Genomic DNA, 57671 nt, shown 5'->3' with positions numbered 1-57671 from the left:
TACGACGCCTCAAAGCCAAGCCTCAGTATGCGCACACAAACCAAAACGGGCCGCACGCGTGCGCGTGCGGCCCGTCAGGGGACGGGGATGCTCAGTGGCCGCCCTGGTCCTTGAAGCGCTTGTAGGACCGCTCGATCTCGGCCTCGGCCTCGGTACGGCCCACCCAGTCGGCGCCCTCGACGGACTTGCCGGGCTCCAGGTCCTTGTAGACCTCGAAGAAGTGCTGGATCTCCAGGCGGTCGAACTCCGACACGTGGTGGATGTCGCGCAGGTGCTCCACGCGCGGGTCGGTCGCCGGGACGCACAGCAGCTTGTCGTCGCCGCCGGCCTCGTCGGTCATCCGGAACATGCCGATCGCGCGGCACTTGATGAGGCAGCCCGGGAAGGTCGGCTCGTCAAGGATGACCAGCGCGTCCAGCGGGTCGCCGTCCTCGCCGAGGGTGTTCTCGACGAAGCCGTAGTCGGTCGGGTAGGCGGTCGAGGTGAAGAGTCGACGGTCCAGGCGGATCCGACCGGTCTCGTGGTCCACCTCGTACTTGTTCCGCGAACCCTTCGGGATCTCGATCGTGACGTCGAACTCCACCGGTGGCTCCTCCATGATCAGCACATAGTTCTGGTGGTTAAGTGTCCCTCACGCAGGTGTGTGATCGCGAAAGGGGCTGGTGGTCGTGCCAGAGCTGAGGTCTTGGCGGGCCGCGAGACCGCGTGCGGCGCGGATCGCGGGCGCCCTACGACCGCGTCTCGTGCGGCTCGGCCGAGCCGTCTCGGCGCAGGTCACAAGGCCGAAGACCTGGCAGTACACCGCCGGCGCCGCCACCGTAGGCCTCGCTCTCGCCGTCGGTGTGGTGACCGCCGCCGGTCCCTGGGACTCCTCCGGTCAGCGTACGGCCGAGCGGGACCGGGCAGCCGCCCAGGAGCACACGGGTGGCGCAGATCACGGTCGTAATTCCGCTACGACGGCCACGGCGCCCCGACCCGCCCCCAGCGCCGCATCCGTCCTCAGCGGCCTCAGTGGCTCGGCCGGCCGGGTGAAGTCCGCGCCGGGCGGAAAGGCGCTGGCCGGCGTCCTGGACCCGCTCCTGGACGCCCCCGCGCTCGGCAATCGCCACTCCTCCTCCGTCGTCGATGTCACCACTGGCAAGCGCCTGTACGGCGCCGGTGCCGGCACCGCGCTCACCCCCGCCTCCACCACGAAGATCGCCACCGCCGCCGCGGCCCTGTCCGCCCTCGGCCCCGACCACCGCCTCACCACCCGCGCCGCCCTGGAACCCGACACCGAGGAACTGGTGCTGGTCGGCGGCGGCGACCCCACGCTCACCGCCCGCGAGGACGCCGAGGGCCTCGCGAGCCTGCGCGCCCTCGCAAAGGACACCGCCGCCGCCCTGAAGAAGGACGGCGTGCGCGAGGTGACGCTGTCGTACGACACCACGCTCTACGCGGGCGACGAGGTCCACCCGATCGGGGTCAACGACAACCTCGCCCAGGTCAGCGCCCTCATGGCCGACGAGGCGCGCACCGACGACTCCGCCAGCGGCCCCGCGCCCCGCGCGGCCGACCCGGCGGCGGAGGCGGCCCGCACCTTCGCGGACCTCCTGAAGGACCACGGCATCTCGACCACCTCCCCCGGCCCCTCCAAGGCGACCGACCGCGCCGAGACCCTCGCCGAGGTCTCCTCGCCGCCGCTGTCGGCTCTGGTCGAACGCATGCTCACCAACAGCGACAACGACATCGCCGAGGCCCTCGCCCGCCAGACCGCGATCGCCACCGGCGAACGCCCCGACTTCGACGGCGCGGGCCGCGCGATCCGTGCCGAACTCAAGAGGCTCGGACTCCCGGTGACCGGCGCCGACTTCAAGGACGGCAGCGGCCTGAACCGCGGCGACCTCCTCACGGCGGACACACTGACCGCACTGCTGGCGAAGTCGGGCGACCTCGCCCACCCCGAACTCCGGCCGATCCTCACGGGCCTGCCCGTGGCGGGCTTCACCGGCACCCTGACCAGCCGTTACACGGACGGCGCGGCAGGCGTCGTACGAGCGAAGACAGGCACCCTGACCGGCGTGAACGCCCTCGCCGGAACGGTCGTGGACCAGGACGGCCACCTCCTGGCCTTCGCGTTCCTTGCCACGGACACGACCGACCCGGCAGCGGCCCAGTCGGCGCTGGACGCGGCGGCCACGGCGCTGGCGGCGTGCGGCTGCGGCTGAACCGGCCCGAACACGCCCGGGTCGCGGCCGACCTCGACGCCCTGCCCCCAGCGGCAGCGCTCACGTACGGTTGACGCATGACGAGCATCGGTGGTGCGGCAACTCCTGGGATGGTCGACTGGAATCTCGCGGTGGCGACCGCGACCCGGCTCGTACGGCCGGGCCCCGAGGTCAGCCGCGACGAGGCCCGCGCCGTCGTCGCGGAGCTGCGCCGGCACGCCAAAGCCTCGGAGGAACACGTCCGGGGCTTCACTCGTCTGGGCACCGAGGACACCCACGACACGCCCGTCCTCGTCGTCGACCGCCCCGGCTGGGTCCGGGCCAACGTCGCCGGCTTCCGGGAACTGCTCAAACCGCTGCTCGACAAGATGCAGGAGCGTCGCGTCTCCACCCCCGGCGGCGCGGTCCTCGGCGCCGTCGGCGGCAAGGTCACCGGCGTGGAACTGGGCATGCTGCTGTCGTTCCTGGCCTCCCGCGTCCTCGGCCAGTACGAGACCTTCGCCCCCGCCACCCGCGAACTGCCCGCGGGAGCGGGCGGCGGCGGCCGGCTGCTGCTCGTCGCGCCGAACATCGTCCACGTCGAGCGCGAACTCGACGTCCAGCCCCACGACTTCCGCCTGTGGGTGTGCCTGCACGAGGAGACCCACCGCACCCAGTTCACCGCCGTGCCCTGGCTGCGGGACCACCTGGAGGGCGAAATCCAGTCTTTCTTGGGGGAGACCGACGTCGACCCCATGACCGTCCTGGAGCGCATCCGCGAGGCCGCGCAGTCCCTCGCCGGGGGCCGCCCCGAGGCCGAGGAGGACGACGGCGGACGCTCCTTCGTCGAGATCGTGCAGACCCCGGCCCAGCGCGAGATCCTCGGCCGCCTCACCGCCGTGATGTCCCTTCTGGAGGGCCACGCCGACTTCGTCATGGACGGGGTGGGTCCAGAAGTCGTACCGACCGTCTCCGAGATCCGCGAGAAGTTCCAGCAACGGCGCGCGAAAGGCGCCTCCCGGCTGGACATGGCCCTCCGTAAGCTGCTGGGTTTGGATGCCAAACTCAGGCAGTACCGCGACGGCGAACGCTTCGTGCGGGCCGTCGTCGACCAGGTCGGCATGGGCGGCTTCAACCGCGTGTGGACCTCCCCGAACACCCTCCCGACCAAGGCGGAGATCGCCAAACCGGCGGACTGGGTCGCACGGGTGCACCGCAAGGCCGAGTCGTGAACCCCCGGGGAGCGTCGTGAAACGAATCCGGCCGACGGCAGGCGAACGCCCCTTCAATCACCCGTCCGAGGGACCGTGAGCCATGGGTAGGCGTGCAATGCTCGGGGAACCGCCCGGTTCTGTCACCATCTACACACTCTGAGTGACCGAACCTCGGGCTCACCCCCCGAAAACTTCATGAAGGGAACCGGACATGGGTCCCCATCCTGCGGTCGCGGCGATACGCCTGGCGGTCCGCCGCGTCCTCCACGACATCCTCAACGACCACGGCCGTATCTCCACCGACACCCCGCACGAGCGCCCGCCGTCGCCGCTCGTGCTCGTGGCGTGCTCCGGCGGCGCCGACTCCATGGCCCTCGCCTCCGCCCTCGCCTTCGAGGCCCCCAAACTCGGCATCCGCGCGGGCGGCATCACCGTCGACCACGGTCTCCAGCCCGGCTCCGACCTGCGCGCCGCGGAAGTCGTCCTGCGCCTGCGCGAACTCGGCCTCGACCCGGTCGAGTCCACCGCCGTCAGCGTCGGCCGCGAGGGCGGACCCGAGGCCGCCGCCCGCGACGCCCGCTACGCCGCCCTCGACGCCGCCGCAGGGCGCCACGGCGCCACGGCGATCCTGCTCGGCCACACCCGCGACGACCAGGCCGAAACCGTCCTGCTCGGCCTCGCCCGCGGCTCCGGCATCCGCTCCCTGTCCGGAATGGCCTCGGTCTCGGGGGCCGACGGCCGTTACCGACGCCCCTTTCTCGAACTCGACCGGCAGACCGCCCGCAGGGCCTGCATGGTCCAGTCCCTCGCCGTCTGGGACGACCCCCACAACGCCGACCCCGCCTACACGCGCTCCCGTCTGCGCCACGAAGGCCTGCCCGCCCTGGAGAAGGCCCTCGGCAAAGGCGTCGTAGAAGCTCTCGCCCGTACGGCCCAACTGTCCCGCGACGACGCCGACGCCCTCGACGCCTGGGCCGGCCAGGCCGAAGCCTCCGTACGCGACGCCGCGGGCCTGCTGGAGTGCGCCAAGCTCTACGCCCTCCCGCCCGCCGTACGCCGCCGGATCCTGCGCCGCGCCGCCATCGAGGCGGGCGCTCCGGCCGGTTCGCTGTTCGCCCGGCACATCGAGGAAGTCGACCGCCTGATCACCGGATGGCGCGGCCAGGGGGTCATCAATCTCCCCGGCAAAGTCGTGGCCCAGCGCCAGGGTGGCAGACTGGTGATTCGGCAAGGCTGAATCCTTACCCCCGCCAAGGGGGGCGGACGGCCGGTGGGACGACCGAAAGTGATGCGGGTGGACGCGAAAGACATGGGTGCCGACCTTCAGCAGGTGCTCATCACCAAAGAAGAGATCGACGCGAAGCTGGCCGAGCTGGCCGCGAAGATCGACGCGGAGTACGCGGGCAAGGACCTGCTCATCGTCGGCGTCCTCAAGGGCGCGGTGATGGTGATGGCGGACCTCGCCCGGGCGCTGTCCACCCCCGTCACCATGGACTGGATGGCCGTGTCCTCCTACGGCGCGGGCACCCAGTCCTCCGGCGTGGTGCGGATCCTCAAGGACCTCGACACCGACATCAAGGGCAAGCACGTCCTGATCGTCGAGGACATCATCGACTCCGGCCTGACCCTGTCCTGGCTGCTGTCCAACCTCGGCTCCCGCGAGCCCGAGTCGCTCAAGGTGTGCACCCTGCTGCGCAAGCCGGACGCCGCCAAGGTCGCCATCGACGTCGAGTGGGTCGGCTTCGACATCCCCAACGAGTTCGTCGTCGGATACGGCCTCGACTACGCCGAGAAGTACCGCAACCTCCCGTTCGTCGGTACGCTCGCGCCTCACGTCTACGGTGGCTGACCTTGTGGCTCGGCCGGTGACTGAGCCACAAGGGCGACGCTTGTAGGACGATCGGGAACCCCAGCGCGGTTCGCGCCGTTGGAGCATGCAGAGACGGGATTGCCAGCCGCCGTGCGGCTTCAGGCCGATGCTGGGGTACCGTCAGAAGAACTGTCTTATCAAACTCACTATGGCAGGAGGGACGGGGCGACACCGCTCCGTATGGATGGACGTGAAGCGATACTTCCGTGGGCCGGTCATGTGGATCGTGCTGGCCGTCCTTGCCGTGGTCGTGTTGATGCAGGTCGTCGGCTCGTCCGGCGGCTACAAGACGGTGGACACCGGCCAGGTCGTCCAGGCGATCAATGACAACAAGGTCGAGTCGGCCAAGCTGACCACCGGCGACGAGCAGACCATCAAGGTCCAGCTCAAGGACGGCGAAAAGATCGAGGACAGCTCGAAGATCCAGGCGAGCTATATCGGCGACCAGGGTGTGAACCTCGCGAACACCCTGCAGACCAAGTTCCAGGACAAGCAGATCCCGGACGGCTACACGGTCTCGCCGACCAAGCAGAACGCCTTCGTGAGCATCCTGCTCTCGCTGCTCCCCTTCGTTCTCATCGTGGTCGTGTTCCTGTTCCTGATGAACCAGATGCAGGGCGGCGGCTCCCGAGTCATGAACTTCGGGAAGTCCAAGGCCAAGCTCATCACCAAGGACACCCCGAAGACGACGTTCGCGGACGTCGCCGGCTCGGACGAGGCGGTCGAGGAACTCCACGAGATCAAGGAATTCCTCCAGGAGCCCGCCAAGTTCCAGGCCGTCGGCGCCAAGATTCCCAAGGGCGTACTCCTGTACGGCCCTCCCGGCACCGGCAAGACCCTGCTCGCGCGCGCCGTCGCGGGCGAGGCCGGCGTGCCGTTCTACTCGATCTCCGGTTCCGACTTCGTCGAGATGTTCGTCGGTGTCGGTGCCTCCCGAGTCCGTGACCTGTTCGAGCAGGCCAAGGCGAACGCCCCGGCGATCGTCTTCGTCGACGAGATCGACGCGGTCGGCCGCCACCGCGGCGCCGGCCTCGGCGGCGGTCACGACGAGCGCGAGCAGACCCTGAACCAGCTGCTCGTCGAGATGGACGGCTTCGACGTGAAGGGCGGCGTCATCCTGATCGCCGCCACGAACCGCCCCGACATCCTCGACCCGGCCCTCCTGCGCCCCGGCCGCTTCGACCGCCAGATCGCGGTCGACCGCCCCGACATGCAGGGCCGTCTGGAGATCCTCAAGGTCCACCAGAAGGGCAAGCCGGTCGCCCCGGACGTCGACCTCTCCGCTGTCGCCCGCCGTACGCCGGGCTTCACGGGTGCCGATCTGTCCAACGTCCTGAACGAGGCCGCCCTGCTGACGGCCCGCTCGGACAAGAAGCTGATCGACAACCACATGCTCGACGAAGCCATCGACCGCGTCGTGGCGGGCCCGCAGAAGCGGACCCGGATCATGTCGGACAAGGAAAAGAAGATCACCGCGTACCACGAGGGCGGCCACGCCCTGGTCGCGGCGGCCTCCCCGAACTCCGACCCGGTCCACAAGATCACGATCCTGTCCAGAGGCCGCGCCCTCGGCTACACGATGGTCCTGCCGGACGAGGACAAGTACTCCACGACCCGCAACGAAATGCTGGACCAGCTCGCGTACATGCTGGGCGGCCGCGCGGCCGAGGAGCTCGTCTTCCACGACCCGACCACGGGCGCCGCGAACGACATCGAGAAGGCCACCGCCACGGCCCGCGCGATGGTCACGCAGTACGGCATGACCGAGCGCCTCGGTGCGATCAAGTTCGGCGGCGACAACACCGAGCCCTTCCTCGGCCGTGAGATGGCTCACCAGCGTGACTACTCGGAAGAGGTCGCCGCGCTGGTGGACGAGGAGGTCAAGAAGCTCATCGAGACGGCGCACAACGAGGCCTGGGAGATCCTGGTCGAGAACCGCGATGTCCTCGACAACCTGGTGCTGGCCCTGCTGGAGCGGGAGACGCTGGGCAAGGAGGAGATCGCCGAGATCTTCGCGCCCATCGTCAAGCGCCCGCCGCGGCCCGCCTGGACCGGCTCCTCCCGCCGTACGCCGTCCACCCGTCCGCCGGTGCTCTCCCCCAAGGAGCTCGCACTGACGAACGGCGCCAACGGCGCGACTCCGGCGATCACCACCGCCAAGTCGACGGTGACGGAGCCCGCCCCGGAGCCCGCTCCCGAGGAGCGCCCGGAGAGCTGACCCGGGCCCCGGTGACCTCGCCGGGGCCGGAATGGATGCCGCGTTCCCCTGGTTTTAGCCTGGGGGGCGCGGCATCGTCGTATGTCCGCAGTTCAGACGCGTGACCCACACGCGCCACCCGCACAGGAACGAGGCACCACATGACCGACCCCGTCACGCTGGACGGCGAGGGCCGCATCGGCGAGTTCGACGAGAAGCGCGCCGAGAACGCCGTACGCGAACTGCTGATCGCGGTCGGCGAGGATCCGGACCGGGAGGGCTTGAGGGAGACGCCGGGGCGGGTGGCCAGGGCGTACAAGGAGATATTCGCGGGGCTGTGGCAGAAGCCCGAGGACGTGCTGACGACGACGTTCGACATCGGGCACGACGAGATGGTGCTCGTGAAGGACATCGAGGTGTACAGCACCTGTGAGCATCATCTGGTGCCGTTCCGGGGCGTGGCGCACGTCGGGTACATCCCGGCCACCACCGGCAAGATCACCGGGCTGTCCAAGCTGGCCCGGCTCGTCGATGTCTACGCCCGCCGCCCTCAGGTGCAGGAACGACTCACCACGCAGATCGCGGACTCCCTGATGGAGATCCTTGAGCCGCGGGGCGTGATCGTGGTCGTGGAGTGCGAGCACATGTGCATGTCGATGCGGGGCATCCGCAAGCCCGGTGCGAAGACCATCACCTCGGCGGTGCGCGGTCAGCTGCGGGACGCGGCCACGCGCAACGAGGCGATGAGCCTGATCATGGCGCACTGACGGCCGTACGGCGTCACGCCGCCGGTGCCGCCCCTGCGCCGTTGTGTTCGTCGTCCTCCGGGAGTTTGCAGACTCGCTCCAGGAAGATGGCCGCCGCTATGACGGCGATGCCCGCGACGACCGAGAAGCCGGCGTAGATGGCCTGGTCGCGGCGGGCGGGGATGTCGAGGACTTCCAGGAGGAAGGCGCCGGTGCCGCCGTACATGCCGGCGACCAGGGCCGCGACCAGGGCGCTGGCCTGGCCGAAGACCACTGCTCGGGCGGCCATCAGGGGGTCGACGCCCTTGGCGCCGGGGCGACGCTCGCGCTGGGCCTTGAGGCGGGAGCGGATCGAGAGCGCCGTGGCCAGCAGGACCGCGGCGATCAGGGCGAGGACGATGGGGGCGGCCAGGGGGACGCTCGGCAGGGTCCCGATCGAGTTCCAGAGGCGGGCGCCCGCCCAGGACAGGACGCCGGCCACGACGAACACGCCGGCCAGCACCCTGATGCGCAGCTCTCTCACGGTGTCCCTTCAGCTCCCCCGGATCTCCACGGGCTGTGGTCGATCGTCTTGACCTTAACGACTACTCGGGCAGCCGGAGTTCCAGGTCTGCGCGGGGGGAGACGCCTTCCCGGGTGACGGTGCCGAGCAGGTCGGCGACCGCGCCGTGGCCGGGCAGCTGTGCCTCGGGTTCCACGTCGTGCCAGGGGGCGAGGACGAAGGCCCGCTCGTGGGCCCGCGGGTGGGGGAGGGTGAGGGCGGGGTCGTCGGAGACGACGTCGGCGTAGGCGACGATGTCGACGTCGAGGGTGCGCGGGCCCCAGCGTTCGTCGCGGACGCGGTGGAAGGCCTCCTCGACCGCCTGCGCCCGCTCCAGGAGCGAGGACGGGGGGAGGGTGGTCTTGAGGACCACGACCGCGTTGAAGTAGGAGGGCTGGCTGCCCTGCTCGACGCCCCATGGCTCGGTCTCGTAGACGGGGGAGACGGCCTTGATGCGCAGGCCGGGGGTGTCCTCCAGCGCGTCGATGGCGCCCTGGAGGGTCTCCAGGCGGTTGCCGAGGTTGGAGCCGAGGGAGATCACGGCTCGCTGCGGGTTGTGCAGGGTGGTGTCGGCGGCGTCGACCTTCTCGACGACGGAGGCGGGTACCGGCTGTACGGTCGGGTCGCTGTGACCCTCGGTGAAGAACGCGGTCATACTCGGCTCCGGGTGATGGTGACGGTCACGTCGTCGAAGGGGACCGTGATCGGCGCGTCGGGTTTGTGGACGCGGACCTCGACCTCCTGGACCCCTTCGTGCTTCAGACAGGCCTGGGCGATGCGCTCGGCGAGGGTTTCGATGAGGTTGACGGGCTCGCCCTCGACGACGGCCACGACCTCCTCGGCCACGATGCCGTAGTGCACGGTCTTCGCCAGGTCGTCGTCGGCGGCGGCCGGCCGGGTGTCCAGGCCCAGCACGAGGTCCACGATGAAGGTCTGGCCCTCCTCGCGCTCCTTGGGGAACACACCGTGGTGCCCGCGGGCCTTCAGGCCGCTCAGCGCGACACGATCCACGCGAATCACTCCTGCAATCGTCGGTAGCGGCCGGTCCGAACCGTGTGCGGGCGGCACACCGGCCGCGAACGAATCTACCTGCGGGCACTGACAGGGCCGTTCCACGGGGGCATGGGCCCGCGCCGGGGTCCGCAGGTTTCATCGCGTGTTTCCCCTGGGGAACCCGACGGCTCATGGGTTGGTAGCCGCCCCTACCCAGAGCGACGTGATTCCAACCACTTGTTGGTCCCTGCGGGGCGCCTACCCACTCAGGAGGGGGTGTCGTCGCCTTCTTCCTCGTCGGTTTCGGCCAGAACGGGTGAGGCGTGGTGGGACCAGAGTTTCCAGCCGGCCGGGGTACGCCGGAAGACGTTGGTGGCGACGACGAGCTGGCCGACGAGCGGGCCGAGCTCCTCACTGCCCTCGGGTGCGGGGCCGCCGCTGAGGATGTTCTCGGTGCAGGTGACGAGCGCGGTGTCGCCGGTGACGGAGACATGCACGTCGGTGAGGAAGAACTGGATGTACTCGGTGTTCGCCATGATCAGCGCGTACGACCTGAGGACCTCGCCGCGGCCGGTCAGTACCGGCCAGCCGGGGTGCACGCAGGAGATCACGCCGGTGTCGGCCGGGTCGTGGTAGCTCTCGTCGACGCCGAGGTCGGCCGGGGTGAGCCAGAGCGAGGACAGCTCCTCGAAGTCGCCGCGCTCCATCGCCTCGTAGAAGGCGGTGTTCGCGGCTTCCACCTGCTCGACATCGGTGTGGGGGGCGCTCACCGGGCTCCTTCGGGGGTGTGCGCGCCCGGTGCGTGCGCGATGTCGCGCGCTCCCTCCACGGCGCGTGAGACCCGTACGGCGTCCGCCGTCGCGCGCACCTCGTGCACGCGCACCGCCCATGCGCCGGCGTGCGCCGCGAGCGCGGAGACGGCGGCCGTGGCCGCGTCGCGCTCACGCGCGGGCGGCGGCGCGCTCTCCGGCCCGGCCAGGACCCGGCCGAGGAAGCGCTTGCGGGAGGCGGCGACGAGCAGCGGGTGGCCGAGGCCGAGCAGTCGGTCGAGGTGGGCGAGGAGGACGAGGTCGTGCTCGGCGTCCTTGGAGAAGCCCAGGCCGGGGTCGACGACGATGCGGTCGGGGGCGACGCCGCCGGCCAGAACGGCCTCCACGCGTGCGTGCAGTTCGTCGACGACCTCGGTGACGACGTCGTCGTAGACGCCCTTGACGTTGCCGCCCTCCAGGAAGCCGCGCCAGTGCATGACGATGAAGGGGGCGCCGGCGTCGGCGACGACGGGGATCATCGCGGGGTCGGCGAGGCCGCCGCTGACGTCGTTGACGAGGGCGGCGCCGGCCGCGAGGGCCTGTTCGGCGACGGACGCGCGCATGGTGTCGACGGAGATGGTGGCGCCCTCGGAGGCGAGGCCGCGGACGACGGGGATGACGCGCTTGAGTTCCTCGGCCTCGTCGACGCGGGTGGCGCCGGGGCGGGTGGACTCGCCGCCGACGTCGACCAGGTCGGCGCCCTCGGCGACCAGGGCGAGGCCGTGCTTGACGGCCGCGGTGGTGTCGAACCATCGGCCTCCGTCGGAGAAGGAGTCCGGGGTCACGTTCACGACTCCCATGACCGCGCAGCGGTCCCATTCAGGAAGGCCTGCCACGCGCCCGCGTCCGCTCTGCTTGCTCATACGTTCAGCGTAGGCCCCGGGCGGGCCCCGCTGGTCGCGCGGTTGGGTTGTGGCTCTTGGTGGCGCGACGAAAGCTGAGAGAAGCCGAGAGAAGCAGTGCGGTCCGGGTCACGCCGCGGAGGCGCGGTAGACGACGAAGCGCGGCTCGCCCGCGCCGACGATGAGGAGTTCGTTCATGCCGGGGTCGGCCTTGAGGTCGCCGTAGGGGCCGGGTCGGTCGTCCTGCTTGTGGGCGGTGGCGATGAGGCAGTCGCCGTCGGAGGGGTCGCCGATGCGGCCGAGTGGCATGGAGAAGCCGCGTTCGGTGTCGGTGCCGCGCCAGTCGTCGGTGGCGCGGCGGATACGGTCCGGCTCGGCCTCGCCGAGGTCACGTACGCGTCGTCCCCGGGTTTCGTAACCGGCTCGCTCGATGCGCTTGACCATCAGGTGCACGTTGCGCATCGCGCGGCCGGCGAGCGAGAAATCCGCGACGTCCACCACCGCCCCGTCGCCCGGTTCGAGGGCGTCCAGGCCGGTCTCGCGGGTCCAGACCTCGCCGCCGGTCTCGGAGCAGCCCATGACGGCGGGGGTCCAGGAGTGGGCCTTGGCGACGTCCATGAAGCGTTCGATGGCGCCGGGCCAGGCCTCGACGTCGCCGATGGGGTCGCCGCTGGCGAGCATGACGCCGGAGACCACGCGGTAGGTGACGGCGGCCTTGCCGCTGGGCGAGAAGACGACGGCCTTGTCGCGGCGGAGCGCGAAGTGGCCGAGGGAGTCGCGGCCGCCGTGCTTGTCCAGCAGGGCCCTGAGGCGGGTCTCGTCCTCCTGGGTGAGGCGGGCGGCGGGGTGTTCGGGGCGGAAGGCGAGGTAGATGGTGGTGACGGCGGTGAGCAGCCCGAGGGCGCCCAGGGAGATGGCGACGGTCCACGAGGTGCCGCCCTGGTAGCCGACCGGGCCTTGGAAGCCGAACAGGCCGTACAGGACGTGGGTGATGCGTTCGGCCAGGCTCGGATTGCCGACCAGGGTCCTCGGGTGGGCGCTGACGATGACGAGCCCGAGGGCGAGTGAACCGGCGCCCATGAGGACGAAGTTGGCCAGCGCCCGCCAGCGGCTGCGTGGGTCGGGCAGCGCCGCGAACCGGTCGCGGTGGCGCAGCAGGGCGGTCAGCAGGACGAGCGAGATGAGGGCGCCGAGCAGGGAGTGGCGGTAGGCGAACTGGGCCACGGCACCGGCCGGGAGCAGGGCCACGGCGGCCCGCCAGGCCCGGCGCTTGCCGCGCTTGAGGCCGTGGGCGAGCAGCAGCAACAGCACGCCGACGCTGAGCGAGAGGGCGGCCGCTAACGGTCCGAGCGCGCCGGGCAGCACCTCGGCGAGGGTGTGCGTACGGCTGTGCCTGAAGCGCGGGAAGACGCCCGCGGCGATGTCCAGAAGGCCGACAAGGGCACAGGCTCTGCCGACGAGAAGGGGTACTGCCTCGGGGCGCGGGCCGCGCAGCAGCCGGCGTACGCGGCCGGGTCGCCGCGGAACCCCGCCTGACATTTCCTCATCTGTCCTGACAGACATCGCATCCCGTGGTTCTGCGAGAGAGCTTGGATCCGGTGCCGATTCGGGCATCCGGCGACATTGCGCCCTCTAGGACGGTGTCTTGGGGGGAGAGGTTCACTCGCCTCGCCAAAGCCGGTTTCAAGGCCGCGAAATGAACAGGGACACGCTGAAGTTCACAGCGCGCGTGAAGGCGACGAAGCTGACGCGGATCTCGTCGATCATCCTGGAAAGCGGCGGGAGATTCCGGCGACGTTGCAGTGGATGAGCGGGCGGCGGAGGGCCGGGTCCGACCGCGCAGGCGTATTGAATGATCTTGGTGTGGGCCCGGAATTCCGTGAACGCTTCGGAATGGCTGTGTTTTTACGGGGCGGGGCTCCAAGATTCGCCTACGCGCGGTAAGTTTCTGGCCATGCCACGTGGACGTCACCGCCATTCCCCGCCCTTGCACAGGCTGCTGCCCCCGTCGGCCATCGCAGGCGTCTCAGTCGTCTGCGCGCTCGGCCCCTGGGTGTTCTCGGAGACCATGGTGCTCCGGGGCCTCGCCGCGGCCGCCGCGGCGACGGCTGTTGTCGGCGCGGTCGTCATGCGCCGCTGGGACATCCAGGCCGGCAAGCAGGTCGCCGATCTGACACGCGCGCGTGCGAGCGACGAGTGGCGCTTCGAGGAGCGGGTCGCCGAACTTGAGACCGACCTCGACGAGTCGCGCGAGCTGCGCGGCAAGCTGGAGCAGCGGCTGCGGGCCAAGCGGGCCGAGCTCGCGGGGCTGCGCAACGAGCACGCGGCGCTGCTGCGCCGGTACGCCACCGCCGAGACCGAGCGTGCGAGCGCCCTGGAGGGGCGCCGGCTGCTGGAGATAGAGGCGGTGGCGCCCACGCGCGCGTTGCCGCCGGCGCCGGTGGCCGCCGAGGAGGAGGCGGGGGCCGTGGCAGCCCCGGTCGCCGAGAACGACACCGAGGCCGAGTCCTCCGAGCCGACGACTCCCGCGGTCTTCTCGCCGGAGGGCTCCAGCCTGTTCCTGCGTGCGCGGGCGGCGCTGTCGAAGTTCGACGCCGAGGAGTCCCCGAAGACGGACGACGAGCCGAAGGGCGACGGTCCCGTGAAGGGCGACACATCGGCCAAGTCCGAAGGTAGCCCCGCGAAGGCGAACACCGACGCCCCGGCGAAGGAGTCCGCCGAGGCGCAGGCCAAGGAGCACGGCGAAGCCCAGGCCGATGTCCCCGCGCAGAACGGCCGCTCCTCGAACGACCAGGCCGTGAAGACCGGTTCGGTCGCGCAGGAGGACGAGGCGCAGGGGAAGCCCGAGGCGGTCGACGGGCAGGAGCACACGCACGCGGCCGCCACCACCACGGGCAAGCCGGCCCTGCCCGCACAGCAGCCCGCCGGACACTTCGTCGCGCCGACCGCGGTGGCCGTCGTCCCGTCGGCGCCCGCCCGGCGCCCGATGGTCGAGGGCGGCTTCGACTTCTTCGGCACGCACAAGGACGCGGAGCCCGCCGCCCTGGAGGATGTGCAGAACGAGGACCTCGCCGACGTCGTCGGCCAGGAGGCGCTCGCCCTGCACAAGGCCGAGTCGGAGGCGGAGTTCAAGCCGGCCGACGAGGAGTCCCGGGGCGTCGGCCAGGTCATCGACCTGACGGCGCACGACGAGACGGAACAGATCGACGTACAGGGACTGCGCCGCGCGGTGTCCTGACGCCGGGAACACTCGACAAGGGGTTGGCCTAACGGTCGGCCCCTTCTGTCATCCACCGGTCCGGCAGCGCGTCCCGCCGGCCCGTCCGCGACCGCTCCGCCTGGGCTCCGAGCAGCTCCGCCGCCTCCTCGGCGTCCCGCAGACGCGCCGTGACGGTCTTGTTGGCCCCGGTGTCCACATGGACGTCGGCGACGCCCAGAGCGCGCTTCCAGGGCCCTTGGGCCAGCCGTACGCTCTGCACCTTCGCGTGCGGCACCAGCGCGAGGCTGCGCCGCAGCAGCCCCTCGTGCGCGGCGAACACCCCGTCGGTGACGACCAGGCCGTAGCCCCGCCACCACACCGGCACGCACCACCGCGCGCGCCGCGGCGGCCGGGACAGCGCCGACTCCGGCGGCACGCTCACGCCGGGCAGCACGCGCGCGATGACGGCCTCGGCGACCTCACGCGGGGCGACCGGCACCAGCAGGGAGTTCGACGACCCCGCCACGTCCAGCTCCACCCGCACCCACCCGCGCCGCCGCCACAGCAGCGGCCGCACGACCCGTACGGTCTGCACGCGCCCCGGCGGCACCGTCTCGTGGACGCGGTCCAACAGGCCCCGGTCGATGCGCAGTCCGTCGGGGGAGTCGGCCACCGTCCAGTCGTACTCGGCGACGAACCGGCCCACGCTGCTCGCGCCCGCCGCGCCGAGCAGGGGCAGGGCGGTGGCGAGGACCGTCCACACGCTGTGGGTGGCGAACCAGAGGATCGGGGGTACGACGAGGGCGGCGGCGAGGGTGCCCCAGGTGGCGCCCGTCAGCACGAGGGAGAGCGCAAGCTCGCGAGGGGGTGTGCGCAGCAACTCGCGCGCCGGAGCTTCGCCGACTTCGTGCGCCGTCTCGGGCGCGAATCCGGCGGCGCGCGCGAGGAGTTCCGCGCGCAGCGCACGCGCCTCCTCCGCTCCCAGGAAGGCGAGCTCGTCCTTCTTGTCCGTCCCGACGACGTCGAGTTTGAGCTTGGCGACGCCCGCCACGCGCGCGAGGAGCGGCTGGCTGACGTCGATGGCCTGGATGCGTTCCAGCCTGATGTGCGCGGTGCGCCGGAACACCAGACCGGTACGGATGCGCAGTTCGCTGTCGGTCACCGCGAAGTGCGTGAACCACCAGGTGAGGAAGCCGTACAGGGCGGCCGCGGGAACGGCGACGGCTATCGCGAGCAGCAGCGTGGTCGTGGTCAGCCGGGTCAGCTGGCGCTGCGTCTGGTCGGGGTCGTGCACCGCCCACCCGATCACCACGGCCACCGGCGCCCACGCCCGCCTGAGCGGCGTCACGGGATGCAACCGCCGCTCCAGGACGGGCGGCTTCTCCCGTACGGCGTCGTCGACGCCCGGGGCCGTCACAGCCCCGCCGATCGGGCCTCGCCGAGCTCGGTGAGCCGGTCGCGCAGCCGTTCCGCCTCGGCCGGGTCGAGGCCGGGGATGGTCGCGTCGGTCGCCGCGGCCGCGGTGTGCAGCTGCACGCTGGCAAGACCGAAGTGCCGCTCGACGGGCCCGGAGGTGACCTCCACCAGCTGCATGCGCCCGTACGGCACGACCGTCTCCTCGCGCCACAGCACGCCCCGGCTGATCAGCAGGTCGTCGGCGCGCTCGGCGTAGCGCCAGGAGCGCCAGTTGCGGCCGAGCATCACCCAGCCCCACACCGCGACAGCGAGGGGCAGCAGCGCGAAGGTGGCCCAGACGGGGCCGGCGAGCAGGCCCAGCAGCACGGCGAGGCCCACCGTCAGCAGTCCCAGCCAGACCACCAGCAACAGCCGCCGCATCCGCAGCAGCCCCGGCGGCAGCCCGGTCCACACCGGCTCGTGCCCCGCTGAAGCGGCCCCCGTTCGCCCGTTATGCGCCGTGTTTTCCTGGCTCCCCGTCTCCATATGGTCAGCCTACGTAGGGGAGACTGTGTCCATGCCTACGACGCAGACCACGGTCGGTATCGGCGGAGCCGCGGAGAGCACCGACATGGTGCTCAACATCGGACCCCAGCACCCGTCCACGCACGGCGTGCTGCGCCTGCGGCTCGTCCTGGACGGCGAACGCATCACCAGCGCCGAGCCGGTGATCGGCTACATGCACCGCGGCGCCGAGAAGCTCTTCGAGGCGCGCGACTACCGCCAGATCATCATGCTCGCCAACCGCCACGACTGGCTGTCGGCCTTCTCCAACGAGCTGGGCGTCGTCCTGGCCGTCGAGCGCATGCTCGGCATGGAGGTCCCCGAGCGGGCCGTGTGGACGCGGACTCTGCTCGCGGAGCTCAACCGGGTGCTCAACCACCTGATGTTCCTGGGCTCGTACCCGCTGGAGCTGGGCGGGATCACACCGATCTTCTACGCCTTCACGGAGCGCGAGGAGCTCCAGCATGTGATGGAGGAGGTCTCCGGTGGGCGGATGCACTACATGTTCAACCGGGTCGGAGGCCTGAAGGAGGACCTGCCCGCGGGATGGACCACGCGCGCGCGTGCCACCGTCGCCGATGTGCGCTCCCGTATGGACCGGTTCGACGACCTGGTCCTCGGCAACGAGATCTTCCGGGGGCGCACGCGGGGCGTGGGCGCCCTGGCGCCGGAGACCGTGCACGCGTACGGCGTGAGCGGGCCGATCGCGCGCGCCTCGGGCGTGGACTTCGACCTGCGCCGCGACGAGCCCTACCTCGCGTACGGGGAGCTCCAGGACACGCTCAAGGTGGTCACCCGCGAGGAGGGCGACTGCCTGGCCCGCTTCGAGTGCCTCCTTGAGCAGACCCACAACTCCCTCGATCTCGCCGACGCCTGCCTCGACCGGCTCGCGGAGCTTGCGCCCGGTCCGATCAACCAGCGCCTGCCCAAGGTCCTGAAGGCACCCGAGGGGCACACGTACGCGTGGACCGAGAACCCGCTCGGCATCAACGGCTACTACCTGGTCAGCAAGGGCGAGAAGACCCCGTACCGGCTGAAGCTGCGCTCGGCCTCGTACAACAACATCCAGGCGCTGGTGGAGCTGCTGCCGGGCACGCTGGTGGCGGACATGGTGGCGATTTTGGGGTCACTGTTCTTCGTGGTCGGGGACATCGACAAGTAGGCCGCCGAGCGCCGGGTCCGGGATGCCGACGGGCTGGAGCAGCCAGCCGAAGTCGCCGAGGCCGCCCGGTGCGGTGAGCTCGGCGGCCTCGCCGGCGGTCGCGAGGGCGCGTACGTAGGCGGCGGGTTGGGTGGTCGCGAGCGCGAGCGGGGGGCGCGCGCCTGCGATGCCCAGGGCGCGCAGGGCGTCGCGCTGCACAAGCAGGCGCGCGGTCGGCACCACGCGCGCCGTTGCGCCCGCCCGCGCACACGCATCCAGCGCCACATGCGCCGTGACATCGCACGACCCGTCCGGCACAGGCGCCGTCTCGCGCCCCTCCCGGAATCCGGTCAGCGTCCCGAACAAGGGGCGCGCATCCGCCGTGTGCGCGTAGTCGACGGCCACCGCGAGCCCCCGCTCGACGGCCCCGACCGCCCCCGCCCAGGCCTCGTCCCGGGGCAGCCCGATCTCGGCGCGCAGCCCCTCCTCCGGTGGCAGCGGCCACCACCGCGCGAGCCACTCGGCCTCCGCGCCGGCGACCGGTTCGCCGAGCCGCTCGGTCCCGTCGCGCCGTACGAGGACCCTGCGCGGTACGCCCTCGGCGTCGACCTCGGCGATCTCGACGGGGACGTTGTCCAGCCACTCGTTGGCGAACAGCAGGCCCGTGATGGTCCTTGGCGGCTGCGGCAGCCACTCGATCCGGTGATCGAGAACGGGCGGGCGATCGGCGAGCTCGACGGCGTACCCGCGCGCGCGGGCGGCCACGTCGGAGGGGAGCGCGGCGAGAACGGCGGTGACGAGTTCGCCGCGGCCCGCGGCCATGTCGACGAAGTCGAGCGAGGAGGGCCGGCCGAGCGCCTCGTCGACCCGGCACAGCAGCCGGGCCACCGCCTCGGCGAACAGCGGCGAGGCGTGCACGGACGTACGGAAGTGCCCGGCCGGGCCCTCCGGCCTGCGATAGAAGCCGTGCGGTCCGTACAGCGCCTCCTGAGCCGCCGCCCGCCACCCCCGCCATTCCTCGCCAGCGTCTCGCGTCACACGCACAGGCTAAGCGCACAGGAGAGCGGGGCCTCCACCTTGCGGAGTACGCGCGCCCGCCGCGGATCGGTCCTCCGGTTGACCCCTGCACACGTCACGCTTCCCTACGCTGGGTTACGTGCAGCGCCTTTATGACTTCCTCCGCAGGCACCCGACATGGGTCGACAGCGGCTGGGCCGTCTTCCTGTTCGGTATCTCGGTGGCAGCCGTGACCGTGCAGCAGGAAGCGGAGCGGGCCGACGCCCCCGTGCTCTCCGTTCCGGTCGCCCTGTTGCTGAGCCTGGTGGTCGCGCTGCGCCGGCGCATGCCGGAGAGGATGCTGCTGCTGGCCCTCGCCCTCGGCCTCGCGCAGTTGGTGCTGAACGTCGAGACGATGCCGGCCGACTTCGCGATGCTGGTGATCACCTACACGGTGGCCGCGACCGGTGCCCGCTGGGCCTCCAGGCTGGCCCTGGGCGTCGGCCTGTGCGCGGCGCCCCTGGCCCAGCTGCGCTGGCCGGAGAACGAGTCGAGCCCGCTGGGCACCGTCGCGATCATGATCTTCACGTCCGTGCCGTTCGCCCTCGCCTGGGTGCTCGGCGACTCGATACGCACCCGCCGGGCCTACTTCGCGCAGCTTGAGGAGCGCGCGACCCGGCTCGAAAAGGAGCGCGAGGCGCAGGCCAAGGTCGCGGTCGCCGCCGAGCGCGCCCGGATCGCGCGTGAGCTGCACGACGTGGTCGCGCACAACGTGTCGGTGATGGTGGTCCAGGCCGACGGCGCCGCCTACGTCCTCGACGCCGCCCCCGACCAGGCGAAGAAGGCCCTGGAGACCATCTCCTCCACCGGCCGCCAGGCCCTCGCCGAGATGCGTCGCCTGCTGGGCGTGCTGCGCACCGGCGAGCACCAGGAGAGCGGGGAGTACGTCCCGCAGCCCGACGTCGACCAGATCGACGAGCTCATCCAGCAGTGCCGCACCTCCGGACTGCCCGTCGACTTCAAGGTCGAGGGCACCCCGCGCCCGTTGCCGAGCGGGGTCGAGCTGACCGCCTACCGCATCGTGCAGGAGGCGCTCACCAACACCCGCAAGCACGGCGGCCCGAACGCGGGCGCGAGCGTACGGCTCGTCTACTTCGACGACGGTCTCGGACTGCTCGTCGAGGACGACGGCAAGGGCGCCCCGCACGAGCTGTACGAGGAAGGCGGCGTCGACGGCCAGGGCCACGGCCTGATCGGCATGCGGGAGCGGGTCGGCATGGTCGGCGGCACCCTGGACGCCGGCCCCCGCCCGGGCGGAGGATTCCGCATCAGTGCCCTGCTGCCGCTCAAACCCGTGCACTGAGGCCGGCCATGCCCCGCGTTGACACCTGTAACGACCCCGTAGACGGACACGGAAGAGGACCCGATGACGATCCGCGTAATGCTCGTCGACGACCAGGTGCTGCTGCGCACCGGGTTCCGGATGGTGCTCGCCGCCCAGCCGGACATGGAGGTCGTCGCGGAGGCGGGCGACGGCGTCGAGGCCCTTCAGGTGCTGCGGGAGACCGCGGTCGACGTGGTGCTGATGGACGTGCGCATGCCCAAGCTGGACGGCGTGGAGACCACCCGCCGTGTCTGCTCGGACCCGAACCCGCCGAAGGTGCTGATCCTGACCACCTTCGACCTCGACGAGTACGCCTTCTCCGGGCTGAAGGCGGGTGCCTCCGGCTTCATGCTCAAGGACGTGCCGCCGGGCGAGCTGCTCGCCGCCATCCGCGCCGTGCACAGCGGCGACGCGGTGGTGGCCCCCTCGACCACACGCCGGCTGCTGGACCGCTTCGCGCCGATGCTGCCCAGCACCGGCAAGGAGCCGCAGCACAAGGAGCTGGACCGGCTCACCGACCGCGAGCGCGAGGTCATGGTGCTGGTCGCCCAGGGGCTGTCCAACGGCGAGATCGCGGCCCGGCTGGTCCTGTCGGAGGCGACCGTCAAGACGCATGTGGGCCGCATCCTGACCAAGCTCGGGCTGCGGGACCGGGTGCAGGTGGTGGTCCTGGCCTACGAGACGGGACTGGTGCGGGCCGGCGGACAGGGCTGAGCGGGGCCGGTCAGCGCAGCAGCGCCTCCAGGAAGTCGCCGCCGAGCCGGGCCACCGCCGTGACGTCCAGCTGGTGCAGGACGTACCGACCGCGTCGGCGGGTGGTGATCAGGCCCGCCTTCTTCAGCACGCCCAGGTGCCGGGATATCTCGGGCGCGGTCATGCCGTGGATCTGTACGAGCTCGCTCGTGGTGTAGGTGCTGCGGGCGAGGTTGCGGCACAGCTGCATGCGCACCGGGTGGGACAGCGCGGTCATGCGCAGGACGAGCTGGTCGACCGAGGGCGGCGCGGTGAGCTCGGGGGAGCCGGCCGGGTAGTGCAGGACCGGCTGCCAGCCGTGCCGGTGCAGCACCATCAGATGTGGCCGGCCGAGGCTCGTCGGCACGAGCAGCAGGCTGCGGTCGCGGATGACGGTGTGGCCCTGGCGCAGCTTGTCGATGGTGATCCGGCCGCCGTCCTCGTCGAGCGTGACCGCCGCGGACACCGAGGTCAGCGCCTCGGCGAGCCCCTTGTGCCGCAGCAGGTCGGTCTTGTGCCGGGCGTCGGCGGCGAGTTGGTGGTGCAGCCGGTGCCAGACGTCCGCGAAGAACGCCTCGTCGCAGTCCTCCAGGAACTGCCGCAGCCAGGCCCGGATCCGCGGTGGATCCTCCAGCAGCCGCTTGCTGAACCGTAGTTGCTGCGGCCCGCGCGCGGCGGCCAGTTCCAGGGCGCGGCGGCGCAGTTCGGCGTCGGCGAGCACGGCGGGGCCCTGGGTGGCGTACGGCAGCGCGCAGGTGAACTCCAGGGCGGCGTCCACGAACTGCTCGTCCGTCAGCTTGTCCAGCAGGTCCAGTTCCTCGGCGAGGGTGGCGCCCGGGAGGGTGGGCCCGCCGGGGATTCCGGCGAAGGGCAGGAACACGTCCGAGAAGGTCGTACGCCACAGGAAGTCGGCCTCGCACATCCGGTCGGCCAGATGCGGGTCGAGCCCCGCGGTCACGCTCGTGGCCCAGCCCTGCAGGCCCGGGTGATGCCCCGGCTCGGACAGCGCGTGCAGCGCCATGCCGAGCTCGGCCAGGGGCGAGGGCACGACGGCGACCCTCTCCGGCCGCAGCCCCGCGATGTCGATGCTCAGGCTCATGGCCTCATGGTGCACCGCGCCACTGACAGCGCCGTCCCGGGCCTGGCGCGACGAGCGCCGCTTCCGGGCCGTTCTCGCCGGGCGCCCGGTGGGAGGCAGGCTGCGCCGGTCCCTGGGCCGACGGCTCCGGCCTAGCCGCTGATCTGCTCCTTCAGCCGCTCGACGAACTCCGCGACCGCCACGCGTACGTCCTCGGCCGTCCAGCTCAGGCCGACGGCCCGTACGTCGATCTCCGTGACCGCCAGTCCCGGTCCCGGGGCGGCCCAGGGGCGGGCGAACAGCAGCGTCTTCGTCTCCTCGGCGTGCCGCACCGCCGCCTCGGCGACGTCATCGGCGTCGTACGGCAGCCAGAGCTGGAACTCGTTGGTGTGCGGTTCCTCGGGGTGAACGCGGGTCCAGGGCACGCCGGCCGCCGCGAAGCCGTCGCGCAGGGCGCCGGCCACCACGCGCGCGTGCCGCACGTAGTCGGGCAGCCGGGGCAGCTCCCGCTCCAGGCCGATGAGGGCCGACAGCGCGGTCGGGAACTGCTGGAAGACGGTGCCGCCGTACCGGTGCCGCCAGGTCTTCATCTCATCGATGAGCGTCCTGGGGCCCGCGACCGCGGCGCCGCCGTAGCCGTCGAGGGACTTGTAGAACGAGACGTAGACGCTGTCGGCGAGGTCCGCTATCTCGTCCAGGGGGCGCTCGAAGTGGACGGTGGACTCCCACAGGCGCGCGCCGTCGAAGTGCACCACCGCCTCGCGCTCCCGCGCCACCTCCACGACCTCGGTGAGCTCCTCCCAGGACGGCAGCACGAAGCCGGCGTCCCTCAGTGGCAGTTCCAGCATCAGGGCCCCGAAGGGCTCATCGAGGCCGCGCACCTCGTCGGCCGTCGGCAGCCGCGGCTCGCTCGTCACCCTGACCGGGCGCAATCCGCTGACCTGGCTGAAGGCGTGGCGTTCATGCACCTCGGGGTGGGCCAGCGCGTGCAGGGCGACGGTCGGGTTCCCGGTCCGGCCCGCCCAGCAGCGCAGAGCCACCTGCTGGGCCATGGTGCCGGTCGGGAAGAACGCGGCGGCCTCCTTGCCGAGCAGCCCGGCGACCTTGTCCTCCAGGGCCTCGACGACGCCGTCGCCGTACATGTCGGCCGGTTCGTCCAGGTCGTACACGTCTCCCGCCTGCTCCAGGAGCGCGAGCCGCTCGCGGAGTGTGCGCAGGCCGCCCGCGCGCCCCAGCATGCGCTCCGCGCTCCTGGACGCCCTGATGCGCCGCTCTCTGAGGCGCTTGCGTCGTTCCGCGTTCGGGACTCGCTCCGATGGCCGTGCGCCCTGCTGTGTCGTCTCCGCCGCTTCACTCATGCGCGGATGATGTCGCGCCGCGCCGCACGCGGGCACTCGCTTTTCCGTACGCGTTTCTCCGTGCGCCCGTGGCTCACAAAGACCCACAGCCTGTGGACAACCGAACGCCCCTCGAACCGATCGCGTTAACATGACGAGAAATCGTCCGGTACCCGGAGCGGACTGGAACGGGAAGGCCGCCGTCGCGTGAGTACAAGCCAACAGCCAGATCCGAAGGACCGCCCAGCGCGGCTCACCGTCGGCGTCGTCGGCGCCGGCCGTGTGGGCCCCGCGCTCGCCGCGTCCCTCCAACTCGCCGGGCACCGCCCCGTGGCCGTCTCCGGGGTCTCCGACGCCTCCCGGCGCCGCGCCGCGCAACTGCTCCCCGACGTGCCCCTCGTGACGCCCACCGAGGTCCTCAAGAGCGCGGAGCTGGTCCTGCTGACCGTCCCCGACGACGCCCTGCCCGGCCTGGTCGCCGGACTCGCCGAGACCGGGGCCGTACGGCCGGGCCAACTGCTGGTGCACACCTCCGGGCGCTACGGCGTGGGGGTCCTCGACCCCGCCCTGCGCGCGGGCGCGCTGCCGTTGGCCCTGCACCCGGCCATGACCTTCACCGGCACCCCCGTGGACGTCCAGCGCCTGGCCGGCTGCTCCTTCGGCGTCACCGCCCCCGAGGAACTGCGCCTGGCGGCCGAGGCCCTGGTCATCGAGATGGGCGGCGAGCCGGAGTGGATCGCCGAGGACATGCGGCCGCTCTACCACGCGGCCCTCGCACTGGGCGCCAACCACCTGGTGACGCTGGTCGCGCAGTCCATGGAGCTGCTGCGCGCCGCCGGTGTCGAGGCCCCCGACAGGATGCTCGGCCCGCTGCTCGGCGCCGCCCTCGACAACGCCCTGCGCTCCGGTGACGCCGCCCTGACCGGCCCCGTCGCGCGCGGGGACGCGGGCACCGTCGCCGCGCACGTCACCGAGCTGCGCCGGCACGCCCCGCAGGCCGTCGCCGGGTACCTGGCGATGGCCCGCGCGACCGCCGACCGCGCGCTCGCCCACGGGCTGCTCAAGCCGGAACTCGCCGAAGACCTGCTCGGAGTGCTCGCCGACAGCACCAAGGGAGAAGCGGGATGACCACCACCCTGCTGCGCACCGCCGCCGAACTGTCCGCACGCGCGCGTACCGGCCGCCGTGCCGTCGTGATGACCATGGGTGCCCTGCACGAGGGCCACGCCACCCTGATCCGCTCCGCGCGCGAGCTCGCCGGAGCGGACGGCGAGGTCGTGGTGACGGTCTTCGTCAACCCGCTTCAGTTCGGCGCCGGCGAGGACCTCGACCGCTACCCGCGCACCCTGGAAGCCGACCTCAAGATCGCCGAGGAATCCGGTGCGGATGTCGTGTTCGCGCCCTCGGTGGACGAGGTCTACCCGGGAGGCGAACCCCAGGTGCGGGTCAGCGCGGGCCCCATGGGGGAGCGCCTGGAGGGTGCCGTGCGCCCCGGCCATTTCGACGGCATGCTCACCGTCGTCGCCAAGCTGCTCCACCTCACCCGTCCCGACGTGGCGCTCTACGGCCAGAAGGACGCCCAGCAGCTCGCCCTGATCCGCCGGATGGTCCGCGATCTGAACTTCGGCATCGAGATCGTGGGCGTGCCGACCGTGCGCGAGGACGACGGCCTGGCCCTGTCCAGTCGCAACCGCTATCTCTCCCCCGCCGAGCGGCGCACCGCGCTCGCGCTGTCCCGCGCGCTGTTCGCGGGCCAGGACCGGCACGCGGCGCAGGAGGCACTGCGCGCGCGTGCCCGCGAAGTGCCCGCCACGCACGCGCGTGCCGAGGCGCTCAGCGCCCTCGGGGAGTCCCGTGCCGCCGCCGACGCGCACGCCGTCGCCAAGGCGGCCCCGGGCGGCCCGGCCGCCGTCCGCGCAGCCGCCCGCCTGGTCCTGGACGATGCCGCCCGTCTCACCCCGCCGCTCGTGCCGGACTACCTCGCCCTGGTCGACCCGTCCGACTTCACCGAGATCGACGACGACTTCACCGGCGAGGCCGTCCTCGCGGTCGCCGCCCGGGTCGGGACGACCCGGCTGATCGACAACATCCCCCTCACATTCGGAACCCTCGGAGCCGCCTCGTGACCAGCACAGGCATACGACTGCACGCGCCCGCGCCCGGGTGGTCCATCGACGCGGACGTGGTCGTCGTCGGCTCCGGCGTCGCCGGTCTGACCGCGGCCCTGCGCTGCGAGGCCGCGGGTCTGACGACGGTCGTCGTCACCAAGGCCCGTCTCGACGACGGCTCCACCCGCTGGGCGCAGGGCGGCATCGCCGCGGCCCTCGGCGAGGGCGACACCCCCGAGCAGCACCTTGCCGACACCCTGGTCGCGGGCGCCGGGCTGTGCGACGAGGACGCGGTGCGCATCCTCGTCACCGAGGGCCCGGACGCCGTGCACCGGCTCATCGAGACAGGTGCCCACTTCGACGAGTCGGAGGAGGGCGGCCTGGAGCTCACCCGCGAGGGCGGCCACCACCGGCGCCGGATCGCGCACGCGGGCGGCGACGCGACCGGCGCGGAGATCTCCCGCGCGCTGGTCGAGGCGGCCCGTGCGCGGGGCGTGCGCACCATCGAGAACGCGCTCGTCCTGGACCTGCTCACGGACGCCGACGGCCGCACCGCGGGCGTCACCCTGCACGTGATGGGCGAGGGCCAGCACGACGGCGTGGGCGCCGTCCACGCCCCCGCGGTCGTCCTCGCCACCGGCGGCATGGGCCAGGTCTTCTCCGCGACCACCAACCCGTCGGTGTCCACCGGCGACGGCGTGGCGCTGGCCCTGCGCGCGGGCGCGGAGATCTCCGACCTGGAGTTCGTGCAGTTCCACCCCACCGTGCTGTTCCTCGGCGCGGACGCCGAGGGCCAGCAGCCGCTCGTCTCCGAGGCCGTGCGCGGCGAGGGCGCCCACCTGGTCGACGCCCACGGCGTGCGCTTCATGGTCGGCCAGCACGAACTGGCCGAGCTCGCGCCCCGGGACATCGTCGCCAAGGGCATCATGCGCCGGATGCAGGAGCAGGACGCCGAGCACATGTTCCTCGACGCCCGGCACTTCGGCGCCGACATGTGGGAGCACCGCTTCCCCACGATCCTCGCCGCCTGCCGCGCCAACGGCATCGACCCCGTCCACGAGCCCATCCCGATCGCCCCGGCCGCCCACTACGCCTCCGGAGGCGTACGCACTGACTCCCACGGCCGTACGACCGTTCCCGGCCTGTACGCCTGCGGCGAGGTCGCGTGCACCGGCGTGCACGGCGCGAACCGGCTCGCGTCCAATTCCCTCCTGGAGGGCCTGGTCTACGCCGAGCGCATCGTGGCCGACATCGCGGCGAGCCACGCCGAGAACGGCCTCCACGCGCGTGTGCCGCATCCGGTGCCGTATCCGGAGGTGCCCGCGCATCCGCTGCTCGCGCCCGAGGACCGTTTCGCCATCCAGCGGATCATGACGGAGGGCGCGGGCGTCCTGCGCTCCGCCGACTCCCTCGCGCGGGCGGCCGAGCAGCTCCAGAAGCTGCACGCCGACGCGCGCGACGCCCTCGTCGAGAACGGCAAGACGGCCGAGCCCGGCGTCGACACCTGGGAGGCCACCAACCTCCTGTGCGTGGCCCGTGTCCTGGTCGCCGCCGCCCGGCTGCGCGAGGAGACGCGCGGCTGCCACTGGCGCGAGGACCTGCCGGAGCGCGACGACACGGCATGGCGCCGCCACATCGTCGTACGGCTGAATCCGGACCGCACACTCGCCGTGGACCCCACCGATAACGCAGACTTCCCCCCGACCCGGCAGCCCCAGGAGCAGTGACAGAAGTGAGCACCCCCGACCTCCCCCTCGCCCAGGACGACGGCTGCGGCGACGGCTGCGCCTGCGGGGCGGACACCGACGAGACGTATCTGGAGTGCGGGCTCGACCCCTCGCTCGCGCAGCTCCTGGCCGACGCGGGCCTCGACCCCCTTGAGGTCGAGGACATCGCGAACGTCGCCATCCAGGAGGACCTCGACAACGGCGTGGACGTGACGACGGTCGCGACCATCCCCGAGGACGCGGTCGCCACCGCCGACTTCACCGCGCGTGAGGCGGGCGTCGTGGCCGGTCTGCGCGTCGCCGAGGCCGTGATCTCCGTGGTCTGCACCGACGAGTTCGAGGTCGAGCGGCATGTGGAGGACGGCGACCGGGTGGAGGCCGGGCAGAAGCTGCTGTCGGTCACCACGCGCACGCGTGACCTGCTGACCGCCGAGCGCAGTGCGCTGAACCTGCTGTGCCGGCTGTCGGGCATCGCGACCGCCACACGCGCGTGGGCGGACGTGCTGGAGGGCACCAAGGCACGCGTGCGTGACACCCGGAAGACGACGCCCGGGCTGCGGGCCCTGGAGAAGTTCGCGGTGCGCTGCGGCGGGGGTGTGAACCACCGGATGTCGCTGTCGGACGCGGCCCTGGTCAAGGACAACCACGTCGTCGCCGCCGGCGGTGTCGCGGGGGCCTTCAAGGCCGTACGGGAGGCCTTCCCGGAGGTGCCGATCGAGGTCGAGGTGGACACCCTGCACCAGCTGCGCGAGGTCGTGGACGCGGGCGCCGATCTGATCCTGCTGGACAACTTCACGCCCGGGGAGTGCGAGGAGGCGGTGGCGCTGGTGCACGGCCGCGCGGCGCTGGAGGCGTCCGGGCGGCTGACCCTGGAGAACGCCAGGGCGTACGCGGACACGGGCGTCGACTACCTGGCCGTGGGAGCCCTGACGCACTCCTCGCCGATCCTCGACATCGGGCTGGACCTGCGAGCGGCGGAGTAGGGAGCGGGAACCGGTCATGCTGCTGACGATCGACGTAGGCAACACCCACACCGTCCTCGGCCTGTTCGACGGCGACGACATCGTCGAGCACTGGCGCATCTCCACGGACGCACGCCGCACGGCGGACGAGCTCGCGGTGCTGTTGCAGGGGCTGATGGGGATGCATCCGCTCCTCGGGGAGGAACTGGGCGACGGGATCGACGGGATCGCGATCTGCGCGACGGTGCCGTCCGTGCTGCACGAGCTGCGGGAGGTGACGCGGCGGTACTACGGCGATGTTCCGGCGGTGCTGGTCGAGCCCGGGGTGAAGACGGGGGTGCCGATCCTCACGGACAACCCCAAGGAGGTCGGCGCGGACCGCATCATCAACGCGGTCGCGGCGGTCGAGCTGTACGGCGGTCCCGCGATCGTCGTGGACTTCGGTACGGCGACGACGTTCGACGCGGTCAGCGCGCGCGGGGAGTACGTCGGCGGGGTCATCGCGCCGGGGATCGAGATCTCGGTGGAGGCGCTCGGCGTGAAGGGCGCCCAGCTTCGGAAGATCGAGGTGGCCCGGCCGCGGAGTGTGATCGGCAAGAACACGGTCGAGGCGATGCAGTCCGGGATCGTGTACGGGTTCGCCGGGCAGGTGGACGGTGTGGTGAGCCGGATGTCGCGGGAGCTGGCGGACGACCCGGACGATGTGACGGTGATCGCGACGGGTGGTCTTGCGCCGATGGTGCTGGGCGAGTCGTCGGTGATCGACGAGCACGAGCCGTGGCTGACGCTGATCGGGTTGCGGTTGGTGTACGAGCGGAACATCTCGCGTATGTGAGTGGCGGCGCCCGCCCGGCCCAACCGGGTGGCTCCGTCGCGCCACGCCCTCTCCGTATGTCGAGTTTGTCTGATTAGCGCGTATCGTCGGCGCATGCCCACGCCATACGGATCCCGCGGCGGCATGGCGTTCGGCGTGGAGGAGCTGCGTGTGCTCCGCCGCGCGCTCGCCCTTGCCCTGAACCCCGACCCCGCCTCGGCCGAGGACGTCCAGGAGTGTCTCCGTCTCGCCGAGTCGCTGGACGAAGCGATGCGTGAGGGTGCACGGTTGCGTGCCTTCCTGCTGGCGGACCTCGCCCGGTATCGCGCCGCCCTGCCCGGCACCGCAGCCGGCTATCTCACCCTCCTGGAGGAGGCCCTGGGTGCCGGGTACCGACCCGAGCCGGACGATCTCGCCGCCCTGCGCGCCCTGCGCGGCAAACCCGTGGCGGCCGATCTGCTGAGCCGCTGCCAGGTAGTCGCCGAACAGGACGTACGGGCCCGTCTCGCGCGCGGTACGGGTCGGCAGGCAATCACGGCCGACCCGAGCGTCCCCGCCTCTCGTACCCGCCTTCTGGCCCTTCCTGGGGGCCTCGCGGCGGCACCCGTCGCCGACGCGGAGCAGGATCCCGCCCAGAAGCCCGCGAAGAAGCCCTCGACCAGACCCGCCGAGAAGCCGGACACCCCCGAGCCCACGGCGCCACAGCCGCCCCGCCGCCCCGTCCCCACCCCCGGCGAGGTCTTCCCCCGCCGGAAACCGACCCCACCCCCCACCCATCCACCCCAGCAGCTGGCCGCGGGCTGAGCCCCGCTCCGTCCGCCGAGGACCCCCTCGCTACCCTGAATGCATGGACTACGTCTCCGCGCTTCTGCCCCCCGTCGTCATGGCCGTGCTCTTCGGCGGGGTGATCCGGGTGATCGTGAAGACCCAGGGCGGCGCCAACAAGGCCAAGGAGGACGCCGTCGTGGACGCGGCGCTCGCTCGGGCCGAGGGGGCTCGGCAGGCCTCCGTGCGGACGGACGGCTGACCCCGACCGGCGGTTCCCGGCGTACGACTCCCCAGCTTTTCGAGTCGTACGCCCTTTTTGTTGCCGTTTGCTACTGAAGGTGCACGTCCGGCACGCCAATCCCGGCATCTCCCACTATTGTGTCGAGTTGTGCCTCGCCCATTGGGAGAACTCGAAGACGCGGTCATGACGCGGGTGTGGAAGTGGAACCGCCCGGTGACCGTTCGAGAAGTCCTCGAAGATCTTCAGCAGGAACGGTCCATCGCGTACACCACGGTGATGACCGTTTTGGACAATCTCCATCAGAAGGGCTGGGTGCGCCGCGAGGCGGAAGGCCGGGCCTATCGATATGAGGCGGTCTCCACGCGTGCCGCCTACGCCGCCGCCCTCATGAACGACGCTTGGTCGCAGAGTGACAACCCCGCCGCCGCCCTCGTGGCCTTCTTCGGGATGATGAGCGACGAACAGCGAACAGCCCTCCGTGACGCCGTACGCATCGTCCAAGGACCGGAAGAAACCGAGCCCGGGGATACCCGTCCCGATACGGCTCCGGAGAACCCCGGCTCGGCGCCGGAGGCCGACGGGCGATAGCGTCCGGTCATGTCCGCACAGAGCTCACCGGCAGAGAGCCCCGAAGTCACCGCAAAAGCCATCACCGTCCGCCGGGCCCGCACCAGCGATGTCCCGGCGGTGCGCCGCCTGCTTGACGCGTACGTCCGCGGCGGCATCCTGCTCGACAAAGCCACGGTGACGCTTTACGAGGACATCCAGGAGTTCTGGGTCGCGGAACGTGACGACAACGCGGAGGTCGTCGGCTGCGGCGCCCTGCACGTGATGTGGGAAGACCTCGCGGAAGTCCGCACTCTCGCCGTGAAGCCGGGACTGAAGGGCGCCGGCGTCGGTCACCAGTTGCTGGAGAAGTTGCTGCAGACCGCGCGTTGGCTCGGTGTTCGCCGGGTATTCTGCCTGACCTTCGAAGTGGACTTCTTCGGCAAGCACGGCTTCGTCGAGATCGGTGAGACGCCTGTCGACACCGATGTCTACGCCGAGCTGATGCGTTCCTATGACGAGGGCGTCGCGGAGTTCCTCGGTCTCGAACGAGTGAAACCGAACACCTTGGGCAACAGTCGGATGCTTCTGCATCTGTGATCGCCGGGTATGCCCTATGTCCGAAACGCGCATGTTTCCGGGCGGGGGGCGGGCAGTGAGTCTCTGCCAGGGGTTTGTGTTTTTCCAGCAAAAGCGGTTTGCTTTCCGACGTACTGCAGTACTGCATATAACAGGGGGACGGCGAAACGGCGGACGCCGCAGACCCCAGCCCTCAAGTTATCGATGAAAGGAAATCCGGTGGCACAGAAGGTTCAGGTCCTTCTTGTCGACGACCTCGACGGCGGCGAGGCGGACGAGACCGTGACGTTCGCGCTGGACGGCAAGACGTACGAGATCGATCTCACGACCGCCAATGCGGACAAGCTCCGTGGCCTTCTCGATCCTTACCTGAAGGGTGGTCGTCGTACCGGAGGCCGTGCTTCGGGTGGGCGTGGAAAGGCGCGCGCCGCTTCCGGCGGCAGCCAGGACACCGCCCAGATCCGCGCGTGGGCGAAGGAGAACGGTTACGAGGTCAACGACCGCGGCCGTGTTCCCGCGTCCATTCGTGAGGCCTATGAGAAGGCCAACGGCTGAGCGCACACGCGGCGCAGCCGCAGCCGGTGGCAGTGGGTTGCCACCGTGTCCACGATTCGTACGAGATCGGGGGCGCCCCCACCGCCCCCCAAGGCCGACAGCGTCGGCAGCGAGGCCTCGACCTCGCACCCCGGCTCGGGGGGCCGCAGCCAGACAGCGGCCCCCTGCGGCGCGCCGGGACGGCCCGGGGGAAGGGGTCGCCCGTCGGGCGCCCATGCCCCGGGGGGCTCGGGCGCGTCCATGAGACCGCCCTCGCCGGTCGCCGTGAGATCGAGGGCCAGCGCGCCCCACTCCAGCCAGGCCAGCACCCCGGGCAGCTCCTCCGCGCTGCCCGCGGCCACCAGCAGCCGTATCCGGTCGCCCTGAAGTGCCACCGGAGAGCCCGGCGCCAGATGGCGCAGCGCCGCCCGGCCCGCCTCGGCCGGCACGTCCAGGACGTCGAAGCGCACCCCCATTCGCAGTCCCGGCGGATTCCCGGGCACCGTCGCCCACCCCAGTTCGTTCTCGTACCACCGGCGGACCTGATCGCTCGGATCGAGCGGCCGTCGGGGCAGCGGGACCGAGATGACCGGAGGGAGGGTGCCAACCATGCCAAGCGCAACCGTCGGAAGAGCTCGCGAGTTACGCTGAGTGGTCATGCGAATGCACAGAGTGCCGATCGAGGGGGCGCGCGGGGTGCGGGGTGGCGCGAGGGTGTTCGCCCGTAGCGGAGGGAACCGGTGCGCGCGGCATGGACTGTCAGTGACTGCGGGTAAGACATCCCTAGTGGGAGGGGGCGACACGCATGACAGGACGTCTCACGTTCGCCATCGGCGTACTGGCGAAGCGGGTAACTGCCTGGCCTGCGGGAACATCGTCTCGCACCATCGGGTTGGAGCATATGTCGGCGTTCGGGGTCAGGAGGCCATCGACGGTGTCGGCAGTTGGAATGAGCGGTCCCCGCTTGCGGGACTAAGCTGCGGAAGGACAGGGAGGGGAAGTTCCCCCCACTGCCTGACCGCTCTGAGGAGCGATTAACGATGTTCGAGAGGTTCACCGACCGCGCGCGGCGGGTTGTCGTCCTGGCTCAGGAAGAAGCCCGGATGCTCAACCACAACTACATCGGCACCGAGCACATCCTCCTGGGCCTGATCCACGAGGGTGAGGGTGTCGCCGCCAAGGCCCTTGAGAGCCTCGGGATTTCGCTCGAGGCGGTCCGCCAGCAGGTGGAGGAGATCATCGGCCAGGGCCAGCAGGCCCCGTCCGGGCACATCCCCTTCACCCCCCGTGCCAAGAAGGTCCTGGAGCTGTCGCTCCGCGAGGCCCTTCAGCTGGGCCACAACTACATCGGCACGGAGCACATCCTGCTCGGCCTGATCCGCGAGGGCGAGGGCGTCGCCGCCCAGGTCCTCGTCAAGCTGGGCGCAGATCTCAACCGGGTGCGGCAGCAGGTCATCCAGCTGCTCTCCGGCTACTCCGGGGGCAAGGAGGCCGCCACGGCGGGCGGCCCGGCCGAGGGTACGCCCTCGACCTCCCTGGTCCTCGACCAGTTCGGCCGCAACCTCACCCAGGCGGCCCGCGAATCCAAGCTCGACCCGGTCATCGGGCGCGAGAAGGAGATCGAGCGGGTCATGCAGGTGCTGTCCCGCCGCACCAAGAACAACCCGGTCCTGATCGGTGAGCCCGGCGTCGGCAAGACCGCCGTCGTCGAGGGCCTCGCGCAGGCCATCGTCAAGGGCGAGGTGCCCGAGACCCTCAAGGACAAGCACCTCTACACCCTCGACCTCGGCGCCCTGGTCGCCGGCTCCCGCTACCGCGGTGACTTCGAGGAGCGCCTGAAGAAGGTGCTCAAGGAGATCCGCACCCGCGGCGACATCATCCTGTTCATCGACGAGCTCCACACCCTGGTGGGTGCGGGTGCCGCCGAGGGCGCGATCGACGCCGCCAGCATCCTCAAGCCGATGCTGGCCCGCGGTGAGCTCCAGACCATCGGTGCCACCACGCTCGACGAGTACCGCAAGCACCTGGAGAAGGACGCGGCCCTGGAGCGCCGCTTCCAGCCCATCCAGGTCGCCGAGCCGTCCCTGCCGCACACGATCGAGATCCTCAAGGGTCTGCGTGACCGGTACGAGGCCCACCACCGTGTCTCCATCACCGACGAGGCGCTGGTCCAGGCCGCCACCCTGGCTGACCGGTACATCTCGGACCGCTTCCTGCCGGACAAGGCGATCGACCTGATCGACGAGGCCGGATCGAGGATGCGCATCCGCCGGATGACCGCGCCGCCGGACCTGCGCGAGTTCGACGAGAAGATCGCCGGTGTCCGCCGGGACAAGGAGTCCGCGATCGACTCGCAGGACTTCGAGAAGGCCGCCTCCCTGCGCGACAAGGAGAAGCAGCTCCTCGCCGCGAAGGCCAAGCGGGAGAAGGAGTGGAAGGCCGGCGACATGGACGTCGTCGCCGAGGTCGACGGCGAGCTGATCGCCGAGGTCCTCGCGACCGCCACCGGCATCCCGGTCTTCAAGCTGACCGAGGAGGAGTCCTCGCGTCTGCTGCGCATGGAGGACGAGCTCCACAAGCGGGTCATCGGCCAGGTCGACGCCGTCAAGGCGCTGTCGAAGGCGATCCGTCGTACGCGCGCGGGTCTGAAGGACCCCAAGCGTCCCGGTGGTTCGTTCATCTTCGCCGGCCCCTCCGGTGTCGGTAAGACCGAGCTGTCCAAGGCGCTCGCCGAGTTCCTCTTCGGCGACGAGGACGCGCTGATCTCCCTCGACATGTCGGAGTTCAGCGAGAAGCACACGGTCTCCCGGCTCTTCGGTTCGCCCCCCGGTTACGTGGGCTACGAAGAGGGCGGCCAGCTGACCGAGAAGGTCCGCCGCAAGCCGTTCTCCGTCGTCCTCTTCGACGAGGTCGAGAAGGCCCACCCGGACATCTTCAACTCGCTGCTGCAGATCCTGGAGGACGGTCGCCTGACCGACTCCCAGGGCCGGGTCGTGGACTTCAAGAACACGGTCATCATCATGACGACCAACCTCGGCACCCGGGACATCTCCAAGGGCTTCAACCTGGGCTTCGCGGCCTCGGGCGACAAGAAGACCAACTACGAGCGCATGAAGAACAAGGTCTCGGACGAGCTCAAGCAGCACTTCCGGCCCGAGTTCCTCAACCGCGTCGACGACGTGGTCGTCTTCCCGCAGCTGACGCAGGAGGACATCCTCGCGATCGTCGACCTGATGATCGGCAAGGTGGACGAGCGCCTGAAGGACCGGGACATGGGCATCGAGCTCTCCCAGTCCGCCAAGGAGCTGCTGTCCAAGAAGGGTTACGACCCGGTGCTGGGTGCGCGTCCGCTGCGCCGCACCATCCAGCGCGAGATCGAGGACACGCTCTCGGAGAAGATCCTCTTCGGCGAGCTGCGCCCCGGTCACATCGTGGTCGTGGACACCGAGGGCGAGGGCGAGTCCCAGACCTTCACCTTCCGCGGTGAGGAGAAGTCGGCGCTGCCCGACGTCCCGCCGATCGAGCAGGCGGCCGGCGGTGCCGGGCCGAATCTGAGCAAGGAGGCCTAGCCGCTGCGCTGGGCCTGAACCAAGGGGCTGCCCCGGGACGAGGTCCCGGGGCAGCCCCTTTTCATGGCTTCGCTCAGGAAAGCTGGCCGTCGTAGTCCGGCAGCTTGTACGTCTTCTCGGCGTGGCCGCCCGACAGGTCGGTGGCGCTGTTGCCGATGTTCGCGATGATCGTGTAGCCCTTGTTCTCGATGTCGACGCGCTGGGCCGTCTTGTAGTCGGCGACGTTCTTGAACAGGTCGAGGAAGCCGCGGACGTAGAGCCCGGCGACCTTGTAGCCGCGGTACTTGAGGTTGTAGTCCGTGACCGAGTAGATGATGCCCGGGCGGGCGGTCACGAAGAACAGGGCGACGCCGTGCTCCTGGGCGTACTTGGCGACCTCCAGGACCGGCTTGTTGGCCGGCTGGGGGTAGCTGAAGCCGAAGTCGGTCTCCAGGGTCGTGTTGTCGATGTCGAACACGATCGCCTGCTTCTCACCGGGCTCGGTGTTCGCGATCCGCTGCTTGAGCTGAGGCAGCGCCCGGTCCATCACGATCTGGCAGTCCTTCTGCCAGGTGTCGTAGTCGACGTCCTCCGCGGTGGCGGCGGCGATGGCGACGCTCGTCGTGCCGGTGCTCGTCGCGGCCTGGGCCGATCCGGCGAAAGCCACAAGGGCGGCGGCGGAGGCTGCGGTGGCACCTATGCGGAGCGCCCAGGGGCGTCGGGTGGTCATGTGTGTGGGGGTCCCTTCGCGTACGGCCAGAGTGTCGTGTGCATGTTCGTGGGACTGGGTGGCGCGTGGGGAACCGTAGGGTTACTGAACGGTAGGTGGCTAGAGGTGTGCGTCACACGACGCCGCGGATCCGCTTGAAGGCGGGGGGCACCGGGAGCGGGGCGAGGATCTCCTCGGGGACCCAGGTGACCTCGGGGGCGTAGACGATGGTGACCGAGCGGAGAGCGGGGAACAGGGTCGGGACGGCCGAGAGGTCCTCGGTGCCCTGGAAGTTGTTCAGGCGCAGATGGGTCACCCCGGGCAGGGGTGGGCCCTGCCAGCCGTCCAGGTTCTGCCAGTTGAGGCGCAGTTCCTCCAGTTGGGGGAGCTGGGCGACCTCCGCGCAGTCCTCGGGGGAGAGCGGTTCGTACAGCTTGGCGAGGCTCAGCTGTCGCAGCGAGGGAAAGCGGTGCAGGCCGCGCAGGCCGGTGTGCGTGAGTGCCGACTTGGTGAAGCGCAGATAGTGCAGGTCCAAGTCCCTGGGGAGCGCCGCGTCCAGGGAGTCGGCCTCCAGTGTGATCCCGAGATCGAGCTGGTTCAGGACCGGCATACCGGAGAGGGCGGACAGATCCAGGTCGGACTCCAGCAGGTCCAGGGACAGCCAGGACAGGGGGAGGCCGGCCAGTGGGGCCAGGTCTTCCAGGGAGAAGCACCTGCTGAGGTCCAGATAGACGAGCCGGTGCAGGGACGACAGGCAGGTCAGGTCCCACAGCTCGTCGTTGTCCCGGATGACCAGCTCCGCCGTCGTTTCGGGGTTGAGTCCGGCGCTGATCTCGTCCGGTTCGATACCGCCGACCAGTTGCACGGAACGCCGCCCGCCCAGCTCCCGCAGAAACCGCAGCTGCTCCACCGACCGCGCACTGAAGAACAGCTCGTCCTCCGGCAGATGCGCGATGACCTCCTCCCCGAATCGGCGGGTCGCGAACCGGTGCCAGGTCCAGGTCAGTTGAGCCCGCACGTCGAGCGCCGGATGGGAGCGGAACCGGGCCAGCACCGGCAGTGCGGCCTCCGTGCCGATGAGGGACGCCGTCACGACGACCGCCCGCGCCTCCTCCTCGTCCAACCCCTCAGGGCCCGGCAGCAGCTCCAGGGCGAGCGGGCCGACCGAGGCAAGCGCCCGCGCCTCCTCCGTCGTCCGCGGCGGGATCAGCGAGGCCGCGTTCCGCTCCACCTCTGCCCGCACCCGCGGATCCAGCTCCGTCGCGTGCTCCAGCGAGGCCAGTGCCAGGAGCCGTAGGCGCGCGCTCGCCGCGCCCTCCGTCCGTTCCGCCGACGCACTCAAGTCCCGTAGCAGATCGGCCCGTTCACGCGGGCGCGCATGCGCCACCGCCATCCGGAGCACGTCCGCCCACTGCTCGTCCACCGCTCCGCGCACCAGTAGTCCGAAATCGCCGTCCTCCACGGCCGCCTTCGCGCCCAGGTAGTCCTGGAAGGTGCGGTGGACGAACTCCACGGTCCCGGCGGCCGGTTCGCGCAGCAGGCCGCTGCGGACCAGCAGATAGCGCAGGATCTGCCCGGCGTCGCCCTGGTCGCCCGCGACCGGCAGGGACGGCAGGACGTCGGCGATGATCCGCTCGGCGCGGTCGCGGTCCAGCTCGGACTGGTTGTTGCGGATCAGCCAGTACGCGAGCCGCTGCAGCAGCTGGATCTGGGGGAGTTCGGTGAGGAACACCTCCCCTTGCGGGAACATGTCCCGTTCCTCGTCCCGGCGGGCGAGCAGCATCGACAGGGCCGCGTCGTACAACTCCTGGCGCCCGTGCGGCAGATACCCGCGCCGGTCCCGGTGCAGGGCGCAGATCAGCCCGCACATCAGGGGGTTGGTGGCGAGCCGCCCGAGATCGGGCTTGGTGCGTACGGCGTCGAGGAGGGACCGCCGGTAGCCGTCCAGGCGGTTGGGGTCGGGTGCGTCGATACGGGCCGCCGTGTGCCAGCGGTCGATGAACGCGGCCACGTCGTCCTGGCTCATCGGGGTGAGCGCCAGCTCCGTGAAGCCGTCCGCGGCGAGCCAGTCCTCGCGTACGGCGGAGGGGCGGGAGGTGACCAGCCACTGGTTGCCGGGGTAGACGTCGAGGAGGTCGCGCAGCCAGCGGCGGGTGCGTTCCCGCTCGCGCTCGGGGATCTCGTCGATGCCGTCGATCAGCAGCAGGCCACGGCCGGCGGCCAGGACGCGGTCCGCCCAGCCGTCCGGCTGGTTCGCGTGGAACGGGACGTGCACGGCGGACAGGAAGGCGTCCGGCGCCGGGAGGCCGCCGGGGCGGCGGACCAGGGTGCGCAGCGGCAGCACGAACGGGACCCGGTCGCCGCGCTCCCCGCGGGCCGCGGTCACCGCGAGCCACTGCACGAGGGTGGTCTTGCCGGATCCGGCGACCCCGCGCAGCAGTACCCGGTCGTGCTCCGAGAGGGCCTGTTCGGCGGGGAGGGCGCTGGCGGCGGAGGCGATGTGCAGGCCGCCGGGGCCGGTGGCGCGGTCGTCCTCGGCGGGGCCGAGGGCCTGGAGGCTGAGGTAGGCGGCGTCCAGGGGCCAGCGGTCGGGGGAGTTGGCCAGGTCGATGCCGTAGATGGTGAGCTGGCCGTGCTTGGTGGTGACGTAGGGCCGATAGCGCCGTTCGAAGGCCGTGTCGGTGCCGCCGGTGGGTGGGGTGCGGGCGATCAACTCGTCGACCTTGGCGATGAGTTCGTGCTGTCGCCGGGACTGCTCGACGAGGGTGCGGGGTACGAAGTTGGACCGCTGGGTGAAGAAGTGCACGATGTGCAGACAGGCCGTGGTGAGCAGGCGGCCGTAGAACTGTCCGGCGTCGTAGGAGAGTTTGCGGTCCGGGTGGCCGCTCGCGTTCCTGAGGCTGGCGGCCAGGAACTCGTGCCCGAGGTCCACCGCCTGTACGTCGGTCATGGTCAGGTCGCCGAGCGCGTGCAGGGTGTCGGCGAGGGCGTGCACGACAGCCTGTTCCTCGTCGGCGTAGATGGGCCGCTCGCCGCCCTTGAGGGCCTGGCGGACCAGTTCGGCGGAGAGTTTGTGCAGGTCGGGGCGGTCCAGGGTGCGCTTCTCGCCGCGGAAGGAGACGAAGCCGGAGATCCGGACCGGGCGGTCGACGAGGGCGGCGCCCGCGGACTCGGTCACGAACAGCTTTTTGATCAGGGGGGTGACCAGGGAGGACGCCAGCCTGACGCCTATGGCTGAGGGTTCCATGGGGGCGGTCACTCCTTGGGGCGAGGGTTGACCTCGATGGTGGGCGGGAGGGCGGAGACGTTGCGCAGGCGGCAGGTGGGGGAGGTGACGACCGTGCGCAGGCTCGGGTGTGGGGTGAGCGGGGCGAGGTCGAGTTCGTCGGCGAAATAGACGGAGAGGATGGTCAGTTCCGGGAACACGGAGACCAACGGGCCGAGGTCCACCGTCTGGTGACTGGCCATCAGCGACACGTGCGTGATCCTCTCCAAGCACTTGCCCCGGGTTGCCAGATCGGAGAGTTGGCCGGGCTTGAGGATCAGAATGGTCAGGTTTTCGAGGTCCGAGACCGCCTGCCATTCCTCGGCGGTGAGCGGGGTGTCGATGTCCACACCGAGTTGCCTGAGGGACCGGAACTCGCTCAGCGCGGCCAGGTCGCGCGCGGCGGGAGGCAGGAAGAGGTACTCTAACGGGGCCTCGCGGGGCAGAGCCTCCAGGCCGGGCCAGGGTGTCGTGCCGCGGAGGCTGAGCAGGGTGAGCCCGGTGAGTTCGCGCAGGGGAGTCAGGTCGTCCAGGCCGGGAAGGTCGCTGAGGATCAGCTTCTGAAGGGGTATTCGGGTCAGCGGCTCGACGGAGGTCAGGCCGGGGCACTCCATCACGCGGAGCCAGGTCAGATTCCGGTACCCCTCCAGGAACCCCAGGTCGGTCACCGGGCTGTTGGTCAGCGAGAGGCTGCTCAGCTTCGCCCCGGGCAGGTCCTTCGTGATGAGGTCAGGACCCAGGTCACCCCACACCTCTACGTCGTGGTGTCCACCGAGCCGGCCGAGCGCCGCGAGCTCCTCCGCCGTACGCACGACGATCGTCGTGTCCGGCGTGTCCAGCAGATGCCGGACCACCTCCTCCGCGTACGTCTCGGTGTCGAACTGGTCCCAGTGAAAGCCCAGTCGGCTCCGCACGATCGGGCTGCCGTGATCCCGGTACCGCACCAGACACGGCAACGCCGCATCCCCGCCGATCAGACTTGCCGCGCTGACGACATTGGCGGCGGCCTGATGGTCGTCCACCTCCTCGGGGCCAGGCAGCAGCTCCAGCACCATCGGCCCCAGGTCCGCCAGCTTGCGGGCCTCCGGCTGGGTGCGCGGCGGGATCAGCTCTCCGGCGCGCCGCTCCACCCGCGCCCTCACTTCCGGGTCCAGCTTGGCCGCGTGCTCCAGGCAGGCCATCGCCAGCAGATGCAGTCGCGCCCGGTGCTCCTGCTCCCGGTCGCCGCGCTCCACCAGGCCGCGCAGCAGGCGGGCCCGTTCGTCCGGGCGGGCGTGGGCGACGGCCATGCGGATGACGTCCTCCCACTGGTCGAGATGGGCGTGGTGCAGCAGGACGTCGAAGTCGCGCTCCTCCACGGCCGCCCGCGCGCCCAGGTAGTCCTGGAAGGTGCGGTGGACGAAGTCCACGGCCCCGGCGGCCGGTTCGCGCAGCAGACCGGAGCGGACGATCAGATGGCGCAGGATCTCCTCGGCCGAGCCCTGCGCGGCGACGTACGGCATGGAGGGCAGCAGCCGCTCCAGTTGGTTCAGGGCGTCCGAACGGTCCATCTCGGCACGTCCGTTGCGGATCAGCCAGTACGCGAGCCGCTGCAACAGCTCGACCTGGGACTCCTCGTCCAGTTCCACGGTCAGCTCGCGCTCGCGGTCCCGGCGCTCCAGCAGCATCGACAGGGCCGCGTCGTACAGGGCCTTGCGGCCCCGCGGCAGAAAGCCCCGGCGCTCGCGGTGCAGGGCGCAGATCAGGGCGCACATCAGGGGGTTGGTGGCGAGCCGGCCGAGGTCCTGTTTGGTGCGTACGGCGTTCAGCAGCGCCTCGCACAGGGCCGGTTCGGCGCCGGCGGCCCGGTGCCAGCGGCGGATGAAGACGGTGATGTTCTCCCGGCTCATGGGGGAGAGGGTCAGCTCGGTGAAGTCCTCGCCGCCGAGCCACTCCTGCCGTACGGCGGAGGGGCGGGAGGTGACCAGCCAGAGGTTGCCCGGGAAGGCGGCGAGCAGATCGGCCAGCCAGCGCCGGGTGCGCTCGCGCTCCTCCTCCGGGACCTCGTCGATGCCGTCGACCAGGAGGAGGCCGCGTCCGGCACCGAGGACGCGGTCCGCCCAGCCCGCGGGCTGGGAACCGGCCAGCGGGCAGCTGACCGCGCTCAGGAAGTCGCCGGGGACGGGGAGGCGGGCGCCGCCGCGGGTGAGGGTGCGCAGCGGCAGGACGAAGGGGACGCGGCCCATGAGATGGGCGAGGTCACCGGTGAGCCGGCCCTGGTGGGCGGTGGTGACCGCCAGCCACTGCACGAGCGTGGTCTTGCCGGACCCGGCGACTCCGCGCAGCAGCACCCGCTCGTGCCCGGCGAGCACCTGCTCCACCGGCTGCGCGGCGGACGGCAGCCAGCGCTCGGGGAGGGCGACCTCGCCGGCCGGCGTCAGGGACTCGTCGGGTGCCGCCTGGTGCTCGGTGTCACGGGTCGCCTCAAGGCTCAGATAGGCGGCGTCCAGGGGCCAGGCACGGGACTCGTTGAGATCGATGCCGTAGATCGTCAGTCGGCTGTGCTTCTTGGCGAGGTAGGCCGTGTAGCGCTGTTCGAAGCTGGTGTCCTCGACCGTACGGTTCGCCAGGCGCCCGAGCAGGACGTCCATCCGCTCGATCAGCTCGCCGAGTTGCCGGCTCTGCTCGACGAGGGTGCGGGGGACAAAGGCGGACCGCTGGGTGAAGAAGTGCAGGATGTGCAGACAGGCGCTGGTCAGCAGCTGGGAGTAGAGGGAGACGGAGTCCTCGCTGAGGAAGCGGACCAGGTCACGGCCGCCCGCCTGGACGTACAGGGTGGTGGCCAGTGCCTCATGGCCCAGGCGTACGGCCTGGACGTCGTCGAGCTCCAGATTGCCCAGGGCGTACAGCGTCAGCTCCAGGGCGTCGGTGACGGCCTCCAGCTCGGTGTCGTCCAGCGGCGACTCCCGGGTCTCGCGGGCTGCCCGGCCGACCAGCTCGCGGACGAGCTTGCGTAACTCCTTCTCGCCGAGCGTCCGCTTCTCGCCCCTGAAGGACACCAGTGCCGAGAGTCTCACCGGCCGGTCCACCAGGGCGGCGCCCGGGCCCTCCTTGACGAACAGCTTCTTCACCAGCGGACCGACCAGGCCGGACGCGAGCCTGGCGCCGAGTACTGCCGGGTCCAACCCGCCCTCCCCCGTCGTCACATGAACGCTGGTCAGCGTAGCGCCGGTCACATTCCGCCGTCCTTGGATCTTGACAGCCGGTGACATGCCGCACAGGCGATTTGTCCGTTACTAGGTCGAGTAGTGGAAAGGTCCATGGGGCAAAAAGGACTTATGGCACGGAGCCTCAAGGCCGGTTTTGCGGGCATGGGCTTATTTGTCCTAGATGGGAGCTCTGTCAAGAAGGGTTCAGTTTTCGGATGAAGTACTATCTTCCGTCGTAGATCTGGGGTTTGGGGGTGGATGGGGGTCAGGGGTACCAAGGACTGGCCCATCCGGCAGCCGTCCGAGTGCCGGGTGGTTTTCATGTCCCCGACCCCCCGAGGTTCCGATGTCCCAGCGCGTCTCCGCCCGTTCTTCCCGTACGTCCACGCTCCGCACCCGCGTCGCCGCCGTGGCCGCAGCCCTGGGGGCGTCGGTCGTGCTGGGGGCCGGAGTCGCCCAGGCCGCGCAGCCCGCCGTCGCCCAGACCGCCACGACCGCGAAGGCCACCAAGGCGGCCAAGGCCGTCTCCTGGGTCAAGCCGGTGAAGAAGTACACGAAGTCCGCGAGCTTCGCCCAGAACGGCGCCATGTGGCAGTCCACCCACAGCGGCCAGGACTTCGCCGTCGCCAGCGGCACCCAGGTCTACGCAGCGCACGGCGGCACCGTCGTCAAGGCCGGCGGCAACGGCGCCGGTGACGGCCCCGCCTACGGCAACGCCGTCGTCATCAAGCACGGCAACGGCACGTACTCCCAGTACGCCCACCTGTCGAAGATCCAGGTGAAGGTCGGTCAGATAGTCAAGACCGGCCAGCGCATCGCCCTGTCCGGCAACACCGGCAACTCCAGCGGCCCGCACCTGCACTTCGAGATCCGTACGACCGCGAACTACGGCTCGGCCGTCGACCCGGTGGCGTTCCTGCGCGCCAAGGGCCTGTCGCTCTAAGGCCCAAGGCCTAAAGCCGCCCGCTCCCGCGATGGGCCTGGGTCACCAGGTCCATCGCGACCTCCAGTACGGCGTCGCGCTTGTCCTCGGGATCGGCGTCGAGGTCCTGGAGGAAGAACATCCCGGCGTGCAGGGTGAAGATCGCGCTGACGTAGCGGACCTGGTCGACCAGTTCGGCGTCCGGGTCGATGATGATCTCGCGCAGGCCCTGCATGCGCTCCTTGATGGTCTCGCCGACGCGCAGTTCCCGTACCGTCGCCTGGTTCTCCTGCATGAAGCGGAACAAGGGGGCGGCGTCGGTGAGGATGGCGTTGTAGCGCCGTACGATCTCCTGCTTCGTCTCCAGAGTGTGCGGCTCGCCCTTGCCCCACTCGATCAGGTCGAGGATCGGCCGGGTCAGATCGTCGTAGATGCTGACCAGGATCTCTTCCTTGGTCTTGAAGTGGTAGTAGAGCGCCGCCTTGGTGACGTCGAGGCGCTCGGCGATCTCCCGCAGTGAGGTCTTCTCGTATCCCTGCTCGGCGAAGAGTTCGAGCGCCACGTCCTGGATGCGCTGACGGGTGTTACCGCGGCGCCGCTGCTTGGTGCCATCCATGCCGCTCATGCCGCCCATCCTCGTACTCCTCGCGCTTTCCGACACTTACTTGACGCCCGGCTAGTTACGCCTCTACTTTCCTGAAGTGTAGACAACTAGCCGGGCGGCAAGTAAGTAGCTGGGGGAGTGGGAGTCATGGCGCAGACACAGGCAGTGGACGCGGTACCGGAGAAACAGCCCAAGAGCGTGCGGGTGGTCCTGCTCGCGCTCATGATCACGATGATGCTGGCGATGCTCGACAACATGATCATCGGTACGGCGATGCCGACGATCGTGGGAGAACTGGGCGGGCTCGAACATCTCTCGTGGGTCGTCACCGCGTACACCCTCGCCACCGCCGCCTCCACCCCACTGTGGGGCAAGCTCGGCGACATGTACGGGCGCAAGGGCGTCTTCATGAGCTCGATCGTGCTCTTCCTGATCGGCTCCGCGCTCAGCGGCATGGCCCAGGACATGGGCCAGCTCATCGGCTTCCGGGCCGTGCAGGGCCTCGGCGCCGGCGGACTCATGGTCGGTGTGATGGCGATCATCGGCGACCTGATCCCGCCCCGCGAGCGCGGCAAGTACCAGGGCATGATGGCCGGCGTCATGGCGCTCGCGATGATCGGCGGACCGCTGGTCGGCGGCACCATCACCGACCACTGGGGCTGGCGCTGGGCCTTCTACATCAACCTGCCCCTCGGCATCGTCGCCCTGCTCGCCATCAGCGCGGTCCTGCAACTGCCGAAGAAGCGGGCCGAGGCGCGGATCGACTATCTGGGCGCCGCGCTGCTGACCGTCGGCATCACCGCGATCGTGCTGGTCACCACCTGGGGCGGCACCGAGTACGCCTGGACGTCCGCGCGGATCATGGAGCTGATCGGCATCGGCGTCGCCGCGCTCGTCGGGTTCGTGTTCTGGCAGACCAAGGCCGCCGAGCCGGTGCTGCCGCTGCACATCTTCCGCAGCCGGAACTTCACGCTGATGTCCGTCATCGGCTTCATCACCGGCTTCGTGATGTTCGGCGCCACGCTCTTCCTGCCGCTGTACCAGCAGTCCGTGCAGGGCGCGTCCGCCACCAACTCCGGGCTGCTGCTCCTGCCGATGCTCGGCGCGATGCTGGTGACCTCGATGGTCGCGGGCCGCGTGACCACCAACACCGGGCGCTACTACGTCTTCCCGGTCCTCGGCAGTGTCCTCATGGTCGTCGGGCTGTACCTGCTGTCCACCATGGACACCGGGACCTCGCGGTTCACCTCCGGTGTGTTCATGGCCGTGGTCGGTCTCGGCATGGGCTGTCTGATGCAGATCACCATGCTGGTCGCGCAGAACAGCGTGGAGATGAAGGACATGGGCGTCGCGTCCTCCTCCACCACTCTCTTCCGTACGCTCGGCTCCTCCTTCGGTGTCGCGATCATGGGCGCCCTGTTCAACAACCGAGTCGGGGATGTCATGGCCGAGCGGGCCGGGGCGATCGGCTCCAAGGTGACCGAGCAGTCCGCACAGCTGGACGCCGCGAGCCTGGCGAAGCTGCCGGAGGCGGTGCGCGAGGCCTACCAGCACGCGGTGTCCGCCGGCACCCACTCGGCGTTCCTGCTCGGGGCCGTGGTGGCCGTGGTCGCGCTGGTCGCCGCGGTGTTCGTGAAGGAGGTCCCGCTGAAGGGGGCAGGCCCGAAGGAGGACGCCACGGCGCCGAAGGCTCCGGTGGCGGAGACCGTCTGACCGGTCGTTGTCAGTGGCGCGTGCCGCCGACTTCGCGGGGGCGGCGCAAGCGCCCATCGAAGGCGCCGCTACGGCAGCATCGGATAGCTGCCCGTATTCGTCGGTGCGTGCTCCGGCAGCCACAGCACCGCCACCGCCCCCTCCGCCGGTACGCCCTCCGGGGCGCCGGCCGGGCGGATGTTGCGGAAGGTCAGGCGGGCGCCGAGGACGCGGGCCTGGCCGGCCGCGATGGTCAGGCCCAGGCCGTGCCCGTGGCCGGCCCGGTCGCTGCTCCCGGTGCGGAACCGGCTCGGCCCGTCCGCGAGCAGCGCCTCCGGGAACCCGGGACCGTGGTCGCGGACCCGGATGACCCGCCCCTCGACGGTGACCTCGACCGGCGGCTTGCCGTGCCGGGCGGCATTGGCGAGGAGGTTGAACAGCACGCGCTCCAGGCGCCGAGGGTCTGTGGTGACCTCCGACTCGTGCACGACACGGACCTCGACGTCCGGATCCTTCGCCGCGACCCGCCGGGTGATGAACTCGCCCAGCATGATGTCCTGCAACTCCGCCCGCTCCGAGGCACCGTCCAGGCGGGCGACCTCCAGGACGTCCTCCACCAGCGTCCGCATGGCCTTCGCCCGGTCCAGCACCAGCTCGGTCGGCCGCCCGGGCGGCAACAGTTCCGCCGCGGTCAGCAGCCCGGTCACCGGCGTACGCAGCTCGTGCGCGATGTCGGCCGTGACCCGCCGCTCCGCCTCAAGTCGCTGCTGAAGCGCGTCCGCCATGGCGTCCACCGCCCGCGCGAGATCGTCGGTCTCGTCCCGGACGACCCCGCCGATCGCGTCCCGCACCCGTACGTCCGTCTCGCCCTTGGCGACCTGCCCCGCCGCGACCGCCGCCTTGCGCAGTCGGCGCGACATCTGCCCGCCGATCAGCACCCCGATCGCGCTGCCGCCGAGGACGACCGCGATGGAGCCGATCACCAGGGCCTGGTCGAGATCCTTGAGGATGTCGGTGCTGCGGTCGGTGAACCCGGTGTGCAGCGACAGCACCTTCCCGTCCTGCACCGGCACGGCCGCCCAGATGTCCGGCCCGCCGCCCGCCGAGTCGGTGACGTACGTCGCCCGCCGCCGCTGCTGGACCTTCTCCCGGAGCGGCTCGGGCAGATCCGGGTCGTCGACCTTGACGTTCGGGAAGTTCGGGCGCCCGGACAGCTCGTAGTTGCGCTGCGCGATCTGGATCCGTTCATCGGCGAGATCGCGCGCGTTGTCCAGCATCGACACACGCGCCGCGTTGTGCACGACCAGGCTGAGCGCGACCGCCACCAGCGCGCCGACCAGCGCGATGGCCGCGCTGAGCTTCCACTTCAGCCCGGTACGGATATCGGCCGCGCGTAGATCCGCACGGCGCCAGGAGATCCCCCGCATTCCCCGCCCCGCTCAGGCCTTGAGCTTGTAGCCGAAGCCACGGACCGTCTCGATCCGGTCCTGGCCGATCTTCGTGCGCAGCCGCTGCACATGGACGTCGACGACCCGGGTGTCCCCGCCCCAGCCGTAGTCCCACACCCGCTCCAGGAGCTTGTCCCGGGAGAGCACCGTGCCCGGCGCCGAGGAGAACTCCAGCAGCAGCCGCATCTCGGTCGGGGTGAGCGCCACCGGCCGGCCGGCCCGGCGCACCTCCATCCCCTCGGTGTCGATCTCCAGTTCACCGAAGGTCAGCACCCCGCCGGTCGCAGCCGCTCCCGGCTCCGCGGCCTGCGCGCCACCGCTCGCGTGCCCGAAGCGGCGCAGCACCGCACGGATCCGGGCGACCAGCACGGCACCGTCGAACGGCTTGGTCACATAGTCGTCGGCGCCCGCCTCCAGGCCCAGCACGACATCGATGGAGTCGGCGCGCGCAGACAGCATGATCACCGGCACGGTCGACTCGTCGCGGATCCGCCGGCACAGGCTGACCCCGTCCAGGCCCGGGACCATGACGTCCAGCAGGGCGATGTCGGGCCGGTCCGCCCGGAACGCCTCCAGGCCCGACAGACCGTCGGGCATGGCCGTGACCGCGAAGCCGTCCCGCTCCAGGGCGAGCTGGGTGGCCTCGCGGATGACGTCGTCGTCCTCGACGAACAGAACGTGGGTCTGGTCTGCCATCCCGGTGCTCTCAGTCCTCGTGGTGGTGGGTGTCCTACTAGGAGATCGGTCCGAGCGCCCGATCGGTTCATCCGGCCGTGCTCAGCCCGTCCACGCCGTGCTCAGGCATCCGGCACCGGCGAGGGTTCGTCGCCGACGACCGTGCCGTAGTCGTTGTGCCAGAAGTACTCCTGGGCGAAGCGGCCCTCGCTCCAGCGGTACGTGATCACGTTCTCGCCGGACGGACTCGACACCGGGTCGCCCTTCTCGTACACCTGCTTGCTCACCACCAGATCACCGCGGTCGATCTGCGCGTACACCGGCGGCTCCTCGGCCTTGAACACATTCTCGTACGTGCCGTTCTGCTCGCGATACACATACGAGCCGACACCCACGCCGTCTCCGCAGGTCAGGACGTTGACGACGACGTCTTCGGAGGTCCCGCCGGTCAGCTCGCCGTAGGAGGTGTCGATGGGGTAGTCGTCGGCGGTGCAGGGCTTGAGGTCGCGCTTGACCTCGGTCGAGATCTTCGGGTCCGACTTGATCAGCCGTACGACCTCCGCCTGGCCGGGGCGGCCGGCCGACGACGGTGAAGGGGACCCCTGCGGGGCCACGGCCGCGCCCGCGACCGACTCGTCGTGCGCCGGGCCCTCGTCCCTGGCGCCGGTGCCGCCGGTGGCGCAGGCGGACACGGAAAGGGCGAGGGCGGCGAACACGGCGAGCGCCGTGATCACCGCCTGGGTGGTCCCTCGTGCCCCGGTCGCCTCTGTGGCGTCACTGGCTAGGCCGCGCAACGCTCCCGCTCCTCACGCTCCAGCGCGCGTGCGTCCAGATCGCGGCTCTCCAGCTCCTCGCGGAGCCGGGCGAGCGCCCGGTGCAGCGTGCTCTTGACCGTTCCGGCCGACATGCCGAGGGCGGCGGCCGTCTCCTCCGTGGACATCTGCTCCCAGTGTCGCAGCACGACCACACTGCGCTGCTTGGGGGCGAGCACCTTCATGACGTCCATCAGGAGGGCGCGGTCCGCGTGCTGCTCGGTGGAGTCGTCGACCGAGGCGTCCGGGAGCTGCTCGGTCGGCACCTCCTCCAGCTTGCGGGCCCGCCACCACTCGGTCCGCGTGTTGATCATCACCCGGCGAAGGTAGGCGTCCGCGAGCCGCTTGTCCTCGATGGTCTCCCAGCGGCCGTACGTGCGGACGAGCGCCGTCTGGAGGAGGTCCTGGGCGTCCACGGGGTCCGGCACCAGCCGACGCGCGCTGCGCAGCAGCGCGTCCTGCCGGGTGCGGACGTACTCCTCGAATTCGAGCACCTCGCCCTGCGCCATGTTGACCGCCTCCACATCCCCGTTGACTTCTGTCGCGCTCCTGTCGAGCACGCAGATGAAGCTACGGAGGCGTTGTCACGGCGCTGTCCGAAGCAGCCTGCGGCTGGCACTCGGCTGTCCGTCGGTTGTGTAACGGAAGGAGGAAAGGGGTAAAGCAGTGCACCGAATGACGCCGGTATAGGCCGTTTTGGCGTTCGGCTCAGGTCAACGGCAGCCGATACAAACCACCTTGGAGCGGCTCCACGAGACCGTCCGCGACAAGTCCGTCCAGCGCCCGCGCACGCTGCACCGGCTCGTGCCATACGCGGTCCAACGCCGCCTGCGGCACGGGCGCGTGGGCCTCACGCAGTACGGCGAGCAGCTTGCCGCGGACCTGGCGGTCGGTGCCGGCGTAGGTCTGGCCGCGGCGCGGCGGACCCTCGTGCTCCGGCTTGCCCGCGAGCCGCCAGGCGCACCGCGCGGCGATCGGACAGCGGTGGCACGACTCGTTCTTCGCCGTGCACACCAGCGCGCCCAGCTCCATGGAGGCGGCGGCCCAGCGCGCGGCGGTCGGCTCGTCCTCGGGCAGCAGCGCGCGGGCGAGCTTGCGCTCGGCGGCGGTGGTGGCGTTCGGCGGGTACCGCACCCCGGTCACCGCGCGCGCGAAGACCCGGCGGACGTTGGTGTCGAGCACCGGGTGCCGCTGCCCGTACGCGAAGGAGGCGACCGCGGCCGCCGTGTACTCGCCGATGCCGGGCAGCGCCAGGAGCTGCGCGTGATCGGTCGGTACGTCGCCGCCGTGCCGTTCCGTTATCGCGACCGCGGCGCCGTGCAGCCGCAGCGCGCGGCGCGGATAGCCGAGCCGGCCCCAGGCGCGCACGGCCTCGCCGGGGGCCTCGGTGGCCAGGTCGGCGGGGCGCGGCCAGCGGGCCAGCCACTGCTCGTAGACGGGCTGGACCCGGTTCACCGGCGTCTGCTGGAGCATGAACTCACTGACCATCACCCCCCACGGCCCGGCCTCGGGCCGCCGCCAGGGCAGATCACGGGCGTGGTCGTCGAACCAGTCGATGACGGGGGCGTGCAACGGCTCGCCACCGGAGGAGTCGGAGGGGTTCGAGAGGGCGTCGGGCTTCGTGGGCGCAGTCATGGCCTTACCGATCCTGCCATGCGGGACGGCCCGCACGGTGGCACCGCCACCCCTTGGGGGTAGGGGACCTTGTGGATCACCTGACCGTACTGAGCCTGCTCGCCGCACCCGCTCCGTTCACCCTGGGATACGGACCCGCCCTCGGCGTCCTCGCCCTGCTGCTCGGCCTGCCACCCGATACCGGAGTGGGGGGTCCTGGCCGGCACGCTGCTCTTCGGCTGTGACGAAGCTACGGCCGCGAACCGCGCGTCTGGGATCGATTGAACAAGTCAGGAACGGTGGAGGCGCAGGTCGGGGCGGCTGTCCGGGATGATGATCCGGAAAAGTTGTGGCCCGGGGCGGCGGGTGGGGCCAGCGAACGCGCCGATCTCTCGTACAGTTTGCGCCGTGGGATCTCTGCGCAATCCGGTCGGGCCGCTTCCCTCCTCCATCTACTGGCGACGGAGGGCCGTACTGCTGTCCGTGGTCGCCCTGTTGGCGCTGCTGATCACCTGGGTGCTCACCTCGGGTGGCGGAGGCGACAAGAACGGCGCCGACGGGAACAACGGCAAGAATCCCGCCCCCTCGACGATCACGCCGGGACCGTCCGGCTCCGGGCCGGCGATCAGCCAAGCCCCGGGTGGGCGGGACGAGTCGGAGGACGGGGGCATCGGCGGTTCGGGGTCCGGCTCCGGCGACACGGGGGGTTCCGGCGACGGGTCGGGCTCCGGATCTTCCGACGGGAGCGCGGGCGGCGGCTCTACGGACGGCGGTACGGGCGTAGGCGCGGGCGACGCGCTTCCGGCGGGCTCTTCGCTGCCCAACTGCACTGCGGACGCGGTGAAGTTGACGGTTCGCAGTGTCCGTAACACATACGGACCCGGCGAGACGCCGACCCTGGAACTCACGGCGACGAACTCCTCCGGCGGCGACTGCAAGGTCGATCTGGGCCCGAAGCAAGCGGTCCTGACGATCACTCAGGCAGGCAGCGACGACGCCTACTGGTCCTCCGCGGACTGCCCGAAGACCTCCGCGAGCCTGCCCTTCCGCGTCGCGGCCGACAGCAGCGTCACCTACCCGATCAAGTGGGACCGCAAGCCGAGCGCCCCCGAGTGCGCAACGCCTCCGGCGGGTTCAGCAGCGGCCGGCACCTACCTGGTCGAAGCGACGACCCCGGGCTTTGCGAAGGCGCAGACGTCGTTCGTGCTGGAGAAGGACTGAGGGCTAGACGTACCGCTCAAGGATCGAGGACTCCGCCAGCCTCGACAGGCCCTCGCGCACGCTTCGTGCTCGGGCCTCGCCGACGCCGTCCACCGTCTGCAGGTCGTCCACGCTCGCGGCGAGCAGCTTCTGGAGGCCGCCGAAGTGTTCCACCAGCCGGTCGATGATCGCCCCGGGCAGCCGGGGCACCTTCGCCAGCAGGCGGAAGCCGCGCGGTGACACCGCGGAGTCCAGCGCCTCGGGCGACCCCGTGTACCCCAACGCCCGAGCGACCGTCGCCAGTTCCAGCAACTCCGCATGGCTCAGCGCGTCCAGCTCGGACAGCGCCTCCTCGACCGTACGGGAACGCTTCGCCGTCGGCTCGGGCACGTAATCCCGTACGACCAGCTCCCGCTCGGGCTCGACACCCGCGATCAACTCGTCCAGCTGAAGCGCGAGAAGCCGCCCGTCGGTGCCCAGCTCCACCACGTACTCGGCGATTTCGGTGGCGATCCGCCGGACCATCTCCAGCCGCTGCGCGACGGCCGAGACGTCCCGGACCGTCACGAGGTCCTCGATCTCCAGCGCCGACAGCGTGCCCGCGACCTCGTCCAGCCGCAGCTTGTACCGCTCAAGCGTCGCCAGCGCCTGGTTCGCCCGGGACAGGATCGCCGCCGAGTCCTCCAGCACCCGCCGCTGCCCGTCGACGTACAGCGCGATCAGCCGCATGGACTGCGAGACGGAGACCACAGGGAACCCGACCTGCTTGCTCACCCGGTCCGCCGTACGGTGCCGCGTGCCCGTCTCCTCGGTGGGGATCGTCGGGTCCGGCACCAGCTGCACACCCGCGCGAAGGATCTTCGACAGGTCCGACGAGAGCACGATGCCGCCGTCCAGCTTGCACAGCTCCCGCAGCCGGGTGGCCGTGAACTCGACATCCAGGACGAATCCGCCCGTGCACATGGCCTCGACGGTCTTGTCGGAGCCCAGCACGATGAGCCCTCCGGTGTTGCCGCGGAGGATCCGCTCAAGGCCGTCGCGCAGGGCCGTGCCGGGTGCCACGGCGCTCAGTGAGGCGCGCATCAGGCCATCGGCACCGGAGCTCCCACCGGACTTTCCGGGAGCTGCTGCCCGGTCGTTGGCTGCCACTGCACTCCTCCGGTCGCAGGTTCTGGGGCGCTCCCGTTTCGCACACTCGGTTCGTACGGACGGGCGAGACCAGGGCAAAGTCTACCGGCGGTCCTCGGCGTCCCGTGGGGCCTCTCGTCGACGCGAGCGCGGAAGGACCCGGAGGGCGTCCCCTATGTCCGCGACTTCCAGCACCTTCATACCCGCGGGGATCTTCCCGGGATCGCCCGGCACGAGCGCGTGCGTGAAGCCCAGCCGGTGCGCTTCGGCCAGCCTGCGCTGCACGCCCGTGACCCGTCTGACCTCGCCCGCGAGGCCCACCTCGCCGATCGCGACGAGATTCTTCGGCAGCGGGGTGTCGCTCGCGGCGCTGGCCAGCGCGAGGGCGACGGCGAGGTCCGCGGCGGGCTCCGAGAGCTTCACTCCGCCGACCGTCGCGGAGTAGATGTCCCGCTTGCCCAGGGCGCTGATCCTGCCGCGCTGTTCCAGTACGGCGAGCATCATCGAGACCCGGGAGGTCTCCAGACCGGAGGTGGTGCGGCGCGGGGAGGGGATCTGCGAGTCGACGGTGAGCGCCTGTACTTCGGCGACCAGCGGGCGGCGGCCCTCCAGGGTGACCGTCAGACAGGTGCCCGGGACCGGTTCGTCACGACGCGTCAGGAAAAGTCCGCTTGGGTCGGCAAGGCCCGTGATGCCCTCGTCGTGCAGTTCAAAGCAGCCGACCTCGTCCGTCGCGCCGTACCGGTTCTTGACGCCGCGCACCAGACGCAGGCGCGCGTGCCGGTCGCCCTCGAAGTGCAGGACGACGTCCACGAGGTGCTCCAGCAGACGGGGGCCCGCGATGGCGCCGTCCTTGGTGACATGGCCCACAAGGAGCGTGGACATCCCGCGCTCCTTGGAGGCCCGGATCAGCGCCCCCGCCACCTCCCGCACCTGGGCCATGCCGCCCGGGGCGCCGTCGATCTCCGGGGAGGCCACCGTCTGCACGGAGTCCAGGATCAGCAGGGACGGCTTGACCGCGTCCAAGTGGCCGAGCACGGCCGCCAGGTCGGTCTCGGCCGCGAGATACAGATGATCGTCGAGGGCATTGATGCGGTCGGCGCGCAGCCGCACCTGGCTCGCCGACTCCTCGCCGGTGACGTAGAGAGTGCGGTGTTCGTCACTGGCCGACTTGGCCGCGACGTCGAGCAGCAGCGTGGACTTGCCGACGCCGGGCTCGCCCGCGAGCAGTACGACGGCCCCGGGCACGAGCCCGCCGCCGAGCACCCGGTCCAGCTCGGGCACGCCGGTGGGCCGAGCGGTCGCCTGCCGCCCGTCGACCTGCCCGATGGGCAGCGCGGAGTTGGTGACGCGGCCCGGGGCGGTCGTCCGGACCGCGGGTGCCCCGTACTCCTCGATGGTCCCCCAGGCCTGGCACTCGGCGCACCGACCGAGCCACTTGGCCGTCTGCCACCCACACTCGGTGCAGCGGTAGGACGGACGCTCTTTGGCGGACTTCGTACGGGCAGCCATGAACCGAACGGTATAGGCCCCCACTGACAACGCCTTCAGCGGCGGCTGCTGCGGAACAGCCACGGTCGCCGAGACTGGGCGAAACCGGTCATCACCACCAAGAACCGGCCACGGAATCCGTCGCTCCAGTCCCCTTATGAGGGATCGTTTCACCCGTACGGATTAAATGTGCTCAAGGTGGAAGAAGCGACCACCCCGACCCGCCTACGGTCCACGGATGATGAGCAGCAGTCCGCAGACCACCACCCGCACCACCGGCGCACACGCACACCGAGCGCACCGGGAGGCGCGCGACCGAGGCGCTGCGCGCAACCTGGCGCAGCGCCCGCCCGCGCGTTACGAGCCGTACCTGGACGGCCTGTTCACCTACTGCCTGTCCGTCCTGTGCGACCACGACACCGCGACCGCCGCCCTCGGCGACGCTCTCGCGCTGGCCGAGCGCCGCGGCCAACGCGTCCCGGAGTCCGCCGCCGACCGCCGCGCCTGGCTGTACGCGCTCGCCCGCTGGTCGTGCCTGCGCAAGCTGGCCGAGGCCAAGCAGAAACGTCAGGCCACCCACGCGGCGGGCCGGTCAGGCGCCCACAGTCAGCCCTCCACCCCGCCCCTCTCCGAGCAGGTCCTGGAGGACCGCAGGCGCCAACTCGCGCTGCTCGCCTGGCCGGAGGCCGCCGGCACCACCCCCGAACAGCGAGAGGCGCTCGAACTCGCCGTACGCCACCATCTCGCCGCCCACGAGGTCGCCGCCGTCCTCGGCATGGACCCCACCGCCGCCCGCGAACTGCTCGCCTCCGCCGCCTGCGAAGTGGAGCGCACGCGCGCGGCCCTCGCCGTGGTGGAGACCGGCACCTGCCCGAGCGTCGCCCGCCTCACCGGTGACAACCAGCTCGTCCTCAGCACGGCCCTGCGCCGCGAGCTGGTGCGCCACGTCGACGACTGCCCCCGCTGCCGCCGTACCGCCGAAAGCGCGGTCCCCGGCCGCTGGCCCGGCGCCACCGTCACCCCCGCCGAGCTTCCCGTCCTGGAAGCGCCCCGCGCGGCCCTGCACGTGGCCATGGCGCACGTCCCACGCGCGCGGGGCACCGCTCCCCGCTTCGACCGCCGCGGCTTCCCGATGGACCCCAAGGACCGGGCCGCCCGCCGGGACCGCCTGCGCGCCCGTGCCGTCACCACGACCGTCATCGCCACCGTCGTGGCCGCCCCCGTGCTCGCCCTGTGGGCCGCCTACCGCGGCACTCCCACCGGCGAGAGCGCCGAGGGCCGCTCGGCCAGCGCGAGCGAGGCGCGCGACCCGGACGCACTGTACGGCGAGGCGACGGGCGGCTACGAGAGCGCCGGCAACACCGGCACCCACCCCGGCGGCGGCTTCGGCAAGGGCGCCAAGCCCGATGTCTCGGTCGAGGTCATCAGCGTCACCGGCGCCGGGAAGAAGGGCGCGGGACACCTGGAGGTCACGGCGATCAACCGCGGTGACACCACGCTCATCACCCTCGCCGCGACCAGTGACGCCCCCGTGCGCTGGTCCGCGAGCACCGGCGCCTCCTGGCTCTACCTGAGCCGTTCGTCGGGAACCCTCGCCCCCGGCGAGTCGTTGACGATCAAGGTGTACGTCGACCCGCTGCGCGAGCCGTCCGGGTACTGGAGCGCACAGGTCGCCGTCTCACCCGCCGGAGCCGTCGTCCGTATCGAGGGCTACGGCACCGCGCCCAGCCCCTCCGCCCCCGGACCCGGCGGCCCCGACCCGACGCCCACAAGTCCCACCCCGAGCGACCCGCCCCCCACGTCCCCGGACCCGACGCCCACCGACCCCGAGCCGACCCCGACCGACCCGGCGCCCACGGACCCCACGCCGAGCGACCCGCCGCCCTCGTCCTCCGACCCGGACCCGCCGCCCTCCGGCCCAGCAGACCCGGGAGGCTCGACGCCGCCGCCCAGCGACAGCGGCGACCCGAGCCCGTCCACGTCGTAGCCCCTCAGGCCGTCAGTCCACCGGATCCGCCGGATGCGGTGCCAGCAACGGCAGCTGGGAGGCCAGCCGCTCCTCGCACAGCTCGACCAGGCGGTCGTAGCCGGCCTTGCCCATCAGCTCGGTCAGCTCCGCCCGGTAGGAGACATACACCGGGTCACCGGCGCCGTGTGCCGAGGTCGCCGAGGTGCACCACCAGTGCAGATCATGGCCGCCCGGGCCCCAGCCGCGGCGGTCGTACTCGCCGATCGACACCTGGAGCACGCGCGTGTCGTCGGGTCGGTCGATCCAGTCGTAGGTCCGCCGGACCGGAAGCTGCCAGCAGACGTCCGGCTTGGTCTCCAGCGGCTCGCGGCCCTCCTTGAGGGCGAGGATGTGCAGCGAGCAGCCCGCGCCGCCCGCGAAGCCGGGCCGGTTCTGGAAGATGCACGAGCCCTGGTACGGGCGGGTCTGCCGGGAGCCCTCGTCGTCCTCCGAGATCCACCCGGTCTCCACGCCCACACCGTGGTGCTGCCAGATCTCCGGCGTGAGCCTCGCCACGTGCTCCGCCACCCGCTTCTCGTCGTCCTCGTCGGAGAAGTGAGCGCCCAGGGTGCAGCACCCGTCATCGGCGCGACCTGCTTGGATGCCCTGGCAGCCGCTGCCGAAGATGCAGTTCCAACGAGAGGTCAGCCATGTCAGATCGCATCGGAAGATCTGCTCGTCGTCTGCCGGATCGGGGAACTCCACCCACGCGCGTGCGAAGTCGAGGCCCTTCTCGTCCGCAGCCAGAGCCTTCTTCTTCGCCTTCTTCGACGGCTTCACCTGCGAAGAACCGCCGGGTGATTTGGCCGCCTTCTGGTCCTTCGCCTTTTTCGTCTTTGGCACCCGTCCAGGGTAAGTCGCCCGAGACCCCTGTCGGGACCGCACCGGGGGACGTGCACGGCCCGGCTGGCAGTAGCGTTCCGTACATGAGACTCGGTGTCCTCGACGTGGGATCGAACACGGTGCATCTGCTGGTGGTGGATGCGCACCCAGGCGCGCGCCCGTTGCCCGCGCACTCGCACAAGGCGGAACTGCGCCTTGCCCAACTGCTCGACGAGAGCGGGGCCATCGGGCCCGACGGGGTCGACAAACTCATCTCGGTCGTCAAGGAAGCGCTCCAGGCGGCCGAGGACAAGGGTGTGGAGGACCTGCTGCCGTTCGCGACCTCCGCGGTGCGCGAGGCCACCAACGCCGATGACGTCCTCGCGCGCGTGAAGGCCGAGACCGGGGTGGAGCTCCAGGTCCTCACCGGCGCCGAGGAGGCCCGGCTCACCTTCCTCGCGGTCCGCCGCTGGTTCGGCTGGTCGGCCGGAAAACTGCTGGTCCTGGACATCGGCGGCGGCTCCCTGGAGATCGCCTACGGCATCGACGAGGAGCCGGACGCGGCGGTCTCCCTGCCGCTCGGCGCCGGCCGACTCACCGCCGGCTGGCTGCCCGCCGATCCGCCCGCCCCCGAGGACATCCGCGCCCTGCGCCGGCATGTCCGCGCCCAGATCGCGCGTACGGTCGGCGAGTTCAGTCGCTTCGGACGGCCCGACCACGTGGTCGCCACGTCCAAGACCTTCAAGCAGCTCGCCCGCATCGCCGGCGCCGCCCGCTCCGCCGAGGGCCTGTACGTCCAGCGCGACCTGAAGCGCGAGTCCCTGGAGGCCTGGGTCCCGCAGCTCGCCGGCATGACAGCGGCGCAGCGCGCCGAGCTCCCCGGAGTCTCCGAAGGCCGCGCCGGGCAGCTCCTCGCGGGCGCCCTGGTCGCCGAGGGCGCGATGGACCTGTTCGGCGTGGAGACCCTGGAGATCTGCCCGTGGGCCCTGCGGGAGGGCGTGATCCTGCGCAGGCTGGACCACCTTCCGGCCATGTGACACCG

Annotated in this window: 51 protein-coding genes and 2 pseudogenes; 28 read left to right on the top strand and 25 right to left on the bottom strand. The window is 70.9% G+C overall.

What is annotated here, in order from left to right:
* Positions 1-91: 91 nt before the first annotated feature.
* Positions 92-583, bottom strand: coding sequence for an inorganic diphosphatase (locus H4N64_RS20425; protein ID WP_031487466.1), 492 nt, complete (start codon positions 581-583; stop codon positions 92-94).
* A 79-nt stretch (positions 584-662) separates the two neighbouring features.
* Between H4N64_RS20425 and dacB the strand changes: the two genes are divergently transcribed.
* From dacB to folE, 6 genes are all read left to right on the top strand, one after another.
* Positions 663-2207, top strand: coding sequence for a D-alanyl-D-alanine carboxypeptidase/D-alanyl-D-alanine endopeptidase (gene dacB, locus H4N64_RS20420; RefSeq protein ID WP_186283826.1), 1545 nt, complete (start codon positions 663-665; stop codon positions 2205-2207).
* Between the two features lie 77 nt (positions 2208-2284).
* The gene (locus H4N64_RS20415; protein WP_186283825.1) at positions 2285-3418 is read left to right on the top strand and encodes a zinc-dependent metalloprotease; all 1134 of its coding nucleotides are present in this window, start codon (positions 2285-2287) and stop codon (positions 3416-3418) included.
* 193 nt (positions 3419-3611) lie between these two features.
* Positions 3612-4637 (top strand): tRNA lysidine(34) synthetase TilS, encoded by a 1026-nt coding sequence (gene tilS / locus H4N64_RS20410; protein WP_186283824.1) that lies wholly within the window; start codon positions 3612-3614, stop codon positions 4635-4637.
* A gap of 51 nt (positions 4638-4688) precedes the next feature.
* Positions 4689-5249 (top strand): hypoxanthine phosphoribosyltransferase, encoded by a 561-nt coding sequence (gene hpt / locus H4N64_RS20405; RefSeq protein ID WP_015658790.1) that lies wholly within the window; start codon positions 4689-4691, stop codon positions 5247-5249.
* Positions 5250-5454: 205 nt separating this feature from the next.
* Positions 5455-7488 (top strand): ATP-dependent zinc metalloprotease FtsH, encoded by a 2034-nt coding sequence (gene ftsH / locus H4N64_RS20400; RefSeq protein WP_186283823.1) that lies wholly within the window; start codon positions 5455-5457, stop codon positions 7486-7488.
* Between the two features lie 140 nt (positions 7489-7628).
* Positions 7629-8234, top strand: a complete 606-nt coding sequence (gene folE / locus H4N64_RS20395) for a GTP cyclohydrolase I FolE (RefSeq protein ID WP_186283822.1) — start codon at positions 7629-7631, stop codon at positions 8232-8234.
* A 13-nt stretch (positions 8235-8247) separates the two neighbouring features.
* Here the strand turns inward: folE and H4N64_RS20390 are convergent, their stop codons facing one another.
* From H4N64_RS20390 to H4N64_RS20365, 6 genes and pseudogenes are all read right to left on the bottom strand, one after another.
* Positions 8248-8736, bottom strand: coding sequence for a DUF3180 family protein (locus H4N64_RS20390; protein WP_186283821.1), 489 nt, complete (start codon positions 8734-8736; stop codon positions 8248-8250).
* Between the two features lie 61 nt (positions 8737-8797).
* Positions 8798-9409 carry a 2-amino-4-hydroxy-6-hydroxymethyldihydropteridine diphosphokinase gene (folK, locus tag H4N64_RS20385; protein WP_186283820.1) on the bottom strand — a complete coding sequence of 204 codons (612 nt, stop codon included), beginning with the start codon at positions 9407-9409 and terminating at the stop codon, positions 8798-8800.
* A complete protein-coding gene (folB, locus tag H4N64_RS20380; RefSeq protein ID WP_186283819.1) occupies positions 9406-9765 on the bottom strand; it encodes a dihydroneopterin aldolase in 360 nt (119 codons plus the stop codon). The genes folK and folB overlap by 4 nt, the downstream gene beginning before the upstream one ends.
* A 248-nt stretch (positions 9766-10013) precedes the next feature.
* Entirely contained in the window at positions 10014-10517 is a 504-nt protein-coding gene (locus H4N64_RS20375) for a nuclear transport factor 2 family protein (protein ID WP_186283818.1), read from the bottom strand.
* Complete coding sequence (gene folP / locus H4N64_RS20370; protein ID WP_186283817.1) at positions 10514-11419, bottom strand: dihydropteroate synthase; 906 nt, start codon at positions 11417-11419, stop codon at positions 10514-10516. Before folP ends, H4N64_RS20375 begins: the two co-directional genes overlap by 4 nt.
* Before the next feature lie 117 nt (positions 11420-11536).
* Positions 11537-12937, bottom strand: a pseudogene (locus H4N64_RS20365) (phosphatidylglycerol lysyltransferase domain-containing protein); the annotation flags it as partial.
* A gap of 148 nt (positions 12938-13085) precedes the next feature.
* On the opposite strand from H4N64_RS20365, the pseudogene H4N64_RS45180 reads away from it, so the two are divergent.
* Positions 13086-13216, top strand: a pseudogene (locus H4N64_RS45180) (esterase); the annotation flags it as partial.
* 136 nt (positions 13217-13352) lie between these two features.
* Positions 13353-14636 carry a hypothetical protein gene (locus tag H4N64_RS20360; RefSeq protein ID WP_186283816.1) on the top strand — a complete coding sequence of 428 codons (1284 nt, stop codon included), beginning with the start codon at positions 13353-13355 and terminating at the stop codon, positions 14634-14636.
* 28 nt (positions 14637-14664) lie between these two features.
* Here H4N64_RS20360 and H4N64_RS20355 read toward each other — a convergent pair whose 3' ends face one another.
* On the bottom strand, positions 14665-16014 hold the full coding sequence (locus H4N64_RS20355) for a PH domain-containing protein (RefSeq protein ID WP_186283815.1): 1350 nt from the start codon (positions 16012-16014) through the stop codon (positions 14665-14667).
* Positions 16011-16538 (bottom strand): PH domain-containing protein, encoded by a 528-nt coding sequence (locus H4N64_RS20350; protein ID WP_186283814.1) that lies wholly within the window; start codon positions 16536-16538, stop codon positions 16011-16013. Before H4N64_RS20350 ends, H4N64_RS20355 begins: the two co-directional genes overlap by 4 nt.
* Before the next feature lie 31 nt (positions 16539-16569).
* Here H4N64_RS20350 and H4N64_RS20345 point away from each other — a divergent pair, with 31 nt between their 5' ends.
* Positions 16570-17718 (top strand): NADH-quinone oxidoreductase subunit D, encoded by a 1149-nt coding sequence (locus H4N64_RS20345; RefSeq protein ID WP_186283813.1) that lies wholly within the window; start codon positions 16570-16572, stop codon positions 17716-17718.
* Here the strand turns inward: H4N64_RS20345 and H4N64_RS20340 are convergent.
* Positions 17683-18735, bottom strand: a complete 1053-nt coding sequence (locus H4N64_RS20340) for an SAM-dependent methyltransferase (RefSeq protein WP_186283812.1) — start codon at positions 18733-18735, stop codon at positions 17683-17685. The two genes, H4N64_RS20345 and H4N64_RS20340, sit on opposite strands and share 36 nt — an antisense overlap.
* 118 nt (positions 18736-18853) lie before the next feature.
* Between H4N64_RS20340 and H4N64_RS20335 the strand changes: the two genes are divergently transcribed.
* Complete coding sequence (locus H4N64_RS20335) at positions 18854-20056, top strand: DUF7134 domain-containing protein (RefSeq protein WP_186283811.1); 1203 nt, start codon at positions 18854-18856, stop codon at positions 20054-20056.
* Between the two features lie 63 nt (positions 20057-20119).
* Positions 20120-20791, top strand: coding sequence for a response regulator transcription factor (locus H4N64_RS20330; protein WP_186283810.1), 672 nt, complete (start codon positions 20120-20122; stop codon positions 20789-20791).
* 10 nt (positions 20792-20801) lie between these two features.
* On the opposite strand, the gene H4N64_RS20325 is transcribed toward H4N64_RS20330, so the two are convergent.
* The gene (locus H4N64_RS20325) at positions 20802-21908 is read right to left on the bottom strand and encodes a DUF5937 family protein (protein ID WP_186283809.1); all 1107 of its coding nucleotides are present in this window, start codon (positions 21906-21908) and stop codon (positions 20802-20804) included.
* Positions 21909-22039: 131 nt separating this feature from the next.
* Positions 22040-23245, bottom strand: a complete 1206-nt coding sequence (locus H4N64_RS20320; RefSeq protein ID WP_186283808.1) for a threonine aldolase family protein — start codon at positions 23243-23245, stop codon at positions 22040-22042.
* Positions 23246-23431: 186 nt separating this feature from the next.
* Between H4N64_RS20320 and H4N64_RS20315 the strand changes: the two genes are divergently transcribed.
* The 10 genes from H4N64_RS20315 to H4N64_RS20270 all read left to right on the top strand — a co-directional run bounded on the left by H4N64_RS20315 (position 23432) and on the right by H4N64_RS20270 (position 31524).
* The gene (locus H4N64_RS20315) at positions 23432-24352 is read left to right on the top strand and encodes a DUF2520 domain-containing protein (protein WP_186283807.1); all 921 of its coding nucleotides are present in this window, start codon (positions 23432-23434) and stop codon (positions 24350-24352) included.
* Positions 24349-25350 carry a pantoate--beta-alanine ligase gene (gene panC, locus H4N64_RS20310; protein ID WP_186283806.1) on the top strand — a complete coding sequence of 334 codons (1002 nt, stop codon included), beginning with the start codon at positions 24349-24351 and terminating at the stop codon, positions 25348-25350. The genes H4N64_RS20315 and panC overlap by 4 nt, the downstream gene beginning before the upstream one ends.
* The gene (locus H4N64_RS20305; RefSeq protein ID WP_186283805.1) at positions 25347-27059 is read left to right on the top strand and encodes an L-aspartate oxidase; all 1713 of its coding nucleotides are present in this window, start codon (positions 25347-25349) and stop codon (positions 27057-27059) included. The genes panC and H4N64_RS20305 overlap by 4 nt, the downstream gene beginning before the upstream one ends.
* Positions 27060-27064: 5 nt before the next feature.
* Entirely contained in the window at positions 27065-28042 is a 978-nt protein-coding gene (nadC, locus tag H4N64_RS20300; RefSeq protein WP_186283804.1) for a carboxylating nicotinate-nucleotide diphosphorylase, read from the top strand.
* A gap of 16 nt (positions 28043-28058) precedes the next feature.
* Entirely contained in the window at positions 28059-28856 is a 798-nt protein-coding gene (locus H4N64_RS20295) for a type III pantothenate kinase (protein WP_186283803.1), read from the top strand.
* A gap of 123 nt (positions 28857-28979) precedes the next feature.
* Positions 28980-29639, top strand: a complete 660-nt coding sequence (locus H4N64_RS20290) for a hypothetical protein (protein ID WP_186283896.1) — start codon at positions 28980-28982, stop codon at positions 29637-29639.
* Between the two features lie 43 nt (positions 29640-29682).
* A complete protein-coding gene (locus H4N64_RS20285; protein ID WP_186283802.1) occupies positions 29683-29862 on the top strand; it encodes a hypothetical protein in 180 nt (59 codons plus the stop codon).
* Between the two features lie 141 nt (positions 29863-30003).
* The gene (locus H4N64_RS20280; protein WP_186283801.1) at positions 30004-30432 is read left to right on the top strand and encodes a BlaI/MecI/CopY family transcriptional regulator; all 429 of its coding nucleotides are present in this window, start codon (positions 30004-30006) and stop codon (positions 30430-30432) included.
* Positions 30433-30441: 9 nt separating this feature from the next.
* Positions 30442-30990: an amino-acid N-acetyltransferase gene (locus tag H4N64_RS20275; protein ID WP_186283800.1), complete on the top strand. Its 549-nt coding sequence runs from the start codon at positions 30442-30444 to the stop codon at positions 30988-30990.
* A 198-nt stretch (positions 30991-31188) separates the two neighbouring features.
* On the top strand, positions 31189-31524 hold the full coding sequence (locus H4N64_RS20270; RefSeq protein ID WP_186283799.1) for an Lsr2 dimerization domain-containing protein: 336 nt from the start codon (positions 31189-31191) through the stop codon (positions 31522-31524).
* Here H4N64_RS20270 and H4N64_RS20265 read toward each other — a convergent pair.
* Complete coding sequence (locus H4N64_RS20265) at positions 31503-32114, bottom strand: SCO3374 family protein (protein ID WP_186283798.1); 612 nt, start codon at positions 32112-32114, stop codon at positions 31503-31505. The genes H4N64_RS20270 and H4N64_RS20265 overlap by 22 nt on opposite strands.
* A gap of 429 nt (positions 32115-32543) precedes the next feature.
* Here H4N64_RS20265 and H4N64_RS20260 point away from each other — a divergent pair, with 429 nt between their 5' ends.
* On the top strand, positions 32544-35072 hold the full coding sequence (locus H4N64_RS20260; RefSeq protein ID WP_186283797.1) for an ATP-dependent Clp protease ATP-binding subunit: 2529 nt from the start codon (positions 32544-32546) through the stop codon (positions 35070-35072).
* 73 nt (positions 35073-35145) lie between these two features.
* Here the strand turns inward: H4N64_RS20260 and H4N64_RS20255 are convergent, their stop codons facing one another.
* From H4N64_RS20255 to H4N64_RS20245, 3 genes are all read right to left on the bottom strand, one after another.
* A complete protein-coding gene (locus H4N64_RS20255; protein ID WP_186283796.1) occupies positions 35146-35781 on the bottom strand; it encodes an HAD family acid phosphatase in 636 nt (211 codons plus the stop codon).
* A 112-nt stretch (positions 35782-35893) separates the two neighbouring features.
* Positions 35894-39007 carry an NACHT domain-containing protein gene (locus H4N64_RS20250; protein ID WP_186283795.1) on the bottom strand — a complete coding sequence of 1038 codons (3114 nt, stop codon included), beginning with the start codon at positions 39005-39007 and terminating at the stop codon, positions 35894-35896.
* An 8-nt stretch (positions 39008-39015) separates the two neighbouring features.
* Positions 39016-42240, bottom strand: a complete 3225-nt coding sequence (locus H4N64_RS20245; protein WP_336246741.1) for an NACHT domain-containing protein — start codon at positions 42238-42240, stop codon at positions 39016-39018.
* A gap of 319 nt (positions 42241-42559) precedes the next feature.
* Between H4N64_RS20245 and H4N64_RS20240 the strand changes: the two genes are divergently transcribed.
* The gene (locus H4N64_RS20240) at positions 42560-43156 is read left to right on the top strand and encodes a M23 family metallopeptidase (protein ID WP_186283794.1); all 597 of its coding nucleotides are present in this window, start codon (positions 42560-42562) and stop codon (positions 43154-43156) included.
* Positions 43157-43166: 10 nt separating this feature from the next.
* Here the strand turns inward: H4N64_RS20240 and H4N64_RS20235 are convergent, their stop codons facing one another.
* Entirely contained in the window at positions 43167-43769 is a 603-nt protein-coding gene (locus tag H4N64_RS20235; protein ID WP_186283793.1) for a TetR/AcrR family transcriptional regulator, read from the bottom strand.
* A 117-nt stretch (positions 43770-43886) separates the two neighbouring features.
* Between H4N64_RS20235 and H4N64_RS20230 the strand changes: the two genes are divergently transcribed.
* Positions 43887-45452, top strand: a complete 1566-nt coding sequence (locus tag H4N64_RS20230) for an MDR family MFS transporter (protein WP_186283792.1) — start codon at positions 43887-43889, stop codon at positions 45450-45452.
* A gap of 68 nt (positions 45453-45520) precedes the next feature.
* Here the strand turns inward: H4N64_RS20230 and cseC are convergent, their stop codons facing one another.
* The 5 genes from cseC to H4N64_RS20205 form a co-directional block, all read right to left on the bottom strand.
* Positions 45521-46858 carry a two-component system sensor histidine kinase CseC gene (gene cseC / locus H4N64_RS20225; RefSeq protein ID WP_186283791.1) on the bottom strand — a complete coding sequence of 446 codons (1338 nt, stop codon included), beginning with the start codon at positions 46856-46858 and terminating at the stop codon, positions 45521-45523.
* Between the two features lie 12 nt (positions 46859-46870).
* Positions 46871-47575, bottom strand: coding sequence for a two-component system response regulator CseB (gene cseB / locus H4N64_RS20220; RefSeq protein ID WP_186283790.1), 705 nt, complete (start codon positions 47573-47575; stop codon positions 46871-46873).
* A 101-nt stretch (positions 47576-47676) separates the two neighbouring features.
* Positions 47677-48348: a hypothetical protein gene (locus H4N64_RS20215; protein WP_186283789.1), complete on the bottom strand. Its 672-nt coding sequence runs from the start codon at positions 48346-48348 to the stop codon at positions 47677-47679.
* Complete coding sequence (locus tag H4N64_RS20210; protein WP_186283894.1) at positions 48336-48875, bottom strand: SigE family RNA polymerase sigma factor; 540 nt, start codon at positions 48873-48875, stop codon at positions 48336-48338. Before H4N64_RS20210 ends, H4N64_RS20215 begins: the two co-directional genes overlap by 13 nt.
* A 199-nt stretch (positions 48876-49074) precedes the next feature.
* Positions 49075-50001, bottom strand: a complete 927-nt coding sequence (locus tag H4N64_RS20205) for an A/G-specific adenine glycosylase (RefSeq protein WP_186283788.1) — start codon at positions 49999-50001, stop codon at positions 49075-49077.
* Between the two features lie 71 nt (positions 50002-50072).
* Here H4N64_RS20205 and H4N64_RS20200 point away from each other — a divergent pair, with 71 nt between their 5' ends.
* Positions 50073-50225, top strand: coding sequence for a hypothetical protein (locus H4N64_RS20200; protein ID WP_186283903.1), 153 nt, complete (start codon positions 50073-50075; stop codon positions 50223-50225).
* A 163-nt stretch (positions 50226-50388) separates the two neighbouring features.
* Positions 50389-51201 (top strand): hypothetical protein, encoded by an 813-nt coding sequence (locus tag H4N64_RS20195; RefSeq protein WP_186283787.1) that lies wholly within the window; start codon positions 50389-50391, stop codon positions 51199-51201.
* A 3-nt stretch (positions 51202-51204) separates the two neighbouring features.
* On the opposite strand, the gene disA is transcribed toward H4N64_RS20195, so the two are convergent.
* Together disA and radA are read right to left on the bottom strand one after the other, a co-directional pair.
* Complete coding sequence (disA, locus tag H4N64_RS20190; RefSeq protein WP_186283786.1) at positions 51205-52329, bottom strand: DNA integrity scanning diadenylate cyclase DisA; 1125 nt, start codon at positions 52327-52329, stop codon at positions 51205-51207.
* A gap of 81 nt (positions 52330-52410) precedes the next feature.
* A complete protein-coding gene (radA, locus tag H4N64_RS20185; RefSeq protein ID WP_186283785.1) occupies positions 52411-53820 on the bottom strand; it encodes a DNA repair protein RadA in 1410 nt (469 codons plus the stop codon).
* Between the two features lie 217 nt (positions 53821-54037).
* Here radA and H4N64_RS20180 point away from each other — a divergent pair, with 217 nt between their 5' ends.
* The gene (locus tag H4N64_RS20180; protein ID WP_186283784.1) at positions 54038-55786 is read left to right on the top strand and encodes a sigma-70 family RNA polymerase sigma factor; all 1749 of its coding nucleotides are present in this window, start codon (positions 54038-54040) and stop codon (positions 55784-55786) included.
* Positions 55787-55798: 12 nt separating this feature from the next.
* On the opposite strand, the gene H4N64_RS20175 is transcribed toward H4N64_RS20180, so the two are convergent.
* Positions 55799-56650: a DUF3109 family protein gene (locus tag H4N64_RS20175; RefSeq protein ID WP_186283783.1), complete on the bottom strand. Its 852-nt coding sequence runs from the start codon at positions 56648-56650 to the stop codon at positions 55799-55801.
* Positions 56651-56733: 83 nt separating this feature from the next.
* Between H4N64_RS20175 and H4N64_RS20170 the strand changes: the two genes are divergently transcribed.
* Positions 56734-57666, top strand: a complete 933-nt coding sequence (locus H4N64_RS20170; RefSeq protein ID WP_186283782.1) for a Ppx/GppA family phosphatase — start codon at positions 56734-56736, stop codon at positions 57664-57666.
* Positions 57667-57671 lie beyond the last annotated feature (5 nt).

Source organism: Streptomyces cupreus (genome assembly GCF_014257025.1).
Lineage (GTDB): Bacteria > Actinomycetota > Actinomycetes > Streptomycetales > Streptomycetaceae > Streptomyces > Streptomyces cupreus.
Note: the sequence above shows the minus strand (reverse complement) of the source record. Positions and strands in the feature narration are given on the sequence as shown.

Bases quoted from the DNA above. Each gene is read 5' to 3' on its own strand.
- H4N64_RS20415 (WP_186283825.1), top strand. From the start codon at position 2,285: ATGACGAGCATCGGTGGTGCGGCAACTCCTGGGATGGTCGACTGGAAT.
- tilS (WP_186283824.1), top strand. From the start codon at position 3,612: ATGGGTCCCCATCCTGCGGTCGCGGCGATACGCCTGGCGGTCCGCCGC.
- hpt (WP_015658790.1), top strand. From the start codon at position 4,689: ATGCGGGTGGACGCGAAAGACATGGGTGCCGACCTTCAGCAGGTGCTC.
- ftsH (WP_186283823.1), top strand. From the start codon at position 5,455: ATGGACGTGAAGCGATACTTCCGTGGGCCGGTCATGTGGATCGTGCTG.
- folE (WP_186283822.1), top strand. From the start codon at position 7,629: ATGACCGACCCCGTCACGCTGGACGGCGAGGGCCGCATCGGCGAGTTC.
- folK (WP_186283820.1), bottom strand. From the start codon at position 9,409: ATGACCGCGTTCTTCACCGAGGGTCACAGCGACCCGACCGTACAGCCG.
- folP (WP_186283817.1), bottom strand. From the start codon at position 11,419: ATGAGCAAGCAGAGCGGACGCGGGCGCGTGGCAGGCCTTCCTGAATGG.
- H4N64_RS20360 (WP_186283816.1), top strand. From the start codon at position 13,353: ATGCCACGTGGACGTCACCGCCATTCCCCGCCCTTGCACAGGCTGCTG.
- H4N64_RS20350 (WP_186283814.1), bottom strand. From the start codon at position 16,538: ATGGAGACGGGGAGCCAGGAAAACACGGCGCATAACGGGCGAACGGGG.
- H4N64_RS20345 (WP_186283813.1), top strand. From the start codon at position 16,570: ATGCCTACGACGCAGACCACGGTCGGTATCGGCGGAGCCGCGGAGAGC.
- H4N64_RS20330 (WP_186283810.1), top strand. From the start codon at position 20,120: ATGACGATCCGCGTAATGCTCGTCGACGACCAGGTGCTGCTGCGCACC.
- H4N64_RS20325 (WP_186283809.1), bottom strand. From the start codon at position 21,908: ATGAGCCTGAGCATCGACATCGCGGGGCTGCGGCCGGAGAGGGTCGCC.
- H4N64_RS20320 (WP_186283808.1), bottom strand. From the start codon at position 23,245: ATGAGTGAAGCGGCGGAGACGACACAGCAGGGCGCACGGCCATCGGAG.
- panC (WP_186283806.1), top strand. From the start codon at position 24,349: ATGACCACCACCCTGCTGCGCACCGCCGCCGAACTGTCCGCACGCGCG.
- H4N64_RS20295 (WP_186283803.1), top strand. From the start codon at position 28,059: ATGCTGCTGACGATCGACGTAGGCAACACCCACACCGTCCTCGGCCTG.
- H4N64_RS20290 (WP_186283896.1), top strand. From the start codon at position 28,980: ATGGCGTTCGGCGTGGAGGAGCTGCGTGTGCTCCGCCGCGCGCTCGCC.
- H4N64_RS20285 (WP_186283802.1), top strand. From the start codon at position 29,683: ATGGACTACGTCTCCGCGCTTCTGCCCCCCGTCGTCATGGCCGTGCTC.
- H4N64_RS20275 (WP_186283800.1), top strand. From the start codon at position 30,442: ATGTCCGCACAGAGCTCACCGGCAGAGAGCCCCGAAGTCACCGCAAAA.
- H4N64_RS20265 (WP_186283798.1), bottom strand. From the start codon at position 32,114: ATGGTTGGCACCCTCCCTCCGGTCATCTCGGTCCCGCTGCCCCGACGG.
- H4N64_RS20260 (WP_186283797.1), top strand. From the start codon at position 32,544: ATGTTCGAGAGGTTCACCGACCGCGCGCGGCGGGTTGTCGTCCTGGCT.
- H4N64_RS20255 (WP_186283796.1), bottom strand. From the start codon at position 35,781: ATGACCACCCGACGCCCCTGGGCGCTCCGCATAGGTGCCACCGCAGCC.
- H4N64_RS20250 (WP_186283795.1), bottom strand. From the start codon at position 39,007: ATGGAACCCTCAGCCATAGGCGTCAGGCTGGCGTCCTCCCTGGTCACC.
- H4N64_RS20240 (WP_186283794.1), top strand. From the start codon at position 42,560: ATGTCCCAGCGCGTCTCCGCCCGTTCTTCCCGTACGTCCACGCTCCGC.
- H4N64_RS20235 (WP_186283793.1), bottom strand. From the start codon at position 43,769: ATGGGCGGCATGAGCGGCATGGATGGCACCAAGCAGCGGCGCCGCGGT.
- H4N64_RS20230 (WP_186283792.1), top strand. From the start codon at position 43,887: ATGGCGCAGACACAGGCAGTGGACGCGGTACCGGAGAAACAGCCCAAG.
- cseC (WP_186283791.1), bottom strand. From the start codon at position 46,858: ATGCGGGGGATCTCCTGGCGCCGTGCGGATCTACGCGCGGCCGATATC.
- cseB (WP_186283790.1), bottom strand. From the start codon at position 47,575: ATGGCAGACCAGACCCACGTTCTGTTCGTCGAGGACGACGACGTCATC.
- H4N64_RS20210 (WP_186283894.1), bottom strand. From the start codon at position 48,875: ATGGCGCAGGGCGAGGTGCTCGAATTCGAGGAGTACGTCCGCACCCGG.
- H4N64_RS20205 (WP_186283788.1), bottom strand. From the start codon at position 50,001: ATGACTGCGCCCACGAAGCCCGACGCCCTCTCGAACCCCTCCGACTCC.
- radA (WP_186283785.1), bottom strand. From the start codon at position 53,820: ATGGCTGCCCGTACGAAGTCCGCCAAAGAGCGTCCGTCCTACCGCTGC.
- H4N64_RS20180 (WP_186283784.1), top strand. From the start codon at position 54,038: ATGATGAGCAGCAGTCCGCAGACCACCACCCGCACCACCGGCGCACAC.
- H4N64_RS20170 (WP_186283782.1), top strand. From the start codon at position 56,734: ATGAGACTCGGTGTCCTCGACGTGGGATCGAACACGGTGCATCTGCTG.